50 protein-coding genes (1 of these 50 cut by a window edge) are annotated in these 56,848 nt (G+C 71.1%); 19 read left to right on the forward strand and 31 right to left on the reverse strand.

Annotated features, from left to right (window positions below):
- Positions 1–290: 290 nt before the first annotated feature.
- Positions 291–2,312: a methyl-accepting chemotaxis protein gene (locus V6B97_RS11915; RefSeq protein ID WP_333506734.1), complete on the forward strand. Its 2,022-nt coding sequence runs from the start codon at positions 291–293 to the stop codon at positions 2,310–2,312.
- Positions 2,313–2,456: 144 nt separating this feature from the next.
- On the opposite strand, the gene V6B97_RS11920 is transcribed toward V6B97_RS11915, so the two are convergent.
- From V6B97_RS11920 to V6B97_RS11980, 13 genes are all read right to left on the reverse strand, one after another.
- On the reverse strand, positions 2,457–2,738 hold the full coding sequence (locus V6B97_RS11920; protein ID WP_333506735.1) for a hypothetical protein: 282 nt from the start codon (positions 2,736–2,738) through the stop codon (positions 2,457–2,459).
- A complete protein-coding gene (locus tag V6B97_RS11925; RefSeq protein WP_333506736.1) occupies positions 2,738–5,101 on the reverse strand; it encodes a tail fiber protein in 2,364 nt (787 codons plus the stop codon). The genes V6B97_RS11920 and V6B97_RS11925 overlap by 1 nt, the downstream gene beginning before the upstream one ends.
- A 73-nt stretch (positions 5,102–5,174) precedes the next feature.
- Positions 5,175–5,687, reverse strand: a complete 513-nt coding sequence (locus tag V6B97_RS11930; RefSeq protein WP_333506737.1) for a virion core protein, T7 gp14 family — start codon at positions 5,685–5,687, stop codon at positions 5,175–5,177.
- A gap of 2 nt (positions 5,688–5,689) precedes the next feature.
- Entirely contained in the window at positions 5,690–6,301 is a 612-nt protein-coding gene (locus V6B97_RS11935) for a hypothetical protein (RefSeq protein WP_333506738.1), read from the reverse strand.
- Entirely contained in the window at positions 6,298–8,376 is a 2,079-nt protein-coding gene (locus tag V6B97_RS11940) for a hypothetical protein (protein WP_333506740.1), read from the reverse strand. Before V6B97_RS11940 ends, V6B97_RS11935 begins: the two co-directional genes overlap by 4 nt.
- Positions 8,377–8,379: 3 nt before the next feature.
- The gene (locus V6B97_RS11945) at positions 8,380–8,970 is read right to left on the reverse strand and encodes a hypothetical protein (protein WP_333506741.1); all 591 of its coding nucleotides are present in this window, start codon (positions 8,968–8,970) and stop codon (positions 8,380–8,382) included.
- A complete protein-coding gene (locus V6B97_RS11950) occupies positions 8,967–9,494 on the reverse strand; it encodes a hypothetical protein (protein WP_333506742.1) in 528 nt (175 codons plus the stop codon). Before V6B97_RS11950 ends, V6B97_RS11945 begins: the two co-directional genes overlap by 4 nt.
- A gap of 81 nt (positions 9,495–9,575) precedes the next feature.
- A complete protein-coding gene (locus V6B97_RS11955) occupies positions 9,576–9,974 on the reverse strand; it encodes a hypothetical protein (protein WP_333506743.1) in 399 nt (132 codons plus the stop codon).
- A gap of 76 nt (positions 9,975–10,050) precedes the next feature.
- A complete protein-coding gene (locus tag V6B97_RS11960; protein WP_333506744.1) occupies positions 10,051–10,965 on the reverse strand; it encodes a major capsid protein in 915 nt (304 codons plus the stop codon).
- 19 nt (positions 10,966–10,984) lie between these two features.
- Complete coding sequence (locus V6B97_RS11965) at positions 10,985–11,641, reverse strand: hypothetical protein (protein ID WP_333506745.1); 657 nt, start codon at positions 11,639–11,641, stop codon at positions 10,985–10,987.
- Positions 11,642–11,721: 80 nt separating this feature from the next.
- The gene (locus tag V6B97_RS11970) at positions 11,722–12,267 is read right to left on the reverse strand and encodes a hypothetical protein (protein ID WP_333506746.1); all 546 of its coding nucleotides are present in this window, start codon (positions 12,265–12,267) and stop codon (positions 11,722–11,724) included.
- Complete coding sequence (locus V6B97_RS11975) at positions 12,264–13,925, reverse strand: portal protein (protein WP_333506747.1); 1,662 nt, start codon at positions 13,923–13,925, stop codon at positions 12,264–12,266. Before V6B97_RS11975 ends, V6B97_RS11970 begins: the two co-directional genes overlap by 4 nt.
- Before the next feature lie 10 nt (positions 13,926–13,935).
- Entirely contained in the window at positions 13,936–14,163 is a 228-nt protein-coding gene (locus V6B97_RS11980; protein WP_333506748.1) for a hypothetical protein, read from the reverse strand.
- 558 nt (positions 14,164–14,721) lie between these two features.
- On the opposite strand from V6B97_RS11980, the gene V6B97_RS11985 reads away from it, so the two are divergent.
- From V6B97_RS11985 to V6B97_RS12015, 7 genes are all read left to right on the forward strand, one after another.
- Positions 14,722–15,582 (forward strand): hypothetical protein, encoded by an 861-nt coding sequence (locus V6B97_RS11985; RefSeq protein WP_333506749.1) that lies wholly within the window; start codon positions 14,722–14,724, stop codon positions 15,580–15,582.
- A gap of 83 nt (positions 15,583–15,665) precedes the next feature.
- The gene (locus tag V6B97_RS11990; RefSeq protein ID WP_333506750.1) at positions 15,666–17,153 is read left to right on the forward strand and encodes an alpha/beta hydrolase family protein; all 1,488 of its coding nucleotides are present in this window, start codon (positions 15,666–15,668) and stop codon (positions 17,151–17,153) included.
- A gap of 402 nt (positions 17,154–17,555) precedes the next feature.
- Positions 17,556–18,503, forward strand: coding sequence for a hypothetical protein (locus V6B97_RS11995; RefSeq protein ID WP_333506751.1), 948 nt, complete (start codon positions 17,556–17,558; stop codon positions 18,501–18,503).
- Positions 18,504–18,872: 369 nt separating this feature from the next.
- Positions 18,873–19,409, forward strand: a complete 537-nt coding sequence (locus V6B97_RS12000; protein ID WP_333506752.1) for a hypothetical protein — start codon at positions 18,873–18,875, stop codon at positions 19,407–19,409.
- Complete coding sequence (locus tag V6B97_RS12005; protein ID WP_333506753.1) at positions 19,406–19,747, forward strand: hypothetical protein; 342 nt, start codon at positions 19,406–19,408, stop codon at positions 19,745–19,747. The genes V6B97_RS12000 and V6B97_RS12005 overlap by 4 nt, the downstream gene beginning before the upstream one ends.
- Positions 19,744–20,604 carry a terminase small subunit gene (locus V6B97_RS12010; RefSeq protein ID WP_333506754.1) on the forward strand — a complete coding sequence of 287 codons (861 nt, stop codon included), beginning with the start codon at positions 19,744–19,746 and terminating at the stop codon, positions 20,602–20,604. The genes V6B97_RS12005 and V6B97_RS12010 overlap by 4 nt, the downstream gene beginning before the upstream one ends.
- A gap of 307 nt (positions 20,605–20,911) precedes the next feature.
- The gene (locus tag V6B97_RS12015) at positions 20,912–21,115 is read left to right on the forward strand and encodes a hypothetical protein (protein ID WP_333506755.1); all 204 of its coding nucleotides are present in this window, start codon (positions 20,912–20,914) and stop codon (positions 21,113–21,115) included.
- A 170-nt stretch (positions 21,116–21,285) separates the two neighbouring features.
- Here the strand turns inward: V6B97_RS12015 and V6B97_RS12020 are convergent, their stop codons facing one another.
- From V6B97_RS12020 to V6B97_RS12040, 5 genes are all read right to left on the reverse strand, one after another.
- Positions 21,286–21,642: a hypothetical protein gene (locus V6B97_RS12020; protein ID WP_333506756.1), complete on the reverse strand. Its 357-nt coding sequence runs from the start codon at positions 21,640–21,642 to the stop codon at positions 21,286–21,288.
- A gap of 328 nt (positions 21,643–21,970) precedes the next feature.
- Positions 21,971–22,621, reverse strand: coding sequence for a tetratricopeptide repeat protein (locus tag V6B97_RS12025; RefSeq protein WP_333506757.1), 651 nt, complete (start codon positions 22,619–22,621; stop codon positions 21,971–21,973).
- Positions 22,622–22,885: 264 nt separating this feature from the next.
- On the reverse strand, positions 22,886–23,611 hold the full coding sequence (locus tag V6B97_RS12030) for an OmpA/MotB family protein (RefSeq protein WP_333506758.1): 726 nt from the start codon (positions 23,609–23,611) through the stop codon (positions 22,886–22,888).
- Between the two features lie 67 nt (positions 23,612–23,678).
- A complete protein-coding gene (motA, locus tag V6B97_RS12035) occupies positions 23,679–24,524 on the reverse strand; it encodes a flagellar motor stator protein MotA (protein WP_333506759.1) in 846 nt (281 codons plus the stop codon).
- A 9-nt stretch (positions 24,525–24,533) separates the two neighbouring features.
- The gene (locus V6B97_RS12040; RefSeq protein ID WP_333506760.1) at positions 24,534–25,142 is read right to left on the reverse strand and encodes a hypothetical protein; all 609 of its coding nucleotides are present in this window, start codon (positions 25,140–25,142) and stop codon (positions 24,534–24,536) included.
- Between the two features lie 375 nt (positions 25,143–25,517).
- Between V6B97_RS12040 and V6B97_RS12045 the strand changes: the two genes are divergently transcribed.
- The 4 genes from V6B97_RS12045 to V6B97_RS12060 all read left to right on the forward strand — a co-directional run bounded on the left by V6B97_RS12045 (position 25,518) and on the right by V6B97_RS12060 (position 32,689).
- Positions 25,518–26,096: a hypothetical protein gene (locus V6B97_RS12045; protein WP_333506761.1), complete on the forward strand. Its 579-nt coding sequence runs from the start codon at positions 25,518–25,520 to the stop codon at positions 26,094–26,096.
- Between the two features lie 238 nt (positions 26,097–26,334).
- The gene (locus V6B97_RS12050) at positions 26,335–28,809 is read left to right on the forward strand and encodes an ATP-binding protein (RefSeq protein WP_333506762.1); all 2,475 of its coding nucleotides are present in this window, start codon (positions 26,335–26,337) and stop codon (positions 28,807–28,809) included.
- The gene (locus V6B97_RS12055; RefSeq protein WP_333506763.1) at positions 28,806–31,346 is read left to right on the forward strand and encodes an ATP-binding protein; all 2,541 of its coding nucleotides are present in this window, start codon (positions 28,806–28,808) and stop codon (positions 31,344–31,346) included. Before V6B97_RS12050 ends, V6B97_RS12055 begins: the two co-directional genes overlap by 4 nt.
- 488 nt (positions 31,347–31,834) lie before the next feature.
- On the forward strand, positions 31,835–32,689 hold the full coding sequence (locus V6B97_RS12060; protein WP_333506765.1) for a hypothetical protein: 855 nt from the start codon (positions 31,835–31,837) through the stop codon (positions 32,687–32,689).
- Positions 32,690–32,821: 132 nt separating this feature from the next.
- On the opposite strand, the gene V6B97_RS12065 is transcribed toward V6B97_RS12060, so the two are convergent.
- The 4 genes from V6B97_RS12065 to V6B97_RS12080 all read right to left on the reverse strand — a co-directional run bounded on the left by V6B97_RS12065 (position 32,822) and on the right by V6B97_RS12080 (position 34,855).
- Positions 32,822–33,118, reverse strand: coding sequence for a hypothetical protein (locus V6B97_RS12065; RefSeq protein WP_333506766.1), 297 nt, complete (start codon positions 33,116–33,118; stop codon positions 32,822–32,824).
- A 219-nt stretch (positions 33,119–33,337) separates the two neighbouring features.
- On the reverse strand, positions 33,338–33,973 hold the full coding sequence (locus V6B97_RS12070; RefSeq protein ID WP_333506767.1) for a single-stranded DNA-binding protein: 636 nt from the start codon (positions 33,971–33,973) through the stop codon (positions 33,338–33,340).
- 163 nt (positions 33,974–34,136) lie between these two features.
- A complete protein-coding gene (locus V6B97_RS12075) occupies positions 34,137–34,568 on the reverse strand; it encodes a hypothetical protein (RefSeq protein WP_333506768.1) in 432 nt (143 codons plus the stop codon).
- Complete coding sequence (locus V6B97_RS12080; RefSeq protein WP_333506769.1) at positions 34,559–34,855, reverse strand: hypothetical protein; 297 nt, start codon at positions 34,853–34,855, stop codon at positions 34,559–34,561. The genes V6B97_RS12075 and V6B97_RS12080 overlap by 10 nt, the downstream gene beginning before the upstream one ends.
- 298 nt (positions 34,856–35,153) lie before the next feature.
- On the opposite strand from V6B97_RS12080, the gene V6B97_RS12085 reads away from it, so the two are divergent.
- The 5 genes from V6B97_RS12085 to V6B97_RS12105 all read left to right on the forward strand — a co-directional run bounded on the left by V6B97_RS12085 (position 35,154) and on the right by V6B97_RS12105 (position 44,072).
- Positions 35,154–35,918 (forward strand): S24 family peptidase, encoded by a 765-nt coding sequence (locus V6B97_RS12085; RefSeq protein ID WP_333506770.1) that lies wholly within the window; start codon positions 35,154–35,156, stop codon positions 35,916–35,918.
- A gap of 423 nt (positions 35,919–36,341) precedes the next feature.
- Positions 36,342–36,572, forward strand: a complete 231-nt coding sequence (locus tag V6B97_RS12090) for a hypothetical protein (RefSeq protein ID WP_333506771.1) — start codon at positions 36,342–36,344, stop codon at positions 36,570–36,572.
- A gap of 202 nt (positions 36,573–36,774) precedes the next feature.
- On the forward strand, positions 36,775–41,355 hold the full coding sequence (locus tag V6B97_RS12095) for a response regulator (RefSeq protein WP_333506772.1): 4,581 nt from the start codon (positions 36,775–36,777) through the stop codon (positions 41,353–41,355).
- A 100-nt stretch (positions 41,356–41,455) separates the two neighbouring features.
- A complete protein-coding gene (locus tag V6B97_RS12100; protein ID WP_333506773.1) occupies positions 41,456–42,628 on the forward strand; it encodes a response regulator in 1,173 nt (390 codons plus the stop codon).
- A 166-nt stretch (positions 42,629–42,794) separates the two neighbouring features.
- Complete coding sequence (locus V6B97_RS12105) at positions 42,795–44,072, forward strand: glycosyltransferase family 4 protein (RefSeq protein WP_333506774.1); 1,278 nt, start codon at positions 42,795–42,797, stop codon at positions 44,070–44,072.
- A gap of 113 nt (positions 44,073–44,185) precedes the next feature.
- Here V6B97_RS12105 and V6B97_RS12110 read toward each other — a convergent pair whose 3' ends face one another.
- The 7 genes from V6B97_RS12110 to V6B97_RS12140 all read right to left on the reverse strand — a co-directional run bounded on the left by V6B97_RS12110 (position 44,186) and on the right by V6B97_RS12140 (position 52,659).
- Positions 44,186–45,745 (reverse strand): DHA2 family efflux MFS transporter permease subunit, encoded by a 1,560-nt coding sequence (locus V6B97_RS12110; protein WP_333506775.1) that lies wholly within the window; start codon positions 45,743–45,745, stop codon positions 44,186–44,188.
- An 18-nt stretch (positions 45,746–45,763) separates the two neighbouring features.
- Positions 45,764–47,092 carry an HlyD family secretion protein gene (locus tag V6B97_RS12115; RefSeq protein ID WP_333506776.1) on the reverse strand — a complete coding sequence of 443 codons (1,329 nt, stop codon included), beginning with the start codon at positions 47,090–47,092 and terminating at the stop codon, positions 45,764–45,766.
- Positions 47,093–47,395: 303 nt separating this feature from the next.
- Positions 47,396–48,514 (reverse strand): substrate-binding periplasmic protein, encoded by a 1,119-nt coding sequence (locus tag V6B97_RS12120; RefSeq protein ID WP_333506777.1) that lies wholly within the window; start codon positions 48,512–48,514, stop codon positions 47,396–47,398.
- 80 nt (positions 48,515–48,594) lie between these two features.
- Complete coding sequence (locus V6B97_RS12125) at positions 48,595–50,580, reverse strand: cache domain-containing protein (protein WP_333506778.1); 1,986 nt, start codon at positions 50,578–50,580, stop codon at positions 48,595–48,597.
- A 332-nt stretch (positions 50,581–50,912) separates the two neighbouring features.
- Entirely contained in the window at positions 50,913–51,458 is a 546-nt protein-coding gene (locus V6B97_RS12130; RefSeq protein WP_333506779.1) for a tetratricopeptide repeat protein, read from the reverse strand.
- A gap of 23 nt (positions 51,459–51,481) precedes the next feature.
- A complete protein-coding gene (locus tag V6B97_RS12135) occupies positions 51,482–52,186 on the reverse strand; it encodes a C39 family peptidase (RefSeq protein WP_333506780.1) in 705 nt (234 codons plus the stop codon).
- Positions 52,187–52,260: 74 nt separating this feature from the next.
- Entirely contained in the window at positions 52,261–52,659 is a 399-nt protein-coding gene (locus V6B97_RS12140; protein ID WP_333506781.1) for a PA2779 family protein, read from the reverse strand.
- A gap of 498 nt (positions 52,660–53,157) precedes the next feature.
- Here V6B97_RS12140 and V6B97_RS12145 point away from each other — a divergent pair, with 498 nt between their 5' ends.
- Entirely contained in the window at positions 53,158–54,912 is a 1,755-nt protein-coding gene (locus V6B97_RS12145; protein WP_333506782.1) for a hypothetical protein, read from the forward strand.
- A 76-nt stretch (positions 54,913–54,988) separates the two neighbouring features.
- Entirely contained in the window at positions 54,989–55,705 is a 717-nt protein-coding gene (locus V6B97_RS12150) for a hypothetical protein (protein WP_333506783.1), read from the forward strand.
- A 99-nt stretch (positions 55,706–55,804) separates the two neighbouring features.
- Here the strand turns inward: V6B97_RS12150 and V6B97_RS12155 are convergent, their stop codons facing one another.
- Together V6B97_RS12155 and V6B97_RS12160 are read right to left on the reverse strand one after the other, a co-directional pair.
- Positions 55,805–56,521 carry a DUF3298 and DUF4163 domain-containing protein gene (locus V6B97_RS12155; protein WP_333506784.1) on the reverse strand — a complete coding sequence of 239 codons (717 nt, stop codon included), beginning with the start codon at positions 56,519–56,521 and terminating at the stop codon, positions 55,805–55,807.
- Positions 56,522–56,682: 161 nt separating this feature from the next.
- Positions 56,683–56,848 carry the end of a sodium:calcium antiporter gene (locus V6B97_RS12160; protein WP_333506785.1) on the reverse strand. It continues 1,061 nt past the right edge of the window, so only the last 166 of its 1,227 coding nucleotides appear in the window; its start codon lies off the right edge, out of view — the gene reads right to left on this strand; the stop codon is at positions 56,683–56,685.

Genomic DNA, 56,848 nt, shown 5'->3' on the forward strand with positions numbered 1-56,848 from the left:
CCCGGACCCCCTCCCCCCAAAACTTTCATTTGTGTTTCCTGCACATTACGAAAGCACAAAATATGGGGTTCCAAGGGGCGGTAGCCCCTTGGCCGCCGGAGGCGTCCAAAAACGGACTTTGTCAACAACCTGAGCCCGGCGGCTTCCGCCGGGCTTTTTCATTTTCCCGTACGAACGCCTTGCGATTCACATAAAGTTATGTCCTAGTCGACCGAACAAGTCCCGTATGACCACGCGGCGCACCGCCGCCGACCACTCGTCAACATGCAGCCTTTCGGGGGGCACACTCGATGACCATACGCCAAAAACTCATCTACGGCCTTGGCGCGCTCACCCTGCTCAACCTGGTCATGGGCGTGGCCATGGTGCTGGCCCTCGGCAACATCAACACGCTGGTGGACGAACTGGTCTCCAAGCACGTGGAACTGGAGGAGACCGTGTACGCCATGCGGCACGACGTGAACCAGATGCGCCGCTACGAAAAGGACGCCCTGCTCAACATCGCCAACGCCGAACGGCTGCGCGGCTACCTGCCTCGCCACGAAAAGGCCGCCGCGGACCTTGCCGCCCACACCGACGCCGCCGAACGCAAGCTGCACGCCATGCCGGAACTGGCCGACCTGCTGCGCCAGGTGGCCGCCATCCGCTCGCTGAGCGGGCCGTATCTTTCCGCCTTCTCCGGCCTGACCCGCGAGGCCCCGGCCGCCGGGCTCTCCGCCGAACAGGCCAACATCCGCTTCGACGCCGGGCGCGAACAGGCCCACAAGCTGGAACAGGCCATCGACGAACTGACCAAGGCCACCCTGGACGCCACCCGCGAGCACGCGGAAGAAACCAACGACACCGGGACCATGCTGCGCACCGGCGCGGCCGTGGCCTTTGCCGTGGCCGTGCTGATGGGCGGCCTGCTGGCCGTGGGCCTGTACCGCACCATCCAGGCCCCGCTGGCGGCCCTGACCGACTTCGGCAGGCGCATCGCCGACGGGGATTTCGAGCACAGGACGTCGTTCCGCTTCACGGCGGAAATGGCCCAACTGCACGAAACCATCACCCATATGGTGGACGCCATCCGCGAGCGGGTGGCCTACAACCGGGCCATCATCAACCGCGTGCCCGACCCGATCATCGTCACCGGGCCGCGCCGCAACATCCGCGCCCTGAACAGCGCCGCCTGCTCCCTGCTGGGCCACGCCGAGGACGACCTGATCGGCAAGCCGCTGGGCAACTACCAGGGGGCCGAAATCTACGGCGCCGAGCCTCCCATCGACCGTCTGGCCCGCACCAACGAGGCCGAGACGCAACTGGACTTCACCCGCCAGCTTGGCGGCGAGACGCGCCACTTCCATTCCCGCGCGGCTACGGTGCGCAAGCCCGACGGCACGCTGGTGGGGTACATGGAAATCCGGCAGGACATCACCGACGTGAAGCGCGGCGAACTGGAGGCGCGGGAACGCAGCGAGCGCATCGCCGGGGTGGCCCGCGACGCCGACGCCATCGCCACCACCGTGGCCGAGGCGGCGGACCAGCTTTCCGACCGGGTGGGCGAGGCCGCGCGCGGCGCCGACAGGCAGTTGCAGCGCAGCACCGAATCGGCCACGGCCATGGACGAAATGGCCGCCACCGTGCGCGAGGTGGCCCGCAACGCCTCGGACACCAACAGAACCACCTCGGAAATGGCCGAGCGCGCCCGGTCGGGCGCGGACATCGTGGAAAAGGTGGTTTCGGCCATCGAGGGGTTGGGCAGCCATTCGCGCGAACTGCGCAGCGAAATGGAAAAGCTGGGCACCCAGGCCAGCGACATCGGCAACGTGCTGGGGGTCATCAGCGACATCGCCGACCAGACCAACCTGCTGGCCCTGAACGCGGCCATCGAGGCGGCCCGCGCCGGTGACGCCGGGCGCGGCTTCGCCGTCGTCGCGGACGAGGTGCGCAAACTGGCCGAAAAGACCATGAACGCCACCCGCGAGGTGGAAACCGCCATCGGGGCCATCCAGCTTTCGGCCCGGCGCAGCGCCGAGGCCACGGACGTGGCCGTGCGCGGCGTGACCGACAGCCAGACCCTGGCCAACGAGGCGGGCGGCATGCTGCGGGAAATCGTGCAGGCGGTGCAGCAGGCCTCGGACCAGGTGAACTCCATCGCCACCGCCGCCGAGGAACAGGCCGCCACCGGCGACGAGTTGAACCGCATCATCGCCGAGGTCAACGAAATCTCCGGCGCCACGGCCATGCGCATGTCCGAGGCGGAAACCGCCATCGCCGAGCTTTCGGCCCAGGCAGCCGCCCTGCGGCGGCTGATGGACGCCATGAAGTGACGGCCAGGCCGATCATGACGCACAAAGGCCCCCGGCATATGCCGGGGGCCTTTCCGTTGCGGCGGCACGGCGGCCCGACGCCGCCATGCCATTTTCCACCGCGCCGCGTTCCCTGCCCGGTTTCTTTCCCGTGCGCCCGGTGCCTTACAACCCCAGCACGTCCAGCACGGCCAGCCGCAAATCCTCCACGCTGTCGGCCCGCATGATGGCATCGGCCTGGGCATAGGTGATCCCGTTCAGGTCCAGCGGTTCCGGCTCCACCTCCTCCGGCACGGCCATCACCCGCCACGTGCCGTCCGGCTGCAATACCGCGCCCGGTGCGGGGCGCTCCGCATCCACCGCCACCGCCCCGGCGGGCAGGGCGTATTCCAACCCTGCCGCCACGGCGTACAGTTCCGACGTTCCGACGATGCCATAGTGTCGCATCAGAAGGCCCTCCTGCATCGCATGCGTGAGTATGTCGTCGTGTAGGCCATGGGGCTGCCGGCGACACTCCACCAGAAACGGTTGCCGGAGAATGTCCTGAAAGAGATGACATCGCCCGCGTGCGCCTGCCCGTAACACCCCACATCGTCGGAACTGGTCCGCGTGGTGCCCGTGGTGACCCACCTCCCGGCGGTGGCGTCGTGGATCTCCACCGCCGGAAAATCCGCCAGCGGAACCCCGAGCGGATTGTGGTGCGTGTACTGTGCCGCAGAGGCCAAATACCCGCCATTGTTGATGGGTATCACGCCCTCCACGCCCGGATGGAACGGCACCACCGTGGTCACCGCCCCGCCGCCCACCACGGCCTTGCCCACGTAGACACGCTGTACCCCGGCCCCTCCCGCGTCGCGCATGACGTTTTCCGCAGGGCTGTACCAGTCGTCGTCGAAGATGGGCACGAACTCCACCATACCCACGTATTCCCGCCCGGAGCTCAGACATTCCACTTCCAGCGCGTCGCAGGCCACGGGCGCGGCGAGCAGGCGGCGTTTGCGCTCGTATGCGCCCCACGTGGTCCCGGTCACGCCGTCCACGGTGGTGGTCTCGCCGTCGCTGGTCACCTTGATGTTCCATGCGCGGGGCATGGGCAATCCGTCGTCCTGTCCGACCATCTCGTAGCCTCGAATGCGTCGTTTCCTGTCCAGCGTCAGCCGCCACCACCCGGAAGTCACGCCGCTGGCCGTGTACCACGCGGCAGCCCCGGCAGCACCGCCGGAACCGTCCAGCGCCTTCCACGCCGGGGAGCCGCCCCCCGCGTACTCGCTGCTGGCGGCAACGGTGCCGAGACAGCCGGTGTACCCGGTATAGTTGCCGATGAACGACACCCCGCGCCGGGCCGGACCATATTCCGGCGCCACGGGCGTCGCCCCCAGCGTCACGCCTCCCATGTCCGGGTCACGCTCCACGTACAGCCAGTACGTCGCCGCCGCACCCGGCAGGGTGACGGCAAGATTCTGCTCCACCTGCGCCGTCACGCTGGTGCCCCCGTTGCCGAAGCACACGCCGAAGGGATTGGCCGGGTCGGCCAGCAGGGTCACGGCGAGCCCGGAGAACGACAGGAAGTCCGGCAGGGCCAGGTCGTGGAACGGCGCGGCCAGCGGCGCGCCCATGCGGCAGCGCAGGATGGTCTGGGGCTGCTTGGCCTCGGCCCCGGACGCTTCGATGGCGTCCAGGCGGGCCAGCACGCCGGATAGGTCCACCGGCGCGGCGGCCATGGGCGCGTGGTACGCCTTGATGCAGGTCACCACGGCCACGTTGCGGGGGCGGGTCTCTGACGCGATGCGGGGAGACCCGTTGGCGCCGTCACTCTGTGGTCCTCGCACGGCATTTGCGCTTGCCTGTACACCATTGGACCTAACCACTTCACTTGCGCCTGCGGACACATTCAGCAGACCCACCCATCCCGCATGCCAGTGCCCCTGAAATGCATCCCCCTGCGCACTCCCCACCACGCGCCCGGTATCCACGCCGCGCCCAAGGTCCGCGCCGCGCCGGAACTCGCCGCGCAGGTCGGGCAGGGTCGCGGAAAGGGCCAGCGGGTCGCCGATCAGGTAGGCCACCAGGTCCGGGTACGCCTCGCGCGTCACGGTCTGCCCGGCGCAGGTCAGGAAGCCCGCGGGCACGGTGTGCACCGGAAAGTCCAGAATGGCCCCGATGGGCACGAACGCCGCCGACGCCAGCACGTCCTCCCGCGCCGACGCGATGGCTTGCGCCACCTCGCCACAGGCGGCCTCGGCCTGGGCGCGGGCCGTTTCCGCCCCGTCACGGGCCGCCTCGGCCCGTCCGGCCCCGGCGTCGGCGTCCGCCGCCCGGCTCCCGGCGTTCAGGGCCGCCACCTCGGCACGGCCCACGTTGACGGTGATGCCCGCCAGCAGGGCATCGGTGCGGGTGGTCTGGTCGGTCAGCGGCACCTTGACGCAGCGGCCCACCTCCTCGCGCAGTTGCTGGGCCATCAGGGTCAGCCGGTCGAAGCCGCGCTCCAGCATTTCCGCGTCCAGCACGCCTGTGTTGCGCAGGTCCATCTCCTGCGTGAAGGGCTGGTCCAGCCACAGCGTCAGCTGTTCGCCCGCGCCCACCATGCCGGGCGAGCCCGGCGTGCCCGGTATGGTAGTCACGCTGCCCCCGCCGCCGGGCAGCGCGGCGGCCGTGTAGTCCGTGCCGTAGGCCAGCACCCTGTCGCCGCCGGTGCCACTCACCACGGCCCGCACGTCCTCGGGCCGCAGGAACGGAAAGGTCACCGGCCATTCCGTCTGCACGCCGTCGCCGGCGTAATGCTCGACGGTGTTCGTCGATACGATGGTCATTGCCGTCTCCTTCGCTTGGGCGTCGCCCGCGTTTCCGCGCCGCGCCGGTCACATGCCCTGGGTGGCCTGCCGGTCATGCCAGCAGAACGCCGCGCGCGCCCTGCAAGGTGTTGCCGATGATCATGCCGCTGCGCCACCCCTGGCGCACCTGCGTCCACGGGTCGTTGGCCATGTCCAGCAGCAGCGAGGCGCGGCTGTCCGCCCCGGCGGCCTGGTATTCCAGGGCGCGCTGCCGCCGCTCCGACTGCCGCCGCACGTCCAGCACGTCCGCCTCGGCGGCGGTGGACTGGTCCTGCAACACGTCCAGGGCGCTGCCCGAGCCCGCGTCCATGCCCGACGCCGCCAGCAGCGAGCGCACGCTGGCCTGCTGCGAACGCGCCTGACGCTGCAACGCCCGTTCGGTGCGCTCGGCGTCGCGCTGCGTCTCCTCGATCTGGTAGCGGGCCTGCAACGCCGTGTTGCGCTGGGTGGCCGCCTGGTATTCCTGCTGGGCCTTGGCCGCGCGGGAATCCTGGTTCATGTCCATCAGGGTGTAGCCGCCCTGCAGAATGGCCGCCGCCGCCAGGGCCTGAACGAGTCCGCACATGGTCATCCTCCTGTGATGGTCGGTTGTTCCGGCGCGAAGCTGGTCGCAGGAAAATCGCCGGACGTGAAAGGGTGGAACGGCGCGCCGCCGTGCCCCAGGGGCATGGGGTGCGCGGCCACGGAGAATCCGCACCGCGCCAGCCAGCGCGCCGTGGCCGGGCGTTGCGCCAGGGCCGGGGCGTGGACCATGTTCAGCAGCCGGGGCCAGACGGCGCGCATGCGCGCGGCGAACAGCGGCCCCAGCCGGGCCAGCGCCCGGCCTTCCGCATCCAGCGCCGGGGTGCCGAACAGCCACGGCGCCGCCGTGCCCGGCATGCCGGGGAATGGCCGCGCGCCGAACAGGGCCACGCAGCGCCCGCCGCGCAGCACCGCCCAGCGCAGGGACGACAGGGCGAAGGCCCGCGCCGCCTCGGCCACGGCCCCGCGCGGCCCCAGGGCATCCAGTTCCGCCCGGTCGCGCGGGCGCAGGCGGGGCAGCACTTCATGCAGGTGTTCGCGGCGCGCCGGGACCACCCGCAGCCGGGTGTGCCCGTCCCCGCCGCGCCGGGCGAACCCCGTGCGCACGGGCGGCGGGCATGGCGATGCCCCCGTGGTGAAGGTCGGACGCGCGCTCATGCCTCGCCCACCTCCACCTCGCTGATCACCGCCAGCACCGTCAGCGGCAGGGGGTCGTCCTGCCGGACGTGCAGGCCGCCCTGGGTGCCCAGGCGGGCGTCCAGGGTCACCTCGCGGTCGCCGTCGAAGAGCGGCAGCGCCTGCCCCGGCGGGTCCTGCGCGGTGCGGAACAGCACTTCGCGCAGGTGGTCCGCGTCCGGCCCGGCCTTGAACCCGGCCGAACGGTACAGGCGCACCCGCGCCCGGCCCACCCGGCGCACCCGGCCCTGGGTGGGGCCGTCGCCCGCCACGAATTCCTGCGTCACCGGCGCGAGGTCGCTGGCATACGGCAGCCCGGCGTGGATCACCGAGGCCGGGCGGTCCAGTTCGATGCGCCCGCCGGTCACGGTGCGCGGCGGGTGCACCCAGCCGTCGGCCAGGATGGACACCTCGCGCCCCTCCAGGTGTTCCAGCCCGCCCAGCGCGGCCACGGGCGTCCCCTGGTACGACAGGCCGCAATCCACGAAGAACGCCGCCGCCGGGGTGTCCGCCTCGAAGGCCGGATCCAGCCGTTCGATGTACCTCCGCTGCGCGCCGTCCACGTCGCGGCGCACCACCAGCCACAGTTCGTCGCCCCCGGCGGGGTCGGACGGCGGTCCGGGCACCACGCACAGCGCTTCCACCGCGCCGCCGGTCTCGTGGCGGTGCCAGCCCGCCACCTGATGCTCGGCGATCAGGGTGAGCCCGGCCATGGCGCCGTCGTCCATGGCGCACCACACCACCGAATGGGGCGACTGCTGGTAGGCCCAGTCCACGATGTTGCGGCCGCGCAGCATGTGCTCGGCCAGGATGGTCTGGTCCGCGCCGGAATAGCCGTCCACGTCCAGGCTGTAGCGAAAGTCGCGCACGGCCCGGCCGCCGCGCTGCACGGCCAGCACCCCGTCGCCCACGGCCAGGGGCGGCAGCTCGGCCGAGCCGCGCGCCGACTGGAATTCCAGCAGGCAGGACAAGGGCGAGAACGGCTCGCTGCCCTGCCCGGACAGGGTCCATTCGCCGCCGCCGGTGCCCACCAGCAGCTTGCGGGCGGGCATCATCCAGCGCACGGCGCTGACCGTTTCCGAGGCGATGGTCACGGTGACGGCGTCGTCGGTCTGGAGCGGGCGCGAGACGTCCATGTTCTCGTAGCAGCCGGTACGGCTGGCCCAGATGGTCTGCGGATGGCTGCGCGACCCCGCGAAGCACAGCCGCTGCTGCCAGAACTGCACCGACGAGGGGTAGTCGTCCTCCCCTTCGAAGGGGTTGCGGTGCTCGGGCGGCCCTTCGGCGAAGTCGGGCGTGCGGCCGGTGTCGGCATAGGTCTCGCCCGTGGAGGCGGTGCCCAGCAGCCCGTACACGGAAGCCCCGCCCCCGGCCTTGTACACGCGGTATTCGCTGGCCCCCTCCACCGCGTTCCAGGCCAGGTTTACGGCCGATCCGTCCGCCGGGGTCCCGGCGGCGACGCCCAGTTCCGCTGTGGGCAGGCTTTCCTCGCCGGTGTCCACGGACACGGCGGTGACCACGTAGCGGTGCTGGCGCGACCCGGACGGCGCGCCCGTGGAGCGCAGCCCCGTGGGCGTGGCCACGCGCGGGCCGAAGTCCACCGTCACCAGCCGCCAGTCGGCGTGGCCGTGGCGTTCCAGCTTGCGCGGGGCGGCATGGGGCGTGACCAGGTAGAGCACGTCGGCCGACTGGCACCAGCGCAGGGTGGGCAGGTGTTCCGCCGCGTAGGGGGTCTGCACCTCCAGGGGCGCGCCCCCTTCGGCCAGCACCAGCCCGCCGCGCCACCACACCCGCAGCCGTTCCGGCGCGAATTCCAGCACGTAGGCCTGTTCCTCGTTGAACACGAAGGGGATGAGCCGGGGCGGCGCGGTTTCGTCGGCGCACGGCCCCATGAAGCGCAGCCCCGGCCGCCGGAAGGCCGGGCCGTGCGGGTGCAGCAGCATGTTGCGCAGCACGCGGCAGCCGCTGCCATAGCGGGCCTGGTCGCCCCGCGCGGCCATGAGGGGCGACAGTTCGCCCGCGTTGAAGCTGTTCTGGATCAGGGTGGTGCGGGCCATGGGCTACCTCGCCGTCAGCCAGGGGTTGATCTCCACGGGGTCGGACGCGCCCTCGGCGGCGTCGGCCACGCGGGCGGCCTCCAGGGCGTCCCCGAAGCGCTGGAGCATGGACTGCTCCAGGCGCGAACTGTTCATCAGCGGCACGGCCAGCGCCGCGGCCAGGCGGCGGGCCAGCGCTTCCACGAACAGCGCCGGGAAGCGCGCCGGGTCGGTGACGCGCACGGTCAGCACCGCCTCGGCCGGGGCCGCGTCGGTGTACAGGGTGCGCGCCTCCACCACCTCGAAGGGGGATTCGCCGCGCAGGCGGCGCACCCGCAGGCAGTCGCCCGGCAGCCGGTAGGCGCAGGCGAAACCGAAGGGCGGCACCGCCGCCAGCGGGGCCAGCGAGGTGTAGCGGGTGGCGAAGTTCCAGTGGTGGTGTTCCAGCAGTTCGTCGCGCGCCTCGGCGTAGTAGCGGGAGCACAGGTCCGCCTCGCGCGAGGGCTGGTCCAGGGCCACGATCTCGGGCGCGCCCAGGTAGCGCAGGGCCTTGTTGCAGATGGACACCTCGCTGGTCTGGACGGCGCTGCCCGTGAAGCCGGTGACGGCGCTCATGACCGCCCCCTGCCGCGCGGGCGGCCGTTCCTGCTACCGGCGACTCCGGTGACTCCGGCGACTCCCGTATCTTCGGCCGCCACGCGCTGCCGCTCGCGCAGGTGGCGGGCCGTGGCCCGGCGCATGGCGGCGCTGGGCGGCACGGCCGGTTCCGTCGATCCGGCCGGGTTGGTCGGTTCCGCCGCTTCGGCCGATGCGGCCGGTGCGGGCTGGCCCGGTGAGCCAAGTGAGCCGGACGAGCCAGGTGAGCCAAGTGAGCCAGACGAGCCGGGCGTCCCGGCCGTGCCGCCCTGCCCTTCGGCCGCGCGCAGCATGCGCCGCAGGGTGGCCTCGTCGGTGGACGGGTCGAAGGCCACCCCCAGCAGGGCCAGCCGGGCGCGCAGGGCCGCCAGGCGGAAGCGGCGCACCTCGTCCCGCGTGGGCGGCGCGGGCGGGGCGGCATCGCCCACCCCGCCGGGGGCGCAATCCACGGGTTCCTCGCTGCCGCCGCGCGCCTTGCCTATGTCATGCCTGTCGTCGTTCATGGGGCACCTCCGTGCCGTGTCCCCCGCCCGGTCCCGCCCCATGCGGACGGGGCGGGCGGGGGGTTGCGGTCAGCGGCCGCGCTAGCGCGGCAGGTAGTCGAAGACGACGTCCACGGTGCCGGAGGCCCCGGCGTCGTCGGTGCCGATCACCACGCGCACGTGGCGGCGGCAGTCGGAGGGCAGGGGCAGGCGGCCCAGCACCTCGCCCTCGGCCCAGGTGCACCCGCCGGGGGCGCTGCGCCGGAACGACACCGGCAGCGCGGCGAAGGTGGCGCCGTCGTCGCTGTCCTCCAGCATCAGGGTAAGGCTCTTGCCGTCGCCCAGGGTGACCGGCGTGGCGGCCACGGCGGCCACCTCGGCCGCGCCCATCATCGAGCCCGCGCGCTGCGGGCCGCCGTTGCCCACGGCCTGGGCGTTCTTGGGCAGGGTCTGGCCCTTGGCCAGGTGTTCGCCGTGAATGCGCAGCATGTGTCCGTACATGCGTCTCTCCTTGTTCATCGGCACCGCCGGGCGGTGTCCGTCATGGTGTTGCGTGAAAAGGCGCGGCCCCGCGCCGCTACAGGGCAAGCACCTGTTCGGTGCCGTCCTTGAAGTTGTAGGAAGTGACGATCTCGATGCCGTTCCAGTGGGTGATCTGGCGGTCCATGTCCTTGCCGCCGGGCACGATCTGCAACGCGCCGGCCTTGTAGCGGTACAGCAGGTTGCGGGCGCGCTCGTGCATGAACAGGTAGGTGGAGCCGGAGGTGGCGCGCACCTGGGCCAGCATGTCGTCGATCATGGCCTCGGTGGGCACGTGGTCGCGGCTCACGTTGACGATGGCCGCCACGCTGTGGGGGTTGGCGATCTGGATGCCCAGGTACGACTTCAGCCGCAGGCCGAAGACCAGGACGCCCTGGTACTGCCCGCTGGTGGCCTTGTAGAGGTCGCCGCCGTTGATGGGCTGCACGTCCAGCACGGTGCCCTGCTTGAAGCATTCCGGGCTGTACAGGCCGCAGGTCTCGCCTTCCACGAAGCGCACGGCCAGCATGGAGTAGCAGCCCCCCGCCGTGGCCCCGGCGTCGGTGATCGTGCCGTGGTCCAGGGCGAAGGCGCGGAAGTTGTCGTAGATGATGCGCTGTTCGGCCGACATGCCCGAGCGGCGCAGCACCTTGGGCATCTTCTTGGAGAAGTACTTCTCCTTGCCGCCGAACATGCGGGCGGTGTCCTCGGGCACCTCGATCTCGCCGCCCAGGATGGACAGGTCCACCTTGCGCAGGTTGCTGGTCACCTCCACCGAGGGCAGCGGGGCGTTCATGTCCACCCAGCCCGCGCCCTGCACCTCTTCCACGTCCTCGTACATGTTCCACAGGCCGTGGCTGGCCTCCTCGAAGGGAACGATGCCCAGGATGGGGGCCTCCTCGGTCAGCCCGTCCACCTGCTGCGGCTGCGTGGATGCCTGCTCGTTGCTCAGATCCTTCAGCGTCTTGCCCATGCCGGATGCCTCCTGGCGGTTAACGTTTGGCGAACACGACGGTCCGCAGGAAATCCTCGGTGCTCATGGCCTCGCCGCGCGCGCCCGCCGGGCCGGAACCCGCGCCCAGCGAGTCCTCGCCCATGCGGTCGCCCACCAGGGCCATCAGTTCGGCGAAGGCGGGGTGGTTGCCGAGCCCGGCGCGCACCAGGGGGGCCAGCCGCCCCTCCATGCGCGTGTCCAGGCTGCGCACGGCGCGGCGGGCGGCGTCGATGCGCTCGTCGTAGCGCCCCTTCCACAGGGTGCGCAGGCCCGCCTCGCAGCCGTCGGCGGCAAGGCCGCCCGCCGCCTCGTGCTCGGCCACGTAGAAGTTCACGGCGGCGCGGGCCTGTTCCGGGGTCAGCCCCTGCGCGGCGCACAGCGCGCGGAAGCGGTCCGCCGCCTCCGTGTCCACGGTGAGGTGGTCCGGCAGGTCGAAGACGTAGTCGGCGGCGGTGCGCGCGGCGGCCGTTCCGCCGGGCGAATCGGGGGAGTTGGGCGAATCGGGCAGGCTGAGGGCGGCGCCGGAATCCGCGGAGTTGGCGAGGGCCGCCGTTACCGCCGGAGTCGCCGGGCCGGAAGGGCCGAGCGCGCCCGCTGCTCCGGATGCTCCGCTCGCCGTGCTGGGTGATGCCGCCGGGGCCAGTGTCTGTTCCATGGTGTCCTCCGTTGCAGGGTTGAAGACGTGGGAGTTGAAGGCGTGCCTGTTGAAGTCGTGTTCGTCCGGCGCGGGCGGGATCAGGCCCGCCGTCCGCCGGGGTTCAGCTGTTCCCCGGCCCAGCGCCGCGCCCCTTCCAACTGGATGCGCAGCAGGCTGGCCGGGTCGGCCATGGCGATTTCCGCCGTGCGGTCGCGGGCGTAGTCGTAGAGGGCCGCGGCCCCGTGGATGGCGGGCTCGGGTCGGGACAGGCGGTCGTTGGCGCAGGCGGCGTCCAGCCAGTGGCGCAGCACGCGCACCCCGGCCCCGCCCTCGGCGCGCAGCACCGCCGCCAGGTCGTCGAGGTAGGCGGCGAGCCGGGTGCGCTCCTCGCGCCGGGCCCGGCGGGCCTCTTCCACCTCGGAGCCCAGCAGGTCGGTGAGCAGATCGGGGAACGGGCCGTCGGGGTCGTCGGCGTCGGCCATGTCTGCCGCGCCTGCCGCGCCTGCCGCATCTGCCGCGTCCAGGCGGGCCAGCAGGTCAGCCAGGACCACGTCGGGTTGCGGCGCGGGGCCAGACAGGTGAGGACCGGACGGGTGCGCCCCGTCCGTCTCGCGGGAAGGGAGGGAGGTATGGCGGCGGCTCATGCGCGGGCCTCCGTGGCCTGGCCGCCGCCCGTGCCATCCCCTCCATCCGTGCCCAGCGCCCTGGCCAGCGCGCCCACGGCGCCCGCCGCCCCGCGCGCCACGGCCGCGCCCTGCGCCGCCTGTCCGGCCTCGCGTTCCGCGCGCAACCGCAGCACTTCGGCGTCGGAGCGCACCACCTTGGCGGGCACCCCGCCGATGGCGGCCAGTTCGTCCACGGCCTGCTCGAAGTCCACCTTGTCCAGCACGCCGGGCGCAGTGGCCGACAGGGCCGTGACCTCCGCCGCGAACTGGCGGATGGACTGCGCCGCGCCCATCCGCTGGGCCTGGGCCAGGGCCGAGACGTATTCCACGCGCATCTCCAACCCCTCCAGTTCCGGCGGGTTGGGCGGCAGCGCCCCGGCCCGGCGCAGGATGCCGTAGGTGCGCGTCAGCAGCGGATCGAGCAGTTCCGTCTGGTGCCGCTCGATGACCGGGCCGAGCATGAGCAGCTTTTCCTGCCCGCGTTCGGCCACCTCCGCCGCCGTGACGTTGGAGCGGCCGTCGGCCGTGAACATCAGGAACAGGTCGTTGAAGAACCCCTCGCGCACGGCCTTGCGCACGTCGTCGATCTTGCGCGTCACCGCCGCGATGTCCGGGTTGATCTGGTAGAGCGGGGCCACGGCCTCGGGCTGGCCCGGCGCCACGTAGTTCTGCGCGCCGGGAATCAGGTTGAGCCGTTGCTTGAAGCCGGTGGGCACGCGCATGGGCGGGTTGACCACCTTGTGGATGGCCAGCAGCTGGCTGCGGGCCATTTCCTGCAACATCTTCACGTCGGGCAGCACGTCCATGCCGGGCGAACGGCCGTACACGTCGCCGCCGGTGACGTCCCAGCGCGCGGTAAGGTGCGGGAACTCCTCGAATCCGCCCTCGTGCAGCAGGTCGCCCGCCGCGCCGTCCGCCTCGAACACCAGCGATTCGAAGGGCATGTGCAGGTTGCCGTCGCGGCCGGGGTTGCGCACGGCGCGGGGACGCACCAGGTGCACCACCTCCACGTGGCGGTTGGGTTCCTTGCGCAGCATGCGCCGCGTGCCGGTGGACAGCCGCGCCTCGCCGTAGCGTTCCGCCAGTTGGCGCACGGTCATCAGCATGCGGCGCGCCACGGTGTCCACCCGGCCCGCCGCGTCGCAGGCCCAGGCGAACTCGCCGCAGGTCAGCGCGGCGAACCGGGTCAGCCGTTCCGGGTCCACCTCCTGGTACAGGTCGGCGGAGCCGAAGGCGGCCAGTTCGGTGTAGAGCGCGTGCGACGCCTGGTAGAAGTTGCTGCGGGCCAGCGCCCAGTACAGGCGCTGCTCCACCGCATCCAGCCAGCGGCGCGCCGGGCCGGATTCCGCGTCGGCCCCGTCGGCCAGGCGCAGGCGGAACCACGGCCGCGCGGGCGAGGTGAGCCCGCCCTGCATGCCCGCCGCCAGGATGCGCACGGCGCGGGTGGCCGTGGCGTCGATGACGCGGCCGCCGCGCGTGTCGTCAACCGGGGCGCGCAGCGGGTCGCGCCCGTGCATGCGCCCGCGCCGGGGCAGGATGTAGGCGGCGATGTCGCGCCACGCCTCGTCCCAGGGCGAGCGCTGCCGCTCCAGGAAGTCCACCGCCTCGCGGGCGTCGCGCAGTCGTTGGCTGGTCATGCCCGCCTCCTCACAGTCCCAGCAGCGTCTTGCGCTGCGTCTCGGGCGTGCCGGGCACGCCCAGCGCCCCGGTCAGGATGGTTCCCTGCCTGCCCCGCGCGCGCAGCGCGGCGCGGCGGGCGTCCTCGCGCGCGTCCTCCACGGCCTTGGCCTCCTGCTCGGCCACCTCGTCGGCGGCCGGGGGGGCCGGCGGGGCCGGGGGCTCGGGGGCCTTGTACGATTTGCCGCCACCACCCATGGCATTGCCTCCTTGCTGGGGTGCGCGGGCGTCTCGCGGGGCCGGACCACCCGGCCGCCACGGCCGCGCCGCGTGAGCAGGTGGTACACCCGTGTTTTCGGGCAAATGCGGCCGGAAGGGGGTTGGAAGGGGGCCGGAGCGGTGTACGAAGCATGCGCGCGCATGACGCGAAAAACGCGCGGCGGCCTTCGCGGATGGCAAAAGAGAGGCAAAGGGAAGGAAAAGGCTACGGCGGACCGGTGCGGAGCGCCACGGCGTGAGGGGGGGCGGGCGGAGCGTGTGCGGTGGAATGCTTCCGGCGGGTTAAGAAGAACCGGAAGAATACCGATACAAGTTCATGACAGGTTCATGCCGGAGCGGTTCCGGCCGTACGCGGCGCCACGCGCCACCGGAACACCGGGCGGGCGTGGCGTCGCGCCAGGGAAGGACACGGCGGGGAAGCACCCGACATGCGGGTTGCCGCGCCCTGGTAGGGGGCTTTCCTACCTTGGCCGCGCTTCGCGAATCCTGTTAGCTGTATTCGGTTCCCGTAGACATTCGCGCACTTCCGAGGCTGGAATGCCCATCCGCCACGTGGCCCTGGCCGCGCTTTTCGCCGTTCTCGCGCTGTCTGCGCTCTCCGCCCCGGCCATGGGTGCCGGTTCGCGGTACGAGCAGGCGGGCGAACACTACGACGTGTCCATCAGCTACCCGGTGCTGCGCCACCCCGCCGTGGACGCCGACATCGGGCGCATCGTCTGGAAGCTCACCGACGCCTTCCGCCGCATGGCCGGGCACGGCCTGCTCCCGCAGTCCACCGCCGGTCCCCGGAACGCCCCCTCCCCCGCGTCCGGCGGCAGCCCTCGGGCAAAGGCGGAGGCGGACATCTACGCCCCGGCCCGGCGCGACTGGCTTACCGCCACCCACCGCATTTCCCGCCCGTCCGCCAACGCCGTGTCGGTGATCTTCGAAGTGCAGACCGGCCTGTGGGGGCAGGACGGCGCCGCCGTGGCCTGCGACCTGCTGGCCGTAAGCTATGACCTTGCGGCGGGGCGGCGCATCGAACTCGACGACCTGTTCGGCGACGACGACTGCGCCGATGCCGTGCTGGCCGCCCACCTGCGGCAGCGGGAGGACGCCACGGCCGACGGGCAGTCCCCGGCCAACGAGCAGCCTCCTGCCAGCCGGGCGCGTGCGACGCCGCCATCCAACGGCGCGGAAACGCCGGTCACCTTCTGGCTCACCCCACGGGGGCTGATGCTGCTGGCCGGATCGTGCTGCTGGCAGAACGCCTCCACCGGCGGTTCATCCTGCGTGCCGGGCGCCTACGCCGTGGACGCGCGCAAGACCCCGGCCGATCCGCCTCCCGCCGTGGAGGTGCCCATCGAACCGCTGTTGCAGTGCGCGCCGCACCTCTCCTACTGGGGCAGGGTGCGCTGACGCGGCGCGCGTCCGGTCGCACCGGGCCTTGCCGGGTGGGGACGCATGCGGTATCTCGCACGTGGACATACCGGAGGTCTCCCATGCCGCGCGGCCCCGCGCCCCGTACCCTGCCCCACGCCCGCACCCACGCGCCCGCCGCCGTCGTCCGGAGCCAACCCCGGCGCACGTTCCGGCATGCGCTCCGGCACGTGCTTGCCGCGTCGCTGGCCGCGTCCCTGCTGCTGCCCGTGGGCGCGCCGTCCGGTGCCTTTTCCGGTGGGACCTCCGCCGGACGGCAGGACGCTCCGATCCTGCTCCCGCCCGTCCTGCGGGAGGCCCGCGCCGACGAGCCCGCCTCGTACCATCCCGGCTTCCGCACCATGGGCATCTGGATTCCCGAAACCGGCGAACGGCTGGACGTGGCCGTGTGGTACCCCTCGGTCCGCGCCCCCTCCGAGATCCACCTGGGCGACTGGACGCTGGACGTGGCGCGCGGCGGCAAGGAAGTGCCCGGCCGCTTCCCGCTGGTGGTCATCTCGCACTGCACGGCCGGTTCGCGCCTGTCCCACCACGACACGGCGGAGGCGCTGGCCCGCGCGGGCTTCGTGGTGGCCGCGCCCACCCACCCCGGCGACAACAGCAACGACACCTCGTCGCTGTTCCTGCCCGAACAGCTCACGGCCCGGCCCCGCCACGTCAGCACCACCATCGGCAGGCTGCTGCGCGCCCCGGAAACCGCACCCATGATCGACCCCACGCGCATCGGGGTCATCGGCTTCGGCACCGGCGGAGCCACCGCCCTGCTGCTGGCGGGCGCCCGGCCCGACGGCAGCCGCTACGCGGGCTACTGCGAACGCTCCACCCCCGGCGACCCGTACTGCACCAAGTGGGCTTCCGAACGGCTGTCCCGCCTGCCGGAAGCCCTGCGCTCCCTGCAACAAGGCGCCGCGACCGTGGAACCCGCCGCCAACGCCACCAACGCCACCAGCACCGCCAAGTCCTCCGGCGCGGCCGCTCCCGTCAGGACCACCGGCGCGGCCGACGCCCCCCCCGCCCTGGAAGACCCCAGGGTGCGCGCCGTGGCCCTGGTGGCGCCGGGCTACGGCATGCTCTTTCCCCGTGCATCGCTGGCCCGGGTCACCGTTCCCGTGGCCATCCTGAAAGCCGACGACGACGAGGTGAACCGCGCCCCCCTGCACGCCGACGCCCTGCGCGCCGCCCTGCCCCGCCCGCCGGAATTCACCGTGCTGTCCGGCGCCGACCATTACGCGCTCATGGCCGCCTGCCCCCCCAACCTGCAACGCGACCTGCCGGAACTGTGCGGCGGGGTGGACGAGGACACCCGGCAGGCCATTCACCGGATCCTCAATGCCCGGCTGGTGCGCTTCTTCCTGGCCACCCTGGGCGAGGCCGGGCCTCCCCTGCCCGCCCCCGCGCCCGAGCCGGAACCCCAAATGCAGCAGGCGCAGCCCGATGCGGCCCCGGCGGCCAACGCCACCTCGGCCAAAAACAAGTCCAAGTCCGATAAGGATGAAAAGAAGAAAAAGGACGCCAGGCCGCGCAAGCAGGACGGCGCCCCGGCGCGCTGACCCGCCCGGCGCGCTGATCCGCAGGATACGCCAAGGCCCCGCGCCGTGTTCCGGCCCGGCGGAGCCACGCCCTTCCCTTCCGTTCTCCTTCCGCCCGCCCCTTTCCATTTGTCCGGCGGGGCACCCGGCCCTGGCCAGGGGCCGATTCTCTAGAGTTCCATCGAACAATTAACACTCTGAAATAATTTTAAATATATATACATCGCGCAAGCCCTGGCCGCATGTCGCGCCACCGGCCTTTCTCCCGCATCGGACATGCCCCGCACACACTTTGCAACACGTTGAAATACCACGCTTAAAAAAATATTTCTGCGTACCATTCCGCACCCTTGACAGGGGCCGTCCGAATCAATAAAGCCTGCACACGTGGCGATGCGCCATACAACACCATCCGAAGGACTCATGGTAAACACCACCATGCGCGGCGACAACGTTCGGCGTGTACCCTGCCTCTCCATATATTTCCGCAACGTAACCACACTCCGGCTGCTGGCCTCGCTGCTGGCGCTGGTCCTGCTTGCCGTGCCCACCGTCACCGAGGCGGAGCGCGGCGACATGCCCGACACCCTGTCCGGCCACGGCCGGGCCGCGGTGAATGGCGCGGGTGACGCCCGCCGTGTGGCCCTGCGTTCCGCCGAGGCGCAGGCCCAGGCGGACGGCGACGGCTGGATCGACATGCCCGGCGGTTCGCGCCCGGCCTACATCGGCATCCACGGCGGCACCGTGCCGGTCAGCCTGCTGGCCACGCGCGGCGGCAGCACCATGGTGGCCATGGTGGGCGAAACCGGCAGCGACTTCCTGTACGTGCTGCGCGGTGGGCGCAACCAGTCCGCCACCAACGGCAGCGACCAGTCGGAGGCCGCCGCCGAACTGCTGGCCGCGGCCAGGGCAGCCGACGGCGGGCGCATCTCCGCCGTGGCGCTGGACGCCTCGCGCCCGGACCAGATCCCCGGCGCCCGCACCGCCGCCATGCCGGAACCCGGCGCCAACGGCACCGTGCTGTTCGCCTCCACTCCGGAAGGCAGCGTGCCGGTCATCTACGCCTCCGGCCGCTCGTTCGAATCGCTGGATATCGCCCTGGCCGACTGGACCCCCTTCGGCCTGACCGAAGATCACGCGGTCACCGACGGCAAGGGCAAGATCGTGGCCGACAAGAAGAACGCCAAGAAGGTCAAGTCCAAGCAGGTGGCCCGCTCCGCCAAGCCCGAACAGGCCGACAAGGCCCGCGCGGGCAAGGCCAAGTCCGGCAAGACCGACGCGGGCAAGGCCGACAAGGCCCCGCGCCTGCCCCGCAACGAAAAGGGGCCCGTGAGCATCCAGGACATCACGGACGCCCTCATCGCGGCCTGATAGCCGTCGTACTCTCCCCCTCCTCCCGGCTTTTCCCGACGCCCCCGCCCTGCGGGGGCGTCTTCGTTGGCGCGTCCGGCAGCCCCATGTCCGCCACATCCAAAGGCCGCAACCGCGTGCATCTCTTCCCCTGCCCCCACGCGTGCCCTGCCCTGTCCCGCGCCGGTCTTCCGCATTCCTCAGGGCCGCATTCCCCAACTCCGCATCCGCCGCGACGATCATGGCCGCGCACCCTCGGGACGGCCGTGCGCCCCCGTTGCCACCCCGCTGCGGCCCGCCGCGCCCCGGAAGGCGGGTGTATGCACGTCCTCTCGCGCCATGGCGGGCCGGGCATGCCGCCCGGTGGTCCAGACGCGGAAGGAGCATGGCATGGACTGGAAAGGTATCGGCACCACGGTGGCCCGCGTGGCCCCGCTGCTGGGCGCCGCACTGGGCGGCCCCGTGGGCGTGGTGGCCGGGGCGGCGGGAGCGCTGCTGGGGTCGGCGCTGGGCGTCTCGCCGGAGCCCGCCGCCGTGGCGGCGGCGTTGGGCGATCCGCAGGCGCTGGCCACCCTGCGTGAACTGGAAGTGCGGGAACGGGCACGCCTGCTGGACTGGCAGACCGAACAACTGCGCGCCGAACTGGACAACACCCGCGACGCCCGCGCGCGCGAGGTGGCCCTGGCCCGCGCCGGGCACGGCGGGGCCTGGATAACCGGCATGGTGGCCCTGGTGGTGGTGGCGGGGTTCTTCGGCATGCTGCGGGTGGTGCTGGAGCAGCCCTCGGTGAACGAACCGTCCCTGCTGCTGCTCGGCTCGCTGGGCACGGCCTTCGGGGCTGTGGTCAACTACTACCTGGGCTCGTCGCTGGGATCGTTCCGCAAGGACGAACTCCGGTCCCGCCCCGGAGGGAGCGGGACGCGATGAACGGCCCGGACGACGCCGTGACCGGAGGCGGCAACCACGGGGAAGGTTGGCGGCTGGACCGCCGGGTGGGCGTGCAGGCCCTGGCCGCGGCAGCCACGGCCTTTGCCGGGGCGGTGATGCTGGCGGCCACGGTGCAGGCCCGGATGGACGCCATGGAGGCCCGCGCCGCCGCCCTGGACGGCGACGTGCGCGCCGCCCGCGAGACCGCCGTCTGCGTGGCCCGCATGGACGAACGGCTGGCAGCGGTGCAGCGCGCGCTGGAAGAGGTGCGTACCGACCTGCGCCACCTGCGCGCCGAGGCCCGCCCGGCCTCCCCCACGGAAAAGGAGGCCCGATGAAGGCCATGGAAACCGGCGAGACGAGCGCCAGGGGGCGGGCTTCCGGGGCGGCCGCTTCCCGGGGGCGCGATGACGGCACGCCACGGCAAGGGGACGGACGCTCCCCCCGGCTGGGGGTGCGCCAGCGCCGCTTCGTGGAGGAATACCTGGTGGACATGTCGCCCGTACGGGCGGCGGAACGGGCGGGATACACGCCGGAGCGCGCCGCGCGCACGGCCGCCCGGCTGCTGCGCACTCCCGCCGTGCTGGAGGCGGTGGAGCGGGCCATGGACAGCCGCGCCGCGCGCACCGGCGTGACCCAGGACCTCGTGGTGCGCGAACTGGCCGCCGTGGGCTTCACGGTGATGACCGACCTGTGCCAGTGGTCCGACGAGGGGGTGCGGCTGCGCGATTCCACGGAACTGACGCGGGCGCAGGCCGCCGCCGTGGCCGAGGTGCGCGAGGGCTCCACCACCCGTGCCGCAAGGCCCGCGCGCGGCGCGCAACAGGGCGAACAGCCCGAAGCCCCGGTGCGCGGCGGGGTGCAGGTGAAGCTGCATTCCAAGCTCAAGGCCCTGGAAATGCTGGCCCGCCACCTCGGCATGTTCGGCGCGGCGGCGGGCGCCGAAGGAGATGCGCCCCTCGCAGGCGATGCGCCGCCGGAGCTTCCGGCGGAACTGCGCGCCCGCATCGAGGAGCTGTATCCCGGCCGCGTGCCCGGTCGCGCGGGTGCCGGGGGCCACCCCGACACGGCGTACCACCGGGACGACCACGAGGACCGGGACGATCCGGACACCCAAGATGCCAAGGACGCCGGGGATGCCGGGGACGGCGAGGAGGACGACGCCTTCGACGGGGATGGCTTCCGGTACCTGTAGGCAAACCTTCCCCGCCACCCGGCCGCAACGACACGGCGGGCCGTCCCGTTTCCGCACGGGGCGGCCCGCCACGCATCCGGGACCGTTCACGTCCCTGCCGCCCCCCTCCGAACCCCACGCTGAAGATTTCCGGGACGGGCAACCCGGCGGACCATGCGCACCTTTTCCCCCGCGCCTCCGGCGCGCGGTTCCGGTCCCGGAAAAATAATGGAGGGTTGTCGGCGCCGGCCGTACCAAAGGTATAGTCGGCCATGCGTCACCGGTGTTCCGCTGGGCGAATGCCGGACGCAACCGCAAGGAGCGATCCATGAAGGAACCCATGCCCGACTCGGCGACCTGTACCTTCTGCGGACGCAGTTTCGATGCGTCCCCCGAGCAGCACCAACGCGAACTGCGTACCCTCAGCGACGACCATTTCTGCCTCGACTGCGCCTGCCATGCCGACCCCGCCATCCTGGCCGTGGTCGGTGAAGACCGCCTGCTGGACATCATCGAAAACTGGTACGGATAGCGGAACCGCCCGCTGGCCGGAGGCGTCCGGCCAGCCGTCCGCGCCGCGCGCGGACGGGGTCTTGCCGCACGCCCGTGGCCCGTGGGCATGAAGGAACGCGGCTGCGCGCTCCCGGATACAACCTTGCCGGGGGACCGGCAGCCACCGGATACGGCCCCCACCCTCGCGGATCAGCGGCGGGGTTCCAGACGCAGTCCCACGGGCTCGCCCACGCTGGCCAGCAGGCAGGTTATCCGCACCGGCCGGGCCACCCCGTCCGGAGTGGTCAGCACGCCGTCCATGCGCAGGATGGTGGACACGTAGTGCCCGTCCATCATGCCGTCATGGCGTTCCATGGTGGCGCGCCCGTCGTTGATGAAGACCAGGCTGGAGGGCGAACCGTACTGGCTGGCCAGTTCGATCTGGGCATAGGCAAGGCAGACGTCCAGGTCCTGGTCCGAAACCTCCGCGCGGGCGGCGGGCACCGGCGTGCTCCACAGCACGGCGGCCAGCGCCATGCCCAGCAGCGCGCGCGGAGCGCCCTTCAATACGCCGGACGCAAGGCGCGCGACCCCACTGGGGCGGGATGCCCCGTTCCCTGTGCCGGATACGGCCAACGGTCTTGCAGCGGTGTCTCGCATGGCGGGCTCGCGTCGGGGAGGCGGCAACCACGGCCGGGGCTTCCGGCCGGGCCCCCGTTGGCCCCGCGCCGGAATGGACGCCGCCGGTCCGTGCATCCTGCCCGGATCATGGACCATGACACTGCTCCATGACCCGGCATGGTTTCATACCCTGATGATGGGGCGGCACCGCCTCCGGGTCAACCCGCGCCTTCGGGAAAGGCGGGCCGGGCGCGGCCGGAAACGCGGGCCGCCGCTACTTGCAGATGCCTTCGCGCCTGGCCGATTCCATGCCGGTGCAGTCGCCATTGGAGCAGCCCTTGGCGAAGTCGGCGCAGGCGGCGGAAATCTCGTCCTCCGCCAGTTCCACGGCCGCCCGGTAGTTCCATGCCCGGTGCTGCGCGGAATCCAGTTCGATGGACCGGGTCAGGTCCTTGAGCGCGCCCAGCCGGTTGCCCATGCGAAAGGCCACCAGCCCCCGCCAGGCATAGTTCTCGGCCGAGGGGTTCTGCCGCACGGCGCGGGTCAGGTCGTCGAACGCTTCGTCCCACAGCCCCATGTCGCTGTGGGCCAGCCCCCGCCGGGCAAAGGCCTGCCAGTAGTCGGGCTGCAACTCGATGGCCTTGTTCAGGTACGCCACGGCCTTTTCCGGCTCGGTGCAGGTTTCGCCGCCCTTCCACAGCACGTGGGCCATGGCGAAGTACTTCTCCGCCTCGGGGTTGACCTTTCCGGAAACCCCCATGGGGTTGTAGGGCTTCAGCGGTTCCTGCGAGGCGCAGCCGGACAGGACCGACAGCATCAGGACCGACAGCATCAGGGCCAACAGCACCAGCAGCCTTGCCGGGGCGCGCTTGCCCGACCAGGAAGCTGCCGAAAGAACGGCGGTGCGAAACAACGTGAACGGCATGTCCGTCTCCTGTATGGGTGCGGGCCGTGCGGCCCGACGGTGATGAGGGGATGGTGGAATGATGGATGGCCGGGAAGCGTCGCGGCCCAGCGCGGTCGGGCGCGGCCGGGTGTTGCGGACTGAGGCCTGCCGGGGCAGACCAGAGCCGCCCGGAACCGGTGTCGGAAACCGCGCCGTCTTCCCCTCAGGCCCCAAAGAGTGCGCGGGACGGGCCACCCGGCCCGCCCCGCGTGCAAGGACGATACATGGGCCAGCGCCGCGCCCCTAGTAGACCACGTTGTACGACATCACCTCCGGCCGGTGGAAATGGAACTCCACGCGCCGGTTCTTGCTGCGGCTTTCGGGGGTGGTGTTGGGTTCCAGGGGGCGCGTGTCGGCGTAGGCGATGCCCCGCAGCCTGGTGGGCTTGATGCCGCCGTGCTCGATGATGTAGCGCACGGCCGCCGCCGCGCGCGCGCCGGAAAGTTCCCAGTTCGAGGGGTACGGGCTGCCCGCGGCCACCTCGCCGCTGTCGCTGTGGCCGCGCACCATCAGGTACAGGTTGTACTCGCGCAGGATCTTGACGACCTCGTCCAGCACCTTGCTGCCTTCCGGCACCAGTTCGGCCGAGCCCGCCTTGAACATCACGTCGCTGTTCACCCGCAGCAGCACGCCCACGTCGTCGGCGCTGATGCCGCTGGCGTTCTGCGGAATGGCGTCGGCCATCAGCATCTGCTTCAGCTTCTGGGCGATGGCGTAGTGCGACTTTTCGGTTTCCGACACCTTGAAGTCGCGCGTGTCCAGTTTGTCCACCCCCTGCACGAAGGGGTTGTTGGCCACGGGCGAAACGTTGCTCGAATCGAACAATGCCCGCTCGGTGGAGAAGTAGCCGGCCAACGCCTCCTTGGTCTCCGGCGGGGTCATGTTCAGAATCCACATCAGCAGAAAGAAGGCCATCATCGCCGTCACGAAGTCGGCGTAGGCCACTTTCCATGATCCACTGCCAGCCATGGCGTTCCTCCCCGCAGGGCGCGCCGTGCCGGACGGACGGAATTTCCGCCGCCGGGCGCGCGGCGCGTCAGCCCTTCAGCTTTTCTTCCATCTCGATGAACGTGGGCCGGAACGTGTGCGGAATGGCACGGCGGCCGTACTCCACCGCGATGATCGGCGTGGAGCCCCGGATGGCGGCGGCCACCGCCTCCTTGATCACCGCGAAGTACATGTGCTGCTCGTGGTTGGCCTGTTCGATCTTGGCCCCCATGGGCCCGAACACGCCGTAACAGAACAGGATACCGATGAACGTGCCGATCAGCGCCGCGCCGATGTGGTGGCCCAGCACCTCGGGCGGCTCGTTGATCTTGCCCATGGTCAGCACGACGCCGAGCACCGCGGCCACGATACCCATGCCGGGCAGCGATTCGGCCATGCGGCCGATGGCGTGCGGGGCGATGGATTCCTCCTCGTGCATGGACTTCATGTCCACTTCCATCAGGCTGTCGATCTCGTTGGGGTCGCCGGTGGTCAGGTACACCCGCAGCGTGTCGCCGATGAAGTGCACGGTGTGCTTGTCCTTGGCGATGGAGGGGTACTTGTTGAAGATGGAGCTGCCTTCCGGCTTCTCGATGTCCTGTTCGATGCTGATCACCCCTTCGCGGTGCATCTTGACGAACAGCGAGTTGAGCAGGCCCAGCACATCGAGGTACTTGGCCTTGCTCATGCCGGGGTCGCCCAGCACCAGCTTGAGGTTCTTCAGCACGAGGCCCAGCGAATACTTGGTGCTGGAGACGATGAACGCGCCGATGGCCGCCCCGAGGATGATGATCAGTTCCGCGGGCTGCCACAACACGTGCATGACGCCGTGCGCCATCAGGTAGCCGGTGATGATCGAGCCGAAAACGACAACGAGACCGAGTATGGCGAACATGGCGTAGCGTCAGTTCCTGTTGGCCTGCACGGCGCCGCACGCATGCGCGGCGTCGATTTCCGCAAGCAGATGCTCAAGGTCAAGGCCGGGCGAGGGGGCGGGCAGCAGGCCCCGGCCCATTCGGGCCACCTCGTCGCACCAGCGGGTCAGTTCCTTCACGCCGTAACGTCCCGCATCGAACATGCGGAAGGCCTTTTCGGCCCTTTCCGGCACCCCGCGCGACGTGATGTGCAGCCCCAGCAGCACCGCGCCGGGCGCATGCTCCACATGCGTCACGCGGGTGCCGAGGAACAGCGTACAGTAGCGGGTCTCCGCGCCGGGCGCGGGGGACATCAGCTTGAGATACACGTGCAGCACCCCGTCGGGCGGGCCGCTTTCCGGCGCAAGGCGCAGGCAGTGCGCCGCCCCTTCCTCGAGGCGCAGGCGCAGGCCCCGCGTGCTCACGTCGGCCAGGGCGATGCCGCCCGCCCCCGCAAGCCCCAGCACGTCGGGCGCGCCCAGGTCTTCCAGCGTCAGGCGGCCACCGGCGCCATCGCGTCCGTACCACAGGGCCGCCTCGCGCAGGAAGCCCGCCGGTGCGTCCACCCTGTAGTTGTTCCTGCGCTCGCTCTCGTCCATCTCTGGTCACGCTCGGCTGGTCACGCTCGGCTGGCTGCGCCCGGCGGATGCGCCCGGCTTGCCGGGCTCGGCCGGGGGATGTCCAGGCTGAGCATGTTCCGGCTGGACATATTCCGGCCGGGCGTGTTCCGGCGCTGTCCGTTCCATGGCGCGCACAACACGGGCCGTACGGCCCGCCAGCGGACCGTACCCGGTGCATTCCCGCGATTGTAGCCGAGAAAACACCACAAGGAAAGTGGGGGAGGCCCCAATGACAACATGCTCCCTGGCCGGAGCGTCCCGTGCGCGCGTGGCGGCATCACCCCGTGGCCCCAGGATTGCATGGATACATATTAGCTGTTGCATTGTCATATATAAAAAACTATAAAAGACCCCATGAATAGCCCTTCCACCCACTCCTTCGTCCGTCTGCGCGACGCCATGCGCGCATTGGCGGCGTGGCTGGACGTCCCGGCATCCGGGCAGTCCCCCGGCGCATCCGCCCCCGAAGCCCTGCGCGTCCTGTGCGCCGCCGGGTTGCGCTGCCTTGCCGACAACGCGGAAGAGTACGACCGTCTCATAGACCGGCCCAACGCCTTTGCCGCGCATTTCGCCGCCACCGTGGCCATGCTGGCCCCCATGGCCGCCCGCGCGGACACGTCGGCTCCCCGGACGGCCGAAGCGGAACAGCCCGCCGCCGGTCCGTCGGGCGAACGGCTTGACGACACCGCGTTCATGCTGGTGGAAGACATGGCCGCCCTGTTCCGGGAACGCAGCCTGCGCGACCCGGAAGCCCCGCCGCGCGACGTCGAACAGGCCCTGCTGGCCCATTTCGAGCGGTGCGGCGAATGGCTGCCCGCCGACGGCACCACGGTCACCGACTGGTACTACGTACGCCTGCCCGCCCTGGTCCTGGCCCAGCTGCTGCGCCGGGCAGAGGCCGCCACCCGCGCCGCCCGTCCCCCCGGCAGCTAGACGCCGGGAGGGTTTTCCGCCAAGGCTCTGCCGCCGCATCCGGCGTTCACCCCGTCCCTCCCGGTTCGCCCTCCCTTCGCTCGTCCCGTCCGGGCCCGCCCCGTCCCGCAGCCTTCGACCGATGCCCGGACGCCGTGCAGCCACGCCCTCCGGCGGCTATACCCGTTGCGTTCGCCCGCGCGTTCTGCCAATACTGAAGGAAGTTCCACGTTCACCTCCTGCAGCACGAGTGCATCGCATGCCCGCTTCGCGCCAAGCTCAGACCGGGTGTTCCCAGCCCCCCGGCTCCGCCGCCGGCACCGCCCCCTCGCCGGGCCGCGAGGCCGACCACGACCCGCTGACGGCGGGCGCGAAACCGGGGGCGGCGCCAAGCCGGGATCCGCTCCGCTCCCGGTCAGGTGAATTCCGGACCGGGCCGTCACGCTGGCTGCTCCCCTCCCTGCTGCTTTCCGCCTGCGCCCTGCTGGGCGCCATCACCTTCGCCGACCCCTACGCCCTGCCCGCCACCCCGCCGGTGCAGGCCCTGCTCGTCAATTCCTACGACCAGCGCATGCGCTGGGTGCGCGAAATCACCGACACCCTGGAGGCCGAACTGGCCCCTCCGGGCGGCAAGGTGCTGCTGCGGGTGGAGAACATGGACACCAAGGCGGTGCACGACGACGCCTACTTCGCCGCCTACGCCGCCATGCTGCGCGCCAAGTACGCCACCGTGCGGCCGGCGCTGCTGCTGTGTTCCGACGACCACGCCCTGAACTTTCTACGCCGTTACCGCGACACGCTGTTTCCCGGCGTGCCCGTGGTCTTCGGCGGCGCCAACAACTTCACGCCCGCCCGCGTCCAGGGCCTGGCCGGAGTCACCGGCGTCACCGAGGAACATTATCCCTACGATACCGCGCAGTTCCTGCTGCGCGTCCACCCCGGCGTGGAAGAGATCTTCGTCATCAACGACTACACCGAAAGCGGCCGTTCCACGGCGGCGGAGCTTGCCGAAGCCCTGCGCCCCCTGGAAGGCCGCGTGCGGCTGCGCTGGAATTCCGACGTGCCCCTGGACGACCTGCTGCGCCAGGTGGCCTCGCTGGGCCCGGAAACCGCCGTGCTGCTGGGCGTCTACTATTCGGACGCCTCCGGGCGCATCGTGAGCTACGAAGAGGCGGGCCTGCGCATCGCCGCGGCGGCCCGGGTGCCGGTGTACTGCATCATGGGCTTCAACCTCGGCGGCAGCATGGTGGGCGGCAAACTGGTCACGGGCACGTCGCAGGGGCGCATCATGGCCGAGATGGGACGGCGCATCCTGGCAGGAGAGGATCCGACGGCCATCCCCGTGCGGCGGGGACCGGGCGAATTCCTCTTCGACGACGCCCAGTTGCGGCGCTGGCGCATCAGCGAGACCTCGCTGCCCCCCGGCAGCGAGGTGGTGGCGCGCCCCTTCTCGGTCTACCGCGCCTATTCCCGGGAAATCCACGCCATCGCGGCCTTCGTGGCGGCCATGCTCGTCACCATCGCGGCCCTGGTGGCCGTCATGCGGCACAAGGCGCGCGCCGAGGCGGAACTGCGCAAGCTGCGCAACCTGCTCGGCAACATCCTGGATTCCATGCCCTCGGTGGTGGTGGGCGTCTCGCCCGAAGGGCGCATCATCCAGTGGAACCGCCAGGCGGTGCGCATGTCGGGCGTGGAACCCGCCGCCGCCCTGGGCCGGAAGCTGGAGGAAGTCTTTCCGTACCTTGCCCCGCAGCTGCCGCGCGTGCGCGAGGCCCTGGACAGCCAGGAGCCCGTGCGCGGCGAACGGCTGATACGCACCGAGGACGGCGTGCCCCGCTACGAGGACGTCACCGTGTTCCCCCTGGCGGCCAACGGCATGGAGGGCGCGGTGATCCGCCTGGACGACGTCACCGAGCGCGAGCGGGTGCGCGAGATGATGATCCAGACCGAGCGCATGCTGTCGGTGGGGGGCCTTGCGGCGGGCATGGCCCACGAGATCAACAACCCCCTCGGCGGCATCCTGCAGGCGGTGCAGAACGTGCTGCGCCGCATCGAACCGGGGCGCGCCGCCAACGACGAGGCGGCCCGCGCCATGGGCTGCACCGTGGAGCAGGTGCGCGACTACCTGGAACGGCGCGGCGTGCTGCGCATGGCCGCAGGCGTGCGCGAGGCGGGCCTGCGGGCCGCGCGCATCGTGGCCAACATGCTCAATTTCAGCCGCCGCAGCACCTCGTCGCACATGGAATGCGACATCGGCGGGCTGGTGGCCACCGCCGTGGACCTTGCCGCCAACGACTACAGCTTCCGCAAGAACCACGACTTCCGCAGGCTGCGGGTGAACGTCCTGGTGCCGCCGGACCTGCCAAGACCGGCCTGCCTGCCCACCGAGGTGGAGCAGGTGCTGCTGAACCTGCTGCGCAACGCCGCGCAGGCCCTGGCCGGATTCACCCCGGCCGACGGCGCGCCGCCCACCATCACCGTGCGCGCGGAGCACCGCCCGGAAGGGGTGGCCGTCTCCGTCGCCGACAACGGTCCCGGCATACCGCCGGAGGTGCGGGCCAGGGTCTTCGATCCGTTCTACACCACCCGCCCGCCCGGCGAAGGCACCGGCCTCGGGCTTTCGGTGGCGTTCTTCATCATCACCCAGAACCACAAGGGCACGTTCTCCGTGGTTTCGGAGCCCGGACAGGGCGCCACCTTCACGTTCACCCTGCCGCTGGGGGAGGCGTCATGAGCGCCGTACCCCGCTCCACCCGGCGCGACGCGCGTGGCGGGCCGCCCCGGCTCCGCCTGCCTGCCCGGCTGCGCCTGACGCTGGCCTGCCTGTCCCTGTGCCTGGCGATGGCGCTCTGCGGAACCACGGTCCGCGCCGCCACCGGCACGGCCTTGCCGACAGGCGTGACGAGCGGCGCGCCTTCCTTCGCGCCATCCGGAACGCCGGGTGCGGCCGAGCCCCCCCACGCGGAAGCCAACGCCACGTCCGAGGCCGTGGCCCGCTCGGTGGCCGATTCCGTGGTCCAGACCCTGGCCGACTCCATCGCCGCGCGCGGCGGCCAGGCGCAGGATACCCGGCAACTGGTGCTGCTGCTGCATTCCTACGAGCAGGGCATGGGCCGGGTGCGCGAAATCACCGACACCGTGGAGCGCATGCTGGCCCCCATGACCGACAACGTCGCCCTGCGCGTGGAAAACCTGGATTCCAAGCGCGTGCGCGCCCCGGAATACCTCGACGCCTTCGCCGCCGTGCTGGCCCTGAAATACGCGGGGCGCACCCCCGCCCTCATCCTGACCAGCGACGACGACGCCCTCGATTTCCTGGCGGTGCGGCACGCCACGCTGTTCCCCGGCGTCCCCGTGCTGTTCTGCGGGGTGAACCATTACCATGACAGCCTGAAGGCGGCCATTCCGTCGCTTTCGGGGGTGCTGAGCACCTTTTCCGCCCGCGAGACCGTGCAGGCCATGCTGGAACTGCACCCCGGCACCCGCCACGTCTACCTGGTCAACGACCACACCGAGACCGGGCGGGCCGTGGCGCGGGACGCGCGGCAGCAGCTTGCCGGGTTGCCCAACGGCGTGCAGGTGCACGAATTTCCCCCCTTGCCCTTCGACGACCTGCTGTCCCGGCTGGCCACCCTGCCGCAGGACGCGGCCGTGCTGCTGGGCGTGTATTTCGAGGACGGCGTGGGCTACGCCACCACATTCGAGGACATGGGCGAACGCATCGCCGGCGCCGCGCGGGTGCCCGTGCACTGCCTGGTGGACTTCAACCTGCGCGGCGCCGTCGTGGGGGGCAAGGTGTCCGGCGCCTCGATGCAGGCGGAGGCCATGGGCCGCATGGCCCTGCGGGCGCTTTCCGGCGCGCGCGTGGCGGACATGCCGACGCAGACGGAAGGGGTGAACCGCTTCCTGTACCGCGCCCCCTCGCTGGAGCGGTGGGCCATATCCGAAAGCCGCCTGCCCGAGGGCAGCACCGTGGTGGACCGTCCCTTCTCGCTCTACCGGGCCTACCGCACCCACATCAACGTGCTGGCCCTGTTCATGGTCTCGCTGGCGTCCACCATCGCGGTGCTGGCATACATGATGCGCCGCCGGACCTCCTCGGAACGGCAGTTGCGGCGGCTGCGCAACCTGCTGGCCAACACCCTGGATTCCATGCCTTCGGTCATCGTCGGCGTGTCGCCGGAAGGCCGCGTCACCCACTGGAACCACCACGCGGCCGCCGCCACCGGCCTGGACGCGGGCGAGGCCGTGGGGCACTCGTTGGGTCAGGTGTTCCCCCGGCTGGAGCGGCTGAAGCCACTGGTGTTCGAGGCGCTGGAGGACGGCCAGATACGCGACGGACAGCGCCTGCTGCACCCCGAGGGCGACATGGTGCGCTACGAGGACGTGACGGTCTTTCCGCTGGTGGCCAACGGGGCGCAGGGGGCCGTCATCCGCGTGGACGACGTGACCGAGCGCGAGCGCATCCGCGAAATGATGATCCAGACGGAAAAGATGCTCACCGTGGGCGGCCTTGCGGCGGGCATGGCCCACGAGATCAACAACCCCCTCGGCGGCATCCTACAGGCGGTGCAGAACATGCGCCGCCGCGTGGAGGCGGGGCGCCCCGACAACGAGACCGCCGCCCGCGAGGCCGGGCTGACCCTGGCCCAGGTGCGCGGCTACCTGGAACGGCGCGAAATACTGCGCATGCTCGACGACATCGCCGCCTCCGGGGCGCGGGCCGCGCACATCGTGGCCAACATGCTCGATTTCAGCCGTCGCGCCGACGGCGCGTTCGCGGAGCAGGACCTGCACCGGCTCATCGAGAACACCCTGGAACTGGCCGCCAACGACTACGACCTGAAGAAACTGTACGACTTCCGCACCCTGCGCATCGTGCGCCAGTACGCGCCCATGCTGCCCGCGGTACCCTGCCTGTCCACCGAGGTGGAGCAGGTGCTGCTGAACCTGTTCAAGAACGCCGCCCAGGCCCTGGCCGCCGTTCCCCCGGCCGACGGCGCCCCGCCCACCCTGACCATCCGCACCGAACGCCACCACGACCTGGTGGCGGTGACCGTGAGCGACAACGGCCCGGGCATGACGCCCGAGGTGCGGGCCCGCGTCTTCGACCCCTTCTACACCACCAAGCCCCCCGGCGAAGGCACCGGGCTGGGGCTGTCGGTGTCGTATTTCCTGATCACCCACAATCACGGCGGCAGCTTCGCCCTGCACTCCGAGCCGGGCAAGGGCGCGCACTTCACGTTCACCTTGCCTCTCCGGCAACGCTAGGGGCCGTTTCTAACTTGTCCTTTCGCCCGTTGGCTTCGTCAAACTTCGCCTGCCATGTCGGTCGAATACGATAAGAGTATACTCCCTCATGGCGGGCTCGTTTTCCTTGCCAACGAACGAAAATTCTAAGTTAGAAACAGCCCCTAGGCCGGGGCCCACCGCCCCCATCCCGCACGGCCATGACGCGCGGGCGGTGGCGCATGCCCGCGCCCGTCCGCCGCAACGGGCAACCTCCCTCGCGCCCCGGCCCGGCCGGATCGAAACATGCCGTCCTGCGCCCTCCGGACACGCCCCTTCGGACACGCCCCTTCGGACACACCCCTTCGGACACACGTGGACAGCTCCCTCCATCATGCGCATATTCTGTCAAGGCAGGCGGTCCACTTGACCGCAGGCGGCGCCGTGGCACAATGAGCCCGGCCCCGGAAACCACGCAACCCGTCGTTCCATCCGGCAGACCTGCCGATCGCATACGCAAAGGACATCACATGGACGCCCGCATCGCATGTGCCCCCCGCCTCCCGCACACCCTGCGCCTGCTGGCCTGCCTGCTCGCGCTGGCCGTGCTGTTGGCCACAGGGTGCGCCCCGCGCATGAAGGCCGACGTGCAGGCCGTTTCGGCCCCCGGCTACCGCAAGGCCGGGCAGAGCTACGTGCTGGTGCCCGGCACCGCGCTGGCCACCCTGAACGCCGTCAACGCCGACGTGTTCCGCCAGTCCACCCAGCGGCTGCGGGCCGTGCTCACCGGGCACGGCTACCGCGAGGCCCCCACCCCCGAGGCGGCGGACATGGCCGTGGTGGTGGAATGGAAGGTGGACGGCCCGCACGAGGTGCCGGACCCCACGGCCTATTCCCGGCCGTCCGTGGGCATCGGCGTCGGCTACGGCTCGTGGCCGTGGTACGGCGGGGCCTACGGCAGCCGCTACGGCGGCCGGGGATACGGCGGCTATAGCGGCTTCGGCACCGGCTACGGCTACCCGCCGCCCATGACGGTGGTGCACACCCGCACCCTGTCCATCGAGGCGCGCGACCTGCAGTCCGGCCGGACCGCCGATGCGCCCCTTGCACCCGCGCCGCCCGCCGGACAGGACGCCACGGAACTGCCCGACTACGCCAAGCCGCCCTACGGCGCGCCCATCGGCACCGTGGAAGGCCTGCCCTCCCCGGCCGAACTGACCGGCCCCGTGCTGTGGAAGGTGGTGGTCTCCAGCACCGGCAGCTCGCGCGACATCCAGAACGTCCTGCCCGCGCTCACCGTGGCCGCCTCGCGCTGGATAGGCATCACGGCCAACGTCAAGGTGACCGTGGACGACGAACTCAACGTGACCATTCAGGGGCAATAGGGGGCAACGGCCCCGGCCCGCGAACGCCAATGGAATCAGGGCCGGACGGCATCAGCCGCCCGGCCCCCCTCTTTCCGGAAATTTCCGCGCCGTCGCGCCGGGCATGTCCCGGCGCACCTTCATCCCCGGCGGCTAATGGCCGCGTTCCGGCCCCGCCCCTTCATCGCCCCCGGCGGCGCAATGTCCGCCCCAGAACCACCGCCGCACCGCGTCGGGATCGGCCCGGTAGGTGCCGTCCGAACACCTGCGGGCGGGAAACCCGTCCTCGCGGATCCAGCGCTTCACGGCCCCCTGCCCCGCGCCCACGGCGCGGCCGATGGCGTCCAGGCCCACCAGCACGAACGGCTGGTCATGCGGCGGCCCCTGTGCCGGGCCACGGGCCGGAGCGTATCCCGCGCCCATCCGGTGGCCGCCGGGCCCGTCCACCATGATCCGCCGCCCATCGCACCCGCAGGGGCCATGGGCCGCCCAGGCGGAACCCGGCGCGGGAACGTGAAAGGGCCGTTGCTGCGGTTGCTGCGCGCCCTGCATGAATCCATCCTCCCTGTCTCGCGGCGCGCGGTGCGCCGCGGCTTGCGTTGCATCCTGAGCCGCCTTGGGGCCGCCGTCCGGGCCGCCCCCCCCCTGCCTGTTCCGGCACGTCGCCCCCTAGTGCATGCGACGCGACGGCCTGCCCGGCACGCCACCGGCATCGCACATCCCGCATTCCCGCCCGCCGGACCACGGCACCATGCCCGGCCAGTCGGGCACGGCGGCCACGCCCGGCGCATCCCCGGCGTCGCCGTCCCGCAACCGGACGGCGGCATCCTGCGGGTCCACCGCGACGGGCGGGCACCACCCCGCACGGAACGATCCGCCGTCAGCCCGCGCGGTTCCCACGGGCACCGCCACGGGGCGGTCCCCGCGACGGCTGCGCCGCACCCCGGACAGGGGCGCTTCAAGGCGGACGGCCGGATGCGCGGCCGGATGCGCGGCCGCCCCGGAACGCCGGTCGTCGTCCACGGCCTGGACCAGCCATGCGGCCACGATGGCTCCGGCTTCTCCCCCGTGCGCGCAGGCCACCAACTCGCCTTCCACGTGCACCAGCATGCCGCGCCGCAGCCGCGCCAGGCACCATGCGGCCTGGTCGCCGGTGACGCGCACCCGGTGCCGCTGGCCCGCGTCGTCCTGTCCGGCGCCCTCGGTGCTGACGGAAAACAGCACGCAGCCACCGGCCGTGCCGGTGCCGGGTCGCGGCGCGGCCACCACGCGCCCGAGCAGCATCACTCTGTTCACAGCCGCCATGCGGCATCCTCCTCTGCGACGGTCCACGTCGCGCCGCCCCGCGCCGCGCGCGGAGCCGACATATCCCGCATCGGCGCGGGGCGCGCCGGGCGGCGTCCTCGCCGTGTGGCGGCCGTCCGGTACTAGCCCCTCGCCGGTACGGCCGTTCGCCCTTCGGCGAGCCTCAGAATCCAAGCACCATGTCCGGCATGCGGAACAGGTCGCGGCCGTAGCAGTCCGGGGGGATGTCCCCCGAGGCCCACGGGTCCTCGAACAGCCCGTGATCCATGCCGTGCGCCAGGGCCTCGCAGCCGGGGCCGCAAAACCTGTCGCGCAGCGTGGCCGGGGTGAACCTGCGCCCGCACACGGCGCAGTCGCGCGGCTGCGGACGGGCCTGCCCGGCGGCGGCCAGGGCCACGCATTCCCGCGAGCAGTAGCGACGATGGGCCCGGCCCGGCGGCATGGGGCCGCCGCACAGCTGGCAGCGCTCGGGCCGCTCCAGGGTGCGCGCCGCGGCATGGCAGGCACGGCTGCAATACCGGCCCCGGCCATGCTGCAACCGGGCGGGGTTGACGGAAAACGGGGCGCCGCAATGCAGGCAGGTCACTATCGGCATGACGCACCTCCTTCATAGAAGCGGTTGCACGCCTCCAGCGCGCGCATCCGGACGCGCGCCGTCTCGGGCGTGGAGTGGCGGGCCTCGTCGTGGCTCGCATGGTACAGACCCAGCAGACGGCGATGCTCGTCCACCTCGATGAACATCATGGGCAGCCGCCGGTCATGCAGGCTGCACCCTTCGGCGCAGGCCGGGCACAGCACCACCCCGGCCACGACCACCGCCCCTTCCTCGCCGGGCCCGCCTCCGCAGACGGTGCACCGGGCGCCGCGTGACATCGCGTGCATGTTCCCATCCCTCTCGTTGCGCCCGAACCGGAACAGCCCGCCGCTGCGGTCCTCCGGCCCGGTCGGCCTGTATATCGGTTGTTCTATGTGAACGACGCGGCAACATTTCCTCCGGGCATGGCCCCACCGCACCGGCACGCCACCTGGTGAAGCGTGGCGCGCGCCGCACAAGAGCATCAGGGGAAACGGCCGTCGTGCGCACAGATATTTCACACTTCGCACACAAACGTCAAGAGTATCGGTACACCGATGACAGAATTTTATGGACATCCGCACAGAATGTGCTAACATCTCATACATGAACGAGTACGATTCCACAGGAACCGACTGGGATGAACTTCGTGAGTTCGTCGTCGACGCGCTGCGCAGCGTGGGCGGCGTGAAGCGCCTTGCGGAAATCGCGGGGGTCAGCGAACGCACCGTCTACGCCTGGAAGAACGGCGAACGCTTTCCGAGCCGCACCAACCTCGCGCGGCTCACCGAACATCTGGAACGCATCGCCAGCACCGGGACGCCCAGCGCTCCGCAGCCGCACTGGCGGGGCCTGCATGAACGCATGCTGCGCCCCTACGGGGAATCCCCGCGCGATGCCCATGCCCCCGCCGGACAGGACGTGCCGGAAGAAGTCCGGCGTTTGGCCGAGGAGTTCGTGCTGGTGGACAAGGCCGAGGCGCGCCCCAGCGCGGGGGGCGGTTCGCTGCAGACCGGCGGCCGCCCGGAGGAGCAGCACGCCTTCCGGCTGGACTGGGTGCTGGGCCGGGCGCGGTCCACCACGGGCCTGTGCCTCATGGAGGTTATGGGCCGCTCCATGGAGCGCACCCTGCACGACGGCGACCTGGTGCTGGTGAACCAGCACGACCGCACCCTGGCGGAAGACCGGGTCTACGTGCTGCGCGTGCAGGACGAGATCTACATCAAGCGGTTCTCCCGCACGCCGGGGCGCTACCATTTCCGGGGCGACAATCCGGAACTGGCCTACCAGGACATCGAGATCGACCCGCGCGACGAAGCCCTGCAATGGGAGGTCATCGGCCGGGTGATCTGGGCGGGCAAGGAAATGTAGCCGCACGGCCCGCCGTTATCCTTCCCCCTTCTTCTTCGCCGGACGGCCCCGTCCGCCACTCCCCGTCGCTCCCCGACGTCCCCCTCCGGCCCGAGTTGCGCGGCCTGCTGGACCTTTCGCACTTTTTGTGCAAAACGGTTCCCCACACAGGAACCCGGAGGTCCCATGCACGCCACGCCCACCCGCCCCGCGCAGCCCTCTCTTGCAGCCCCGGCGCATCCCGCCCCCGCCCAATCCGCCCTCCCCGCCTCCCCGGCCCAAACGGCATCGCCGTCCGTTCTGACCCAGACGGCATCGCCGTCCGTTCCGACCCTGTCGGCATCGCCGTCCGGTCCGGCCCGGCCATGCGCCGCCCTGAAAGACCACCAGCGGAAAGGCCATCAGCCCAGTCATGGGCACACCGCCACACCTGCTCGCCCTCCCATGCTTCCGCACGCCCGCCGGTCCGGGGCCGATGCCCGCCCCGCATGGTGCGAGGGCCGGGGCCCCGACCCCGCGCCGCAGTTCCTGGTCCGCTGGCATCCGGCCGACGGCGCCCCCCGCCATGACCCGGCGGCCACCGCCGCCGAGGCCCGCTCGCTGGCCCGCGACGCGCGCGAGGCCACATCGGCGGAGGCCGCCGTGTACCGGCTGTGGTCCATCCTGCCCGACTGACCCTTCGCCTTGCCCCATGGCCGCCACGCCCCACCCGTACGGACCGGCTCCATCCCCCACCGTTCCCCACCCGCCCCGCAGCCATTCTACAGGCCCACTTCCCACCGGCTGGACAATAATCCCCGTGCGCGCCTATACTGCTCCGTGAATCCCTGCCCGGAAACACTGCGGGCGTCCCCCACCGGCCGGAAGGAGCCCCGCCATGCCCACCATCACGGGCCCCATGCTGTTCCGCCACCTTTCCGTCTTTCAGCGGCTGCTCATCGGCACGCTGCTCATCGTCGCCTTCAGCATCGCCCTCGGGTACGGCACCCTGAGGCTGATGCGCGGCATGGCCGAGGACGCCGACACCGTCTACCGGCACACCTTCATCGCCACCAGCAAGTTGCAGCAGGCCAAGGAAAGCGTGGAACGCATGCGCGCGGCCATGCGCGAGCAGATCATCGAGGTGGACGAAGCCATCAAGGCCGAACAGGTGGCCACCCTGCGGCGAGAGGAACGCCTGTTCCACGACTGCATGGACGCGGTGCGCGCCAACTTCCGGGGCGATCCCGCCCTCATCGACGCCATGGAAAGCCGCTACGACGACTTCCTGTCCATGCGCGACAGGGCCATGGCCCTGGCAGAGAACCGGGAGATACAGGAGGCGTGGCGGCTTACCGAATCCTCGCCCCGGAACCCGGCCGACCGGCTGCTGCTTTCCATGGACGAACTGATGCACGCCGCGCGCTCCAGGGCCGAACAGTTCTTCCAGACCTCGGTGGCGCAAAACCGAGCCATGCTGGCCAAGGCCATGGCGGCCTACGCGCTGTTCTGCGCCATGGTCATCGCCATCACCTACCTGGTCAGCTGGACCATCCGGCGCCGCCTGCTGGCCCTCACCGGCTGCGTCAAGTCGCTGGCCGACGGCGACCTGGACGTGCGGGTGCCCTACGGCGAGGAACGCAACGAGATGGGCGCCATGGCCCGCTCGCTGGAGGTGCTGCGCGGCGTATCGCGCCAGATGGAGCAGCAGCGCTGGATCAAGGCCCAGATGTCCGAGACGGCCACCGCCCTGCAACAGGCGGGCGACCTGTCCTCCTTCGGCCAGCGCCTGGCCGCCGTGGCCGCCCACGTGGCCGGTGCGCCCTACGCGGCCCTGTACGTGCCCGACGAAGACGGCGCGCACCTCGACCTGGTGGCCTCGCTGGGCGGCGTCGCAGGCGGCCCGCCGGCCAGGGCGCCCATGGACGGCAGCCTGGTCGGCCGTTGTGCCGCAATGCGCACCCCCGTGGACCTCACCCCCCCGGCAGGCGGGACGCTGCGCTTCTCCACCGGCCTCGGCGACATGGAGCCCGCCTCGTTGCGGGCCTATCCGCTGCTGCTGGGCGACAGATTGCTGAGCGTGCTGGAACTGGCCACCCTGGGCCCGCTGCCCCCTCGCGTCGCCACCCTGTTCGAGGACATCCTGCCCATGGCCGCCCTGTCGCAGGAAGTGCTGGAGCGCAACCTGCACACCCGCAGCCTGCTGGAGCAGACCCGCACCCAGGCCAACGAACTGGAGGAAAGCCGCGAACTGCTGCGCCGCAGCGAGGCGTTCTTCCGCGCCGTGTTCGAAACGGCGGGCATCGGCATCGTCAGCGAAGGGCGGGGCCGTGGCATCGACCGGGCCAACCCGGCCTTCACCGACTTCATCGGCATCGGCGAGCCGGAATTGCTCGGGCGCGACCTGGAGGACTTCTTCCACCCCGACGACCGCGCGGCCGTGGAAGCCCTGCTCGGCCGCCTGACCTCCGACAGTCCGGCCCCCCACGCGTTCGATCCGGACGGCCCGAATCGGGGTGACCGGGAAGACCCGGAAGAGCAGGGAGGTCGGGAGGACTGGGGTGACCGGGAAGAACAGGGGGAACAGGGATACCAGAGAGAGCAGGGCCGCGCCCCCGTCACCGTGCGCGCGGAACACCGCTACCTGCGCCCCGACGGCGAGGTGCGCTGGGCCGACGTGCGCTGCGCGCTCATCAGCGACAGGCACATCGCCCCGCGCCGGGTCACCCTGATCAACGACATTACCGAACTCAAGGAACAGCAGGCGGAACTCAAGGATACCGAGGCCTGGTACCGGGGCATCGTCCATTCGGCCCCGGACGCCATGGTGGTGATCGACAGCGCGGGGCGCATCGTGCTGTGCAACCCGCAATTCGAACGGTTGCTGGGCTACGAGACGGACGAACTGACCGGCCATCTGGTGGAGGAATTCCTGCCCGCGGAACTGCGTGACCGCCACGTGGTCCTGCGCAACCACTTCCTGTCCTCGCCGCTGAAGGTCATCGGCCACGAACGCGAGGTGACGGGGGTGCGCAAGGACGGCGCCCGCCTGCCGCTGGAAATCAGCCTCAGCAAGCTGCCCCCGTCCGAGCGGCACCCCGTGAGCGCCTGCGCCGCCCTGCGCGACATCTCCATCCGCAAGCGCACCGAGGCCGAACTGCGCCGGGCCAAGGAAATGGCCGAAGAGGCCACCCGGCTCAAGAGCGACTTCCTGGCCAACATGAGCCACGAGATCCGCACCCCCATGAACGCCATCATCGGCATGGCCCACCTGGCCCTGAAGACGGAGCTCGACCCGCGCCAGGCCGGCTACGTGCGCAAGATACGCGCCGCGGGCCAGCATCTTCTGGGCATCCTCAACGACATCCTCGACTTCTCCAAGATCGAGGCGGGCAAGCTGACGGTGGAGAACACCGAGTTCGAACTGGAAACCGTGCTCGACACCGTGGCCAACCTGGTCTCGGAAAAGGCCACGGCCAAGGGCCTGGAATTCGTGCTCGACGTGGCGGCCGACGTGCCCCCCGTGCTGCGGGGCGACCCGCTGCGGCTGGGGCAGATTCTCATCAACTACGCCAACAACGCGGTAAAGTTCACCGAGCGCGGCGAAATCGTGGTCCACGTGGAAACCCTGGAAAGGGGCGACGACGACGTGCTGCTGCGCTTTGCCGTGCGCGACACGGGCATCGGCCTCACCCCGGAGCAGAAGGCGCGGCTGTTCGTCTCGTTCCAGCAGGCGGACACCTCCACCACCCGCAAATACGGCGGCACCGGCCTTGGCCTTGCCATCGCCAGGAAGCTGGCCAACCTGATGGGCGGCGACGTGGGCGTGGACAGCGCCCCCGGCCAGGGCAGCACCTTCTGGTTCACGGCCCGGCTCGGCCTGGGCGCCGGGCGGCGGCAACTGGTGCCGCGCATCGACCTGCGCGGCCTGCGGGTGCTGGTGGTGGACGACAATCCCCAGGCCCGCACCGTTCTGGCCCAGATGCTGGAAGGCATGACCTTCCGCCCCGCCGAGGCGGACGGCGGCGAGGCCGCGTTGCGCCTGCTGCGCGAGGCGGAAGTATCCGGCGCGCCCTTCGGCATGGTGTTCCTGGACTGGCAGATGCCCGGCATGGACGGGCTGGAGACCGCCCGCCAGATCCGCTCGCAGACCCCGGACCTGCCCGTGGCCATCGTCACCGCCTACGGACGGGAAGAAATCTTCGCGGCGTCCGAAGGGGTGGGGGTGCAGGCCGTACTGGTGAAGCCGGTGCAGCCCTCCCTGCTGTTCGACACGGCCATGCGCCTTCTGGGTGCGGTGAACCCCGCGCCGCGCGCCGCCGCGCCGCCGCCCGGCACCCGCCCCGCCATGCTCGCCGGCGTGCAGGGCACGCGCGTGCTGCTGGTGGAGGACAACGAACTGAACCGGGAAGTGGCCCTGGGCCTGCTGGCCGAGGCGGGGCTGGCCGCGGACGCGGCCGAGGACGGGGCGCAGGCCGTGCGCATGGTCATGCAGGGCGACTACGACCTCGTGCTGATGGACGTGCAGATGCCCATCATGGACGGATACGAGGCCACCCGCGCCATCCGCCGCACCCTGGACGCCGACCGGCTGCCCATCGTGGCCATGACCGCCAACGCCATGCAGGGCGATCGCGAGGCGTGCCTGGCCGCCGGTATGAACGACCACGTTGCCAAGCCCATCGACCCGGACGAACTGTTCGCCGCGCTGATCCGCTGGCTGCCCCGAAGAACCGGGGACACGCCACCGGACGCCGCTCCCGCGCACGTCCCGGACGGCCCTCCGGCCGGGCAGGACGACGACCGGCGCATCCTCGACCCGGAGGCCGGTCTGCGCCGGGTGCTGGGCAAACAGGCGACCTACCGCGCGCTGCTGCGCCGCTTCGTTTCCCAGCATGCCGGCGCGGCGGCGCGCATCGCCGGGCTCATGGAGTCCGGCGACGGCGCATCGGCCACGCGCGAGGCGCACACCCTGAAGGGCATGGCGGGCACCCTGGGCGCACGCGCGGTGCAGGCCCATGCGGAAGAGTTGGAATCCGCCCTGCGCCACGAGGCCCCGGCCGAACGCGCGGCCCAGGTGCTGGCAGTGCTGGGCACCGCGCTGGACGCATCGGTGCGGGCCATGCAGCGCCTGCTGGATGACGCGCCGCCCGTCCCGGGCGGCACGGAATCCGGCGCGGGGGCGGAGGCCACCGGCGACGCCGCGCCCGGCGCTCCCCTGCCCGGCACGCGGGAGGCCCCGTCCGCCGCAACGCCCGGCCAGCCCGTACACTTGGACGACACCCTGCTGGACCGTCTGGAAACGCTCATCGAGGAAGACGACAGCGAGGCCGTGGACCTTTTCAACGCCCATGCCGAAGCCCTGCGCGCCGCCCTGGGGCAGGCCACCGTAACCCGCATGGGCGAGGCGCTGCGCGCCTTCGAATTCGAAACCGCGCTGGAAATGCTGCGCGCGGCCCGTCCGGCCCGAGACGGCTAGGGGCTTCCCCCCCCCCGGCCATAGGTCCGCTCCCCGTCCCGTACCGCCGTCCGGCCACGCCGCGCGGCTGCCCCGCCACCCCAGCCACCACGAGATCGCCATGACCGACACCACACTCCCCTCGGACGATGCCCGGCGCACCGTGCTGGTAGTGGACGACACCGCGGACAACCTGACCCTGCTCAGCGACCTGCTGAAGGACACTTACCGGGTCAGGGTGGCCAACAGCGGCGAAAAGGCCCTGCGCATCCTGTCCTCCGGCAGCCCGCCGGACATCGTGCTGCTGGACATCATGATGCCCGGCATGGACGGCTACGAGGTGCTGCGCCGGCTGAAGGCCCTGCCCGGCACGTCGGACGTGCCGGTGATCTTCCTCACCGCCCTGTCGGAAGAGGACGACGAGCGCGTCGGCCTGGAACTGGGCGCCGTGGACTACATCACCAAGCCCGTCAGCCCCCCCATCATGCGGGCCCGCGTGCGCACCCACCTTCAGGTGAAGGCCGCGCGCGACTTCCTGAAGGACAAGAACGCCTTCCTCGAGGACGAGGTGGCCCGCCGCATGCGCGAACTGGCGGCCGTGCAGGACGTGACCATCATGGCCATGGCCTCGCTGGCCGAAACGCGCGACAACGAAACCGGCAACCACATCCGGCGCACCCAGCACTACGTGCAGGTGCTGGCCCAGCACCTGTCGTCGCACCCGCGTTTTTCCGCCGCGCTGACGCCGGAAGACATCCCCCTGCTGTTCAAGTCCGCCCCGCTGCACGACATCGGCAAGGTGGGCATCGCCGACCGCATCCTGCTGAAGCCCGGCAAGCTGACGCCCGAGGAATTCGAGGACATGAAGCGCCACCCGGCGCTGGGGCGCGACGCCATCATCGCGGCGGAAAAGCAACTGGACACGCCGGTCTCGTTCCTGCGCCACGCCCGCGAGATCGCCTACTGCCACCATGAGAAGTGGGACGGCAGCGGCTACCCGCGCGGCCTTTCCGGCGACGATATCCCCGTTTCGGCGCGGCTCATGGCCCTGGCCGACGTGTTCGACGCGCTGATCAGCCGCCGGGTGTACAAGCCCCCGTTCGACATGGAGAAATCCGTGGAGATCATCCGCCAGGGGCGCGGCACGCACTTCGACCCGGACGTGGTGGACGCCTTCCTGTCCAACCTGCAAACCTTCCGCGCCATCGCCGACCGCTACGCCGACTCGGAAGAAACATTGGAGGAAACCAGGTCGCGCACCGAGAAGGATTACCCGCCAGGGGCGAAAGCCTGAGGACGCCCCGCCCGGCTCCGTCCAGTTCCGTCCAGCTTCGCCCGGTTCTGTCCAGTTCCGTCCGGTTCCGTGACGGCCTTGCGCCTGCCGGGGCCGTTTGCTAGACCGGACGGGCGTTCCGGCCCCCCCCTGCGCGCCCCGGCGCCTACCCTCACCACCCTTCGCCATGCCCGACACTCCCACGGATACCCTGCCCCGGACAGACGATCCGGAAACCTCCCGCCCGGAAGTGGCGCTGTTCATCCGCACCTATTCCCGCTACGGCGGCGTGGAGCATTTCTGCCACCGCTTCCATGAATACCTGCGCGCCCAGGGCATACCCGTGCGCGTGCTGTGCGGAGAAATGGCCCCGGAAATGCTCGCGGGAACGAGCGGGAACACCGCCCGGCGGCGCGGCGACGACGAACGTCCCGCGGACCCGGATGCCGCCCCCCCGGCCGTGGACATCCGCGAACTGGGGCTGTGGCGGCCGGGCCGGTTCATGAAGAACCTGGGCCTGTATTTCGCCGCCGCCCGCGCCCTGCGCGAACTGCCGCCAACCACCATCAGCGTCGGCTTCGGCAACATGGCCGGCTGCCACATCCACCGCTCCGGCGGGCCGCACCTCGACTTCCTGCGCAACAGCCTGGCGGCGCAGCGCTCGCCCCTGCGGCGCTGCGCGAAGGCGTTCACCCGCCTGCTGAACCCCAACAATCTGCTGATGGCCGTGCTGGACAAGCGCATCTACAACCACCCGGCCACCCGGCGCATCATCGCCATCTCGCAGAACGTGCGGGCCGCCGTGGCGCGCCAGTTTCCCCATTCCCCGGCCACGGTGGTGGTCATCCCCAACGGGGTGGACACCCGGCGCTTCAACGCCCGGCGCTTCGCCGACCTGCGCGGCGAGGCCCGGCGGCTCGTGGGCCTGCGGGAGCGCCACCGGGCCATCGGGTTCTGCTCCAGCAACTTCGAGCTCAAAGGGCTGGACCGGCTCGTCGCCGCGCTGGCCCACCTGCCCGAGGACTACGTGCTGGTGGTGGCGGGCGGGCGGCGCAGCCGCAACTACGCCGACTACGCAAGGTCGCTGGGGGTGGAGAAGCGGGTGGTGTTCCTGGGCAAGGTCAAGGCCGCCGACATGCCGCGCTTCTACGCCGGGCTCGACGTGTTCTGCCACCCCTCGTTCTACGACACCTTCGGCAACGTGGTGGCCGAGGCGCAGGCCATGGGCCTGCCCACGGTGACCACCCGCGCCACGGGCGCGTGCGACGTCATCGACGACGGCCGCACCGGCCGGGTGCTGGACCAGCCGGAACCGTGGGCGCTGGCCACCGCCATCTTCGACCTGCGCGACGTGGAGCCCGGCACCATCTTCGGCACCGTGGAGGACGACGAGCAGGTCTTCGCCCGGTATCTGGAAGTGATCGAGGCGGTGCGCCAGGAACTGGCGGCCGACGCCGCACGCTGAACCCGCGTCCCCCGGAAGACGCACGCGCAAGACGGCCGCCATTCCCATCCGGAATGGCGGCCGTTTTTTCCTGCCTGCCCCGCGTCACTGCGGGGGATGCGGGCGCGCCTGCCCTACTCCACGAAGCCCTCATGCTTGCCGCGCGGCGGCCTGCGCATGAACCAGACGCAGAAGAACAGCGCCAGAAAGATGGCCCCCTGCGAGAGAAAGGCGTCGTTGAAGGCCAGGGCCGAAGCCTCGCGCTGAAGCATCTGGTAGATCAGCGCGCGGGTGCGCTCGGCAAGGTCGGCGACCTCGCCCAGTTGCATGGCCAGCCCCGCGCGGATCTGCTCGAAGCTCAACTGGTAGGCGGGCGAGAGGGGCGTCATGTCCTCGGCCAGCACGCTGTGGTGGTACTGGGTGCGCCGGGCCAGCAGCGTGGTGACGAAGGCCACCCCGAACGAGCCGCCCAGGTTGCGCAGCAGGTTGTACAGGGGCGATGCCGTGTTCATGGCCTCGCGCGGGACGTGGGCAAAGGTGACCACCGACAGCGACACGAAGAAGAACGGCATGGCGATGCCCTGCAACACGCGGGCGAAGGCCGCCGTGCCGAAGTCGATGTACAGGTTGAACCCGGCCATGACGTGCAGCGAATACGCGCACACCAGCATGCCGAAAGCCAGCAGCCAGCGGGCGTCGAGGCGCTCCGTCAGCTTGCCCGCCACGGGCATGAACACCAGGGCCAGCATGCCCCCCGGCCCCAGCACCAGCCCGGCGAGGTAGGCGGTGTAGCCCATCAGCCCTTGCAGGAACAGCGGCAGCAGCACGATGGACCCGAAGAAGGCGAAGAAGCCGAGGAACATCACCGCGTTGCCGATGGCGAAGCTGCGGTTTTTCAGGATGCGGAAGTCCAGCACCGGCCGGGGGTGGCGCAGTTCCCAGAACACCAGGGCCACCAGCGACACGGCGGAGACCACGGCCAGGGTGGTGATGAACGGCGAGCTGAACCAGTCGTCCTGCTGCCCCTTGTCCAGCACGATCTGCAACGCGCCGATGCCCGTGGTCAGCAGGGCCAGCCCCAGGTAGTCCACCACCTCGCCGCGCTGGCGGCGCTCCATGTACGGGGGGTCGGACAGAAAGGCCCCGGCCAGGTACAGCGCCAGCAGCCCCACCGGCAGGTTGATGTAGAATATCCACCGCCAGGTGAAGTTGTCCGTCAGGTAGCCGCCCATGAGCGGCCCCAGGATGGGTCCCAGCACCACCCCCACGCCGAAGATGCCCATGGCCATGCCGCGCTGGTGGGGCGGAAAGGTCTCCATCAGGATGGCCTGCGACATGGGTTGCAGCCCCCCGCCGCCCAGCCCCTGAAAGATGCGGAACAGGATGATCTGGGCCAGGGTGGTGGCCGCCCCGCACAGCAGCGAACTGGCGGTGAACACGGCGATGGACAGCATCAGGAACCGCTTGCGCCCCATGAGCCGGGCCAGCCAACCGCTCATGGGGATGACGATGGCGTTGGCCACCAGGTACGAGGTGAGCACCCAGGTCACCTCTTCCTCGCCCGCGGCCAGGCTGCCCTGGATGTGCTTCAGGGCCACGTTGGCCACGCTGGTGTCCAGGATTTCGATGAGCGTGGGCACCATCACCGCCAGGGTGACGAGCCAGCGGTTGACCGATTCGGATTCGCGCGACATGCGGCCCTGCCGTTCCGGCTACTGCTTGCGGGCCGGTTCGGCCGGAGCGGTGGCCGGAACGGTGGCCGGAACGGTCGCGTTGCCGACGGGCTTCGCGGCCTGCGTGGCGTTGAGGCCGGTCCCCTGCCCGCCGCCCGCGTCCGCGTCCGTGCCCGTGCCCGTGCCCCGCAGCACGGGGGCATCGGACCCGGCGGCGCGCTGCGGCACCTCGGAAACGCCCCGGTTGGTGAAGATCACCGGCACTACGCTCATGCCCACGCGCAGGGGCGGCATGGTGGCGGGGTCGTAATCGGTCAGGCGCAGCCGCACGGGAATGCGCTGCACCACCTTCACGAAATTGCCGGAGGCGTTCTGCGGCGGAAACAGCGAAAAGGCCGCGCCCGTGCCCGCCATGATCGACTCCACCTGCCCTTGCAGCACCAGGCCGGGATAGGTGTCCACGCGGATTTCGCAGGGCTGGCCGGGCTTCACGTCGGTGAGTTCGGTTTCCTTGAAGTTGGCCGTCACCCACAGGTGGTCGGGCGACATGGGCACCACGGCCATGACCGGCTGCCCGCGCGTGACCATGCGGCCGGGCTCCACGTTCTTCTTGGTCACGTAGCCGTCCACGGGGGCGCGCACGGTGGTCCATTCCAGATTCAGTTCCGCCTGGCGCACCTTGGCCTGCTGGGCCTCCACCTGGCGGGCGCGGATTTCCGCCACCACCTGCCCGGTACCGGCCAGGTCCACCTCGGCGCGCACGCGGCGCATTTCGGCCTCCGCCGCCGCGCGGGCCTTGCTGGACGCCTCCAGCTTGGCGCGGGACGATTCCAGCCGGGCCTTGGCCGCGTCGTCAGCGGAACGGGCCCGGTCCACCGCCTCGCGCGAGACGGCCCCCTGCCCCACCAGGGCTTCCAGGCGGCGGCGGTCCAGCGTGGTCTGGGCCTGTTCGGTGGACAAGCGCTCCATCTCGTAGCGGGCGGCGTCCTCTTCGTCGCGGGCCTGGGCGGCGCGGCGCTTGGTGGCCTCTTCCACGGCCTGCGCGCCGGTCACCCGGTGCACGGTCTGGGAAAGCTCCAGCGGCACGCCGCGTTGCAGCGCGGCAAGCTGGGCGCGCGCCTCGGCCACGGCCACCTCGTACTCGGTGGGGTCCAGCCGGGCCAGCACATCGCCTTCCCGGACGAACTGGTTGTCCTCCACGGGCACGTCCACCACATAGCCCGCCACGCGCGGCGAAACCATGAAGATGCGGCCGTCCACCTGCGCGTCGTCGGTCTCCACCTTGCCGAGGCCGTGCCAGTACCAGATGCCCGCCGCCAGAACCATGACGCCGAGCAGTATGCCGAGGATGCGCTTCTTGCTGTTCATGCCGTATCGCCGTGTGGACACGCGCGGACGCGTGGTGTGCGGGTGGGAAAACCGGCCATGGCGCACACGCGGGACGGCCGGAATCCGGTCATGGCCGGAACGGGGCACGCCGGGCCGCCGAGGTCCCTGCCGCGAACGGAAGGCCCCTTGCGGGTGGCGTCGGAATTGCCGCTTTCGGGAACCGGCAATGCATAGCGCATGCCGTGCCGGGCACGCAACCGGACAGTGGAGGTTCCGGCGGCAGGCACCCGCGCGGGTGCGGGTTCGCGCCCGGCCGGGGGATCCCCGTGCCTGTCCGGCGGATCAGTCGGTCGGCGTGCCGGGCGTGATGCCGACAGTCCGGCCCGCATCCCCGCCGGACGCCGGACCGGCCGCGAAATCCGCCATCGGGACGAATATGCCCGGCAACCCGCCCTGGGGCCTGCCGCGCTTCCGGTCGCCGTCCGCCTCGGGATAGGCGGACTGCAACCCGTACCGGGCAAGGCAGCGTTGCAGTTCCCCTTCCCGGTGCAGGTCGCGCAGCGCCGCCTCGAAGGCGGCCACTGCCTCCGGCGCGGCATGGCGCGAAAACGCGATGGTGTAGTCGAGCCGGTTGTGCCAGCCCGCGTAGCGCAGGTTGGCGATGCGCAGCTGGGCGATGATGGCGAGGCCGTTCTCCCTGTTGGAGAACACCGCGTCGATGCGCCCCTGGGCCAGCTTGAGGAACCCGGAATCGTTGTCCGGCGCCACGTCCACGGTCATGGGCACCTGCCGGGCCAGCTGGTTCAGGATGTCCGCCGTCAGCGAGGGGCCGTAGACGCCCACCCGGTAGCCCGCCATGTCACGGGGGGTCACGTAGCGCAGCGGGTTTTCCATGCGCACGAAGAAGCCGTATTCCGCCCGCACCAGCGGCGGGCAGAAATGCAGCCACGTCTCGCGCTCCGGCACGTGACCGATGGTGAAGATGCCGTCGGCCGCGCCGTTGCGCACCTCCTGCTGGGCACGGGCCCAGGGCAGCAGGCGGAAGGTGCAGCCCACGCCCATGCGCCGACAGGCCATGCTGATGATTTCCGGCATGGGACCGGCCAGTTGTTCGCCGGTGTCCGTGCGCTCCATGTAGTTGAACGGCGGGTACTGCTGGGCCACGAAGACGAGCCCCGTGGCGTCGGGCCGTGCGCCACGGACGGGGGCCAACTGGATTTGGTCCGGCTGAGACTGGCCCGGCTGGGCGGCCACCGGCATGGCCTGCGGCAGCGTGAGCACCCACGCGGCCACGCAGGCCAGCAGGCATGCCAAAACACGCGACAGGACGCGCGACAGGACGCGCGACAGGACGCGCGGCAGGACACGCCACGGGGCACGCGCCACCGGCCGAACCGGGATGCGGTCCCGGCCGGGCGCTTCGTTCCCGGCCCGCGCCGTGCTCCATCCATGTCTCTGCACGCCCTTGCTCCTTTGTCCCCGTCCGTTCCTCGACACATGGCCACCGGCGACGCGTGGCCGCCGGTTCCACCAGCCCCCGGTCACTCCGGCACATTCATGGTGCACGCGAAGTGGGTCACCACGCCCGCGCCGTCGCGCAGGGGGACCAGGCGGCACTCCGCCTCCAACGGCGCGCCGTCGCCGCGCCGCAGCCGGGCGCGGCCGCTCCACGGCTCGCCGTGCTCGCGGGCCGCCAGCAGCGCGGCGAAACCGGCGTCCCCGTTGCCGCCCGCGCCCCCGCCAGCCCCCAGATCCGCCAGGCGGCGGTCCAGCGCGTCGGCGCGCGGCCAGCCGGTGATGGCGGCAAAGGCGGGGTTGGCGTAGCGGATGGAACCTTCGCCATCCAGGATCAGCAGCGCCCCGGCGGAATTCTCCACGGCCTGTTCCAGCAGACGCCGCGCCTCCTCGGCCCGGCGGCGCGCCGTGAGGTCGGTGAGCACGCCGATGATGCCCCCCTCGCCCGCCGCGCCGCCGCCGAACACGGTCTTGACCGTGCCGAAGTGGCGCACCGCGCCGTCGGCGCAGCGCAGGGTCCGCTCGCCGTGGCGCGTGCCGCCCACGTGGCGCAGTTCGTCGTCGTCGCGCAGCACGGCGGCGGCCACGTCCGGCGGGTACACGTCGGGAAAGTCGCCCGGCGGGCGGCCGCGCACGTCCTCGCGCGCGCAGCCCAGCACCATCCGCGCGAAGCTGTCGTTGCAGTCCACGAAGCGGCCGGTGAAGTCGCGGTAGTAGATGGGGTTGGGGATGGCGTTCATCAGCGCGCGCAGGAAGGCCAGCCGGGTGCGCGCCTCTTCCTCGGTGGCGGCCCGGCGCTCCAGTTCGCCCAGGTAGTCGGCGTTGAGGCGGGTCAGTTCCGCCGTGCGCGCCTCCACCAGTTGCCCCATGCGCAGGCTGTGGCCCTCCAGATTGCCCATCAGCCTGTTGAAATAGTTGGCAAGGTCTCCGATCTCGTCGTGGGTTTCCGGCACCACGCGCACGGAAAGGTCGCCCCCGGCCCCCACACGCACCCGGTCGGCCAGCCGCCGCAGCGGCCCGGTGATGCCCGCGCTGGCGTACAGGCTGGCCAGCGCCACCACCCCGGTGGCGGCCAGCAGCCACAGCATGGCCAGACGGCGCATGCGGTCGAGCGGGGCGTATATCTCGTCGGCATAGCCGGATGCGGCCACGATCCAGTCGTAGTCCGCAAGGTAGGCGTAGACCACGATCTTCTCGCGGTAGACGTTCTCGCCGGGGTTGCGCCACGAATAGACGATGCGGCCGGAACGCTTTTGCAGCATCTCGCGCACGAAGCGGCGGCCGGTGTCGTCGCGCGCGTCGGCGATGTCGCCCGGCTCCATCACCGGGTGCACCAGCAGTTCGCCCGAGCCGGTCATGATGTAGGCGTAGCCGGTTTCGCCCACGCGGTGCGAAAGCACCGCGTCGCGCAGCATGGTCACGTCCAGCAGGTTGCGGAATTCCTCGCGGTAGGCGGAGGCGGAGATGATCCAGTCCCACGGCCGGAACCAGGTCATGTGCAGCGCCTTGGGCCGGACGTGCGTTTCGCCGGGGTTGCGCCATTCGTACTGCATGAACCCCTCGTGCAGGCGCGACTGGTCCCGCACGAACTCGAACTCGGAAAGGTCGCGCCCCAGCAGCGAGGGCACCGGGTGCACGGCCAGGGTGGCGTTGGAGGTCAGGCAGTAGATGTAGCCGGAGCGGCCGATGCTCATGCGCAGCAGGATGGCGGCGGCGTTGGCCTTGGCCTGCGCCTCGGTGATGGCCCCGGAGCGATGGCGCTCGTATTCCAGCATCACCACGTCGCGGGCCTTTTCCGAGGCGGCGCGCAGGTAGTTGCGCACCGCCAGGTCCGCCCCCACGCGCACGGTGCCCAGGATGGACTGGGTGGCCGCGTGCAGCCGCTCTTCCACGGCCTGCTCCACGGCCCGCCGGGCATAGATGTACGCACCGGCGCCACCGCACAGAAGCAGCACGAGGAACACCAGCATGTAGCTGGCCAGCAGCTTTCCGCGAATGCCCAGACCCGTCATGCAGCCTCCAAGAGTGTCCCGATGCCCCATCTTGCCAGATGAAGCGCGCTCGGAAAAGCCCGGCCCGCCGACATTGCAAAAAAACCGGCATCATTGTCCGGAACGTGGCGAGGGGATGGCGCGGGCCCTGGCGCCCTGACCCGCGGACGCGCGGGCGGGCTGGCTGCGGACTGCGGACTGCGGAGTGGGGAAGGGGGGCGGGGCGGGGCGCTAGGACGGCGCGGCGTTCCGGAATGGCATGCCCGAACGATCAGCACGAACGGCGCGGCCCGCCGCATCCGTGGGGGACGCGGCGGGCCGGTGCGGAAAACGGGAACGGCGACGCGGGACAGCTACCTGTTCCGCGCGGCCTCGACCTGCTTCAGGGTATCCTCGAAGCTGGCGCGGTGGGCGTCGTCGGCCAGGCGCACGGCATCCTCGGCCAACTGTTGCGCCTCGTCCAGCCGCTGGCCGCGCGTCAGCAGCAGCCAGGCCAGATTGTTGCGCGCCGGGGCGGATTCCGCCTCGGGCAAGGCGCGGATGGCGCTGCGGTAGTGGCTTTCCGCCTCGTCCAGGTCGCCCTTCTGGAACAGCACGTTGGCCAGGTACAGATGGGCCTGGGGCAGGCCGTCGCGCACGGCCTCGGCGTATTCGCGCCGGGCCAGGTCCAGTTCGCCCTTCTGCTCGTAGGCGCGGCCCAGTTCCAGGTGTTCCGGCCCGGACAGCGGGTCCTGGTAGATGCCGATGCGGGGCACGGCGCACCCGGCCAGCAGCAGGCACGCCAGCGCGGCGAGGCACACGGCGCGCGCGACGGCGGAACCGGAGCGACGCGCGGGTGCGCCCGCATCGCGGACGGAGACGGCAATAAGGATGGAAGCGGACGGCGTGGTGTCCGGCATGGGACCTCCCGTGGCGGTTCGGGCTACGGGGCGGGCGCGGGGGCCGCATCCTGCCGCCGGACCTCCAGCGTCCAGCGGTCGGTGCGGTCCCAGGTGCGCAGGAACGATGCCCACGGCAGCCGTTGCAGGGGGGTGCGGTCCGAATTCACGATGACCGCGTCGGGCGCGTAGCCCACCACCACCATGAAATGATAGGTGCTCACCGGCCCGTAGCCGTGGTCCACCATGACGATGCGCGGCCGGCCGGAGTCCACGGCGGCCATCAGGTCGGCCACCGAGCCGTCGTACCAGCGGCTGGCAAGGCCCAGGGTGCGCGGGTACAGGGCAAGGTCCAGCGACAGGGTGCCGTGCATGCCGGGGCGGAAGATGGCTTCGGCGATGCCCTCCGGGGTGGCCTGCGGGCCGGTCAGCCCCAGGTGGCGCAGCACCCCGGCCAGCGAGGCGGGGCCGCACTGGTACTGCTCCTGCGCGAAGAAGGGCACGTCGGGGATGATGCGTCCGGCGGCGGGGCGGACGGGGTCCGGCGCCAGGGTGCCGGGGCCGCGCACGCAGCCCGCGCAGGCCAGCGCCGCCAGAAGCAGCAGGACACACGGCCGCGACCGGGCGAACCACAACAATCGGGCGAGCCACGACGGCCGGGCAGGCGGCCGCGAGGGGCCACGGCGCGCGGAGACCGGGCGGATTACCGGGCGGGCGGCCCGGCACGAGGGCGGAAACGGCATGGGCATGGCGGAAAAGGCGTCCTCCGCGCGCCGGGCAACCCCTGGCTGCCCGGCGCGGCGGAGAAAAACGGGACGCGCGGCTACTGGATGACCACGCGGCGGTCGGCGAAGTGCAGGATCAGCACCACCAGCAGAATGACCACCAGAATGGCGATGACGAAGCCGAAGCCGTCGCCGCCGTGGGTCAGGTTGTCGATCTTCTTGGCCAGGTCGTGCAGTTCGGCGTCGGACAGCATGGACAGGCGCTGTTCCACTTCGGCCTGGGAGTAGCCAAGGGCTTGCAGGCGTTCGGAAACCATCTTGTTTTCCAGGGCCTTCTGCACCGAGGTCAGATCGCTGGAGCGCTGTTCCCCGGCCATGACGCCGGCGTTGGGAACGAAGGCGGCCTCCACGCGGGGCACGAAGCTGAGCAGGCCCATGACGGCCACCATGACCATGGCGATGTGACGCAGGGCGCGCCAGTTCAGAAGCATGTACATGTGTTCCTCCTTCTTGGGGGTCGTCGTCACCGGCACCCCGGAACCGCACCGATCCGGGTCCGGCGTGCGCCGCGCGCGCACGGCATTCGTGAAATTTTCTAGATTTGCCTAGCAGACTTGGATGGCGATTACAAGACACCGCGTCGTCATGGGTACGACGTGGGCACGACGAAACCGGATTGCCGCGCGGCGCCTGCGCGTTGCCGGGACATTGCCGGGTTGTATCGGTCCCCTCCGGTGATGCGTGCGCGTACGCACGGTGTCCGGCAGCGTTCCGGTTGCCGATGCGTTGTCCGCCCGGCTGTCGCCACGCCCATGGCATGCTTGCGTCATAATCGCGTCATGATCGCAGCATGGCCGGGCCCCCTCCGGACGCCCCGCCAACCCCGCTGCGCCCCCCTTGCGGCCGTTCCCCCCCGTTTTCCCCCGTGTACGGTGTGCGCCTTCGGCCCGATGCATCCGCACCCCACGCAACGCCCACCACGGAGGATTCACCCCATGACGGCCACCACCCGGCGCCAGGCCGCCGCGCTGTACGCCGACCTTGCCGCCGACGCCACCCGGCGCGGTCCCGCCGCCCTTGCCGCCGTGCAGGCGGAACTGGGCCGCCGCGACCTGTTCTACCTGCTCACCCGGCTCATGGGCCGCGCGGACATGGACCGCGACTGGCTGTTCGAGCGCTGCCGCGAGGTGCAGGCCGCGCCCGACGGCCACCTGGACCTGTGGGCGCGCGAACACTACAAGTCCACCATCATCACCTTCGGCCAGACCGTGCGCGACATCCTGAACGACCCGGAAATCACGGTGGGCATATTTTCCCACTCGCGGCCGGTGGCCAAGGACTTCCTGGGCCAGATCAAGCACGAGTTCGAACACAACGACCTGCTGCAACGCCTGTACCCCGACGTGCTGTGGGCCGCGCCCCGGCGGCAGGCCCCGGTGTGGTCGCTGGACAAGGGCATCGTGGTGCGCCGCCGGGGCAACCCCAAGGAGGCCACCGTGGAGGCATGGGGGCTGGTGGACGGCCAGCCCACGGGCAAGCACTTCCGCCTACTGGTCTACGACGACGTGGTCACCCGCGAATCGGTGACCACTCCGGAAATGATCGCCAAGGTCACGGAATGCTGGGCGCTGTCGCTCAATCTGGGGGCCAGCGGGGGAACCGGCGGCGATGCCGGGGGCGGGACGGAAGGCGGCGGCAACGGCGATGCGGACGGCGGGCGTGACGCGGGCAACGGATGCGGCGGCAACGGCGCAGGCCGCCGCCGCTACATCGGCACCCGCTACCATTTCAACGACACCTGGCGCGCCATCATCGAGCGCGGGGCGGCCGTGCCGCGCATCCACCCCGCCACGGCCAACGGCGCGCCCGACGGCCCTCCGGTGCTGCTCTCCCCGGCGGCGCTGGCCGAAAAGCGCCGCCAGATGGGGCCCTACGTGTTCGGCTGCCAGATGCTGCTGAACCCCGCCGCCGACACGGCACAAGGCTTCCGCGCCGAATGGCTGCGCCGCTACGTGCCCGGTCCCGTTGACGCGGGCGGGCCGTATGGCACAGCCTATCCGATTGATCCGGTCGCTCCGGCCGGGATACGGCCCGCAGCCCCCGCCGCATCCCGCCTTGCCCAATGGGGCCACTGCAACCGCTACCTGCTGGTGGACCCGGCGGGCGAACGCAAGAAGGGCAGCGACTACACGGTGATGCTGGTGGTGGGCCTGGCCCCGGACGGCAACCGCTACCTGCTGGACGGGGTGCGCGACCGCCTGAACCTTACCGGGCGCGCCGCCGCGCTGTTCCGCCTGCACCGGGCGTGGCGGCCGCTGGCCGTGGGCTACGAGAAGTACGGCATGCAGGCGGACATCGAGCACGTGCGCGCCGAGCAGGAACGCCGCAACTACCGCTTCGACATCCTTCCCCTGGGCGGCCCCATGCCCAAGAAGGACCGCATCCGCAGGCTGGTGCCGGAGTTCGAACAGGGGCGCATGCTGCTGCCCCACCGCCTGCCCTTCATGGATGCCGAGGGCAAACGGCGCGACCTGGCGCGGGAATTCGTGGACGAGGAATACCTGGCCTTTCCCGTGTCGCGGCACGACGACATGCTGGACTGCCTGGCGCGCATCCTGGACCCGGACCTGGGCGCGGAATTCCCGGCCCCGGATGGCGCGGAGTTCGACGGCCGGGGCGGCACGGGCGGCATCGGTGACATGGGGAACATGGGGAGCATGGGGAACATGGAGTACCCCCTGTATGGCTAGCGCCGCCGCCCCCCATCCCGCGTCGCCGCGCCCGTCTGCCGCGCATTCCCGCCCTACAGCGCAGCCCGGAGCCTCCATGCAGGCCGGACACCCCCTGCCCCCGCTGGTGCTGCGCTCGCGCCACCCGTCCCATCCCGCCCCGGTCACCGACGCGGAACTGGACCGGCTGTGGACCACCCTGCGCGAGGAAGGGCTGGCTCCGGTGGTGTTCCACGACGGCGGCGTGCGTAGCGCCGCCGACCTGCGCGGCCTGCTGTCCCCCCGGCGGGCATGGTGCTATCTGGTGCAGGCGGCGGGCACCCCGCTGGCCCTGTGCTGGCTGGACGGCTTTTGCGGCCGTGCGGCGCGCATCCACTTCTGCGTGCTGCGGGCCGGGCTGCCCCGCGCGGATGAGATCGGGCGCACGGTGGTGCGCTTCCTGCTCACCGCGCCCGCCCGTCCGCAAACCGGGGAATCTTCACTTTCCCCCGGCCGCCCGGCCCTGTACCTGCTGGACACCCTGGTGGGACTCACCCCCGCGCCGTATCGCCACGCGCTGGCCTTCGTGACGCGGCTGGGCTTCCGCCGCGCGGCGGTGGTCCCCGGCGGCGCGGTGCTGGCCCGGCCCACCGGCGCCCGCGTCTGCGACGCGGTGCTCACCCTGTGCACCCGCGCCGATCTGGCCGACTTGCCCGATCCGCCTGTCCTGCCCGATCCGCCTGTCCAGCCCGGTCTGCCCCGTCTGTCTGATCTGGCCGCTTTCGTTCCCCCGCGCGAAACAGGCGGACCGACGCCTGCGGGCATGGATTGCTGAAGCTCCCGGCGGATGCCGGGGCCAGGACGCGAAAAGGGCCGGAACGCACGACGCGTTCCGGCCCTTGATTCCTTTCCTTCCCTCTCTCGCTCTCCCCGCCTACCGGGTGACACCCCAGATATCCAGCCTCGGCCCGGCGTCGAGCAACTCCGTCAGGGGCACATCCACCTGCTGCGGCCCGGCCGACCACGGCGCAACCTGGTACGGGGGAAAATGCACCCGCACCCCTTCCGGCGTCAGCGCCAGGCTTGCGTAGTTGTCCGCGTCCGGGCTGGTGCCGCCGCGCAACATGTCCTCGGCCCGGTCTTCGCCAAGGGTTTCGGCCAGCGCGTCGTAACAGTACGAGGCCAGCAGGGCCAGCGCGCCCTCGGTATCCGCGAACATGTCCCCCAGGGCCAGACGCGCGCCCGAGGCCATGTCGTAACTCAGGGTGATGATGTCCAGGTTGCCGTGCGCGCCGCCGGTGTAGGTCCAGATGCTGAAGGTGACCGTGGCCGCCCGTGCCGAGGCGCGGGTCACCGCGTAGGTCACCTTCAGTTCGTTGACGAAGCGGTGCACGTTGGGGTCGGGCGTGCCGGTGGCGGGCTGGGCTCCGCCCTCGGGCTCGGCCAGCCCCTGCCGGAACGCGGCCACGACGTGCGCGGCCCACCGGGCCAGGTCGTCGTCCACCGCGGCCTGCCCAAGGCGGGGATAGCGCACGTCGATGTCGAAATCGTCCTCGCGCAGGGTGATGGAGGCCTCGTCGTCGCGCGGCGCGCCGGGTTCGGCCGCGCCCGCGGGCGCGGCGCACAGCAGCGCAGCCAGCAGTGCGGCCACCAGCAGCACACGCCCCGGAACGGCACGCCATCCCTCAACCGCAGCACATCGTTTGCCGTCGTTCATGGTTCCTCCCTAACACGAGCCGCCCGCCGCGCCAAGGGCGCGACGGGCGGCGGGGGGATCATGTCATTTCCGATACCGCTCCGGCGGCGCGCACGCTACACGCGGAAGCCGTAGCGCAGGTCCAGGAAGCTGCGCGGGCGCAGCAGCAACAGTCCGGCGGCCAGCGCCACGTAGATCAGGCTGAACCAGATATGCAGCCGGTCGGGCACGTGGGGCAGGCCCATGGCCGCTTCCACCGGGGCCTGGATGAACGGCGACAGG

Source organism: Nitratidesulfovibrio sp. 1201_IL3209, assembly GCF_036763125.1.
Classification (GTDB): domain Bacteria; phylum Desulfobacterota; class Desulfovibrionia; order Desulfovibrionales; family Desulfovibrionaceae; genus Cupidesulfovibrio.

Bases quoted from the DNA above. Each gene is read 5' to 3' on its own strand.
- V6B97_RS11915 (WP_333506734.1), top strand. From the start codon at position 291: ATGACCATACGCCAAAAACTCATCTACGGCCTTGGCGCGCTCACCCTG.
- V6B97_RS11920 (WP_333506735.1), bottom strand. From the start codon at position 2,738: ATGCGACACTATGGCATCGTCGGAACGTCGGAACTGTACGCCGTGGCG.
- V6B97_RS11925 (WP_333506736.1), bottom strand. From the start codon at position 5,101: ATGACCATCGTATCGACGAACACCGTCGAGCATTACGCCGGCGACGGC.
- V6B97_RS11930 (WP_333506737.1), bottom strand. From the start codon at position 5,687: ATGTGCGGACTCGTTCAGGCCCTGGCGGCGGCGGCCATTCTGCAGGGC.
- V6B97_RS11935 (WP_333506738.1), bottom strand. From the start codon at position 6,301: ATGAGCGCGCGTCCGACCTTCACCACGGGGGCATCGCCATGCCCGCCG.
- V6B97_RS11940 (WP_333506740.1), bottom strand. From the start codon at position 8,376: ATGGCCCGCACCACCCTGATCCAGAACAGCTTCAACGCGGGCGAACTG.
- V6B97_RS11945 (WP_333506741.1), bottom strand. From the start codon at position 8,970: ATGAGCGCCGTCACCGGCTTCACGGGCAGCGCCGTCCAGACCAGCGAG.
- V6B97_RS11950 (WP_333506742.1), bottom strand. From the start codon at position 9,494: ATGAACGACGACAGGCATGACATAGGCAAGGCGCGCGGCGGCAGCGAG.
- V6B97_RS11955 (WP_333506743.1), bottom strand. From the start codon at position 9,974: ATGTACGGACACATGCTGCGCATTCACGGCGAACACCTGGCCAAGGGC.
- V6B97_RS11960 (WP_333506744.1), bottom strand. From the start codon at position 10,965: ATGGGCAAGACGCTGAAGGATCTGAGCAACGAGCAGGCATCCACGCAG.
- V6B97_RS11965 (WP_333506745.1), bottom strand. From the start codon at position 11,641: ATGGAACAGACACTGGCCCCGGCGGCATCACCCAGCACGGCGAGCGGA.
- V6B97_RS11970 (WP_333506746.1), bottom strand. From the start codon at position 12,267: ATGAGCCGCCGCCATACCTCCCTCCCTTCCCGCGAGACGGACGGGGCG.
- V6B97_RS11975 (WP_333506747.1), bottom strand. From the start codon at position 13,925: ATGACCAGCCAACGACTGCGCGACGCCCGCGAGGCGGTGGACTTCCTG.
- V6B97_RS11980 (WP_333506748.1), bottom strand. From the start codon at position 14,163: ATGGGTGGTGGCGGCAAATCGTACAAGGCCCCCGAGCCCCCGGCCCCG.
- V6B97_RS11985 (WP_333506749.1), top strand. From the start codon at position 14,722: ATGCCCATCCGCCACGTGGCCCTGGCCGCGCTTTTCGCCGTTCTCGCG.
- V6B97_RS11990 (WP_333506750.1), top strand. From the start codon at position 15,666: ATGCCGCGCGGCCCCGCGCCCCGTACCCTGCCCCACGCCCGCACCCAC.
- V6B97_RS11995 (WP_333506751.1), top strand. From the start codon at position 17,556: ATGGTAAACACCACCATGCGCGGCGACAACGTTCGGCGTGTACCCTGC.
- V6B97_RS12000 (WP_333506752.1), top strand. From the start codon at position 18,873: ATGGACTGGAAAGGTATCGGCACCACGGTGGCCCGCGTGGCCCCGCTG.
- V6B97_RS12005 (WP_333506753.1), top strand. From the start codon at position 19,406: ATGAACGGCCCGGACGACGCCGTGACCGGAGGCGGCAACCACGGGGAA.
- V6B97_RS12010 (WP_333506754.1), top strand. From the start codon at position 19,744: ATGAAGGCCATGGAAACCGGCGAGACGAGCGCCAGGGGGCGGGCTTCC.
- V6B97_RS12015 (WP_333506755.1), top strand. From the start codon at position 20,912: ATGAAGGAACCCATGCCCGACTCGGCGACCTGTACCTTCTGCGGACGC.
- V6B97_RS12025 (WP_333506757.1), bottom strand. From the start codon at position 22,621: ATGCCGTTCACGTTGTTTCGCACCGCCGTTCTTTCGGCAGCTTCCTGG.
- V6B97_RS12030 (WP_333506758.1), bottom strand. From the start codon at position 23,611: ATGGCTGGCAGTGGATCATGGAAAGTGGCCTACGCCGACTTCGTGACG.
- motA (WP_333506759.1), bottom strand. From the start codon at position 24,524: ATGTTCGCCATACTCGGTCTCGTTGTCGTTTTCGGCTCGATCATCACC.
- V6B97_RS12040 (WP_333506760.1), bottom strand. From the start codon at position 25,142: ATGGACGAGAGCGAGCGCAGGAACAACTACAGGGTGGACGCACCGGCG.
- V6B97_RS12045 (WP_333506761.1), top strand. From the start codon at position 25,518: ATGAATAGCCCTTCCACCCACTCCTTCGTCCGTCTGCGCGACGCCATG.
- V6B97_RS12050 (WP_333506762.1), top strand. From the start codon at position 26,335: ATGCCCGCTTCGCGCCAAGCTCAGACCGGGTGTTCCCAGCCCCCCGGC.
- V6B97_RS12055 (WP_333506763.1), top strand. From the start codon at position 28,806: ATGAGCGCCGTACCCCGCTCCACCCGGCGCGACGCGCGTGGCGGGCCG.
- V6B97_RS12060 (WP_333506765.1), top strand. From the start codon at position 31,835: ATGGACGCCCGCATCGCATGTGCCCCCCGCCTCCCGCACACCCTGCGC.
- V6B97_RS12065 (WP_333506766.1), bottom strand. From the start codon at position 33,118: ATGGTGGACGGGCCCGGCGGCCACCGGATGGGCGCGGGATACGCTCCG.
- V6B97_RS12070 (WP_333506767.1), bottom strand. From the start codon at position 33,973: ATGGCGGCTGTGAACAGAGTGATGCTGCTCGGGCGCGTGGTGGCCGCG.
- V6B97_RS12075 (WP_333506768.1), bottom strand. From the start codon at position 34,568: ATGCCGATAGTGACCTGCCTGCATTGCGGCGCCCCGTTTTCCGTCAAC.
- V6B97_RS12080 (WP_333506769.1), bottom strand. From the start codon at position 34,855: ATGCACGCGATGTCACGCGGCGCCCGGTGCACCGTCTGCGGAGGCGGG.
- V6B97_RS12085 (WP_333506770.1), top strand. From the start codon at position 35,154: ATGAACGAGTACGATTCCACAGGAACCGACTGGGATGAACTTCGTGAG.
- V6B97_RS12090 (WP_333506771.1), top strand. From the start codon at position 36,342: ATGCTTCCGCACGCCCGCCGGTCCGGGGCCGATGCCCGCCCCGCATGG.
- V6B97_RS12095 (WP_333506772.1), top strand. From the start codon at position 36,775: ATGCCCACCATCACGGGCCCCATGCTGTTCCGCCACCTTTCCGTCTTT.
- V6B97_RS12100 (WP_333506773.1), top strand. From the start codon at position 41,456: ATGACCGACACCACACTCCCCTCGGACGATGCCCGGCGCACCGTGCTG.
- V6B97_RS12105 (WP_333506774.1), top strand. From the start codon at position 42,795: ATGCCCGACACTCCCACGGATACCCTGCCCCGGACAGACGATCCGGAA.
- V6B97_RS12110 (WP_333506775.1), bottom strand. From the start codon at position 45,745: ATGTCGCGCGAATCCGAATCGGTCAACCGCTGGCTCGTCACCCTGGCG.
- V6B97_RS12115 (WP_333506776.1), bottom strand. From the start codon at position 47,092: ATGAACAGCAAGAAGCGCATCCTCGGCATACTGCTCGGCGTCATGGTT.
- V6B97_RS12125 (WP_333506778.1), bottom strand. From the start codon at position 50,580: ATGACGGGTCTGGGCATTCGCGGAAAGCTGCTGGCCAGCTACATGCTG.
- V6B97_RS12130 (WP_333506779.1), bottom strand. From the start codon at position 51,458: ATGCCGGACACCACGCCGTCCGCTTCCATCCTTATTGCCGTCTCCGTC.
- V6B97_RS12135 (WP_333506780.1), bottom strand. From the start codon at position 52,186: ATGCCCATGCCGTTTCCGCCCTCGTGCCGGGCCGCCCGCCCGGTAATC.
- V6B97_RS12140 (WP_333506781.1), bottom strand. From the start codon at position 52,659: ATGTACATGCTTCTGAACTGGCGCGCCCTGCGTCACATCGCCATGGTC.
- V6B97_RS12145 (WP_333506782.1), top strand. From the start codon at position 53,158: ATGACGGCCACCACCCGGCGCCAGGCCGCCGCGCTGTACGCCGACCTT.
- V6B97_RS12150 (WP_333506783.1), top strand. From the start codon at position 54,989: ATGCAGGCCGGACACCCCCTGCCCCCGCTGGTGCTGCGCTCGCGCCAC.